Annotated in this window: 47 protein-coding genes and 4 pseudogenes (1 of these 51 running past the window's edge); 38 read left to right on the forward strand and 13 right to left on the reverse strand. The window is 50.7% G+C overall.

The window, feature by feature from the left end; genetic code table 11:
- The 14 genes and pseudogenes from C1752_RS11125 to C1752_RS11180 form a co-directional block, all read left to right on the forward strand.
- A pseudogene (locus C1752_RS11125) lies at positions 1 to 109 on the forward strand (IS1 family transposase); the annotation flags it as partial.
- 47 nt (positions 110 to 156) lie between these two features.
- Positions 157 to 546, forward strand: coding sequence for a hypothetical protein (locus tag C1752_RS11130; RefSeq protein WP_110986153.1), 390 nt, complete (start codon positions 157 to 159; stop codon positions 544 to 546).
- 171 nt (positions 547 to 717) lie between these two features.
- Positions 718 to 849, forward strand: a complete 132-nt coding sequence (locus C1752_RS30255; protein WP_343192848.1) for a DUF4160 domain-containing protein — start codon at positions 718 to 720, stop codon at positions 847 to 849.
- Between the two features lie 3 nt (positions 850 to 852).
- Positions 853 to 1,062, forward strand: a complete 210-nt coding sequence (locus tag C1752_RS11135; RefSeq protein ID WP_110986154.1) for a type II toxin-antitoxin system HicB family antitoxin — start codon at positions 853 to 855, stop codon at positions 1,060 to 1,062.
- Between the two features lie 35 nt (positions 1,063 to 1,097).
- Positions 1,098 to 1,289 (forward strand): type II toxin-antitoxin system HicA family toxin, encoded by a 192-nt coding sequence (locus tag C1752_RS30260; RefSeq protein WP_370664150.1) that lies wholly within the window; start codon positions 1,098 to 1,100, stop codon positions 1,287 to 1,289.
- Between the two features lie 75 nt (positions 1,290 to 1,364).
- A complete protein-coding gene (locus C1752_RS11145; RefSeq protein WP_110986155.1) occupies positions 1,365 to 2,141 on the forward strand; it encodes a DUF4058 family protein in 777 nt (258 codons plus the stop codon).
- 73 nt (positions 2,142 to 2,214) lie between these two features.
- A complete protein-coding gene (locus tag C1752_RS28400; RefSeq protein ID WP_158535067.1) occupies positions 2,215 to 2,361 on the forward strand; it encodes a hypothetical protein in 147 nt (48 codons plus the stop codon).
- The gene (locus C1752_RS11150; protein ID WP_110986156.1) at positions 2,345 to 2,629 is read left to right on the forward strand and encodes a DUF2442 domain-containing protein; all 285 of its coding nucleotides are present in this window, start codon (positions 2,345 to 2,347) and stop codon (positions 2,627 to 2,629) included. The genes C1752_RS28400 and C1752_RS11150 overlap by 17 nt, the downstream gene beginning before the upstream one ends.
- Positions 2,622 to 2,883: pseudogene (locus tag C1752_RS30265) on the forward strand (DUF4160 domain-containing protein). Before C1752_RS11150 ends, C1752_RS30265 begins: the two are co-directional and overlap by 8 nt.
- Positions 2,884 to 2,965: 82 nt before the next feature.
- Positions 2,966 to 3,352, forward strand: coding sequence for an NDH complex assembly factor CRR9 (locus tag C1752_RS11160; RefSeq protein ID WP_158535068.1), 387 nt, complete (start codon positions 2,966 to 2,968; stop codon positions 3,350 to 3,352).
- Positions 3,353 to 3,465: 113 nt separating this feature from the next.
- Entirely contained in the window at positions 3,466 to 5,283 is a 1,818-nt protein-coding gene (locus tag C1752_RS11165; RefSeq protein ID WP_110986158.1) for a sodium:solute symporter family protein, read from the forward strand.
- 115 nt (positions 5,284 to 5,398) lie between these two features.
- Entirely contained in the window at positions 5,399 to 5,956 is a 558-nt protein-coding gene (locus C1752_RS11170) for a COP23 domain-containing protein (RefSeq protein ID WP_110986159.1), read from the forward strand.
- Between the two features lie 37 nt (positions 5,957 to 5,993).
- Entirely contained in the window at positions 5,994 to 6,788 is a 795-nt protein-coding gene (locus C1752_RS11175; protein WP_110986160.1) for a S1 family peptidase, read from the forward strand.
- Positions 6,785 to 8,281, forward strand: coding sequence for a tetratricopeptide repeat-containing S1 family peptidase (locus C1752_RS11180; RefSeq protein ID WP_110986161.1), 1,497 nt, complete (start codon positions 6,785 to 6,787; stop codon positions 8,279 to 8,281). Before C1752_RS11175 ends, C1752_RS11180 begins: the two co-directional genes overlap by 4 nt.
- Before the next feature lie 54 nt (positions 8,282 to 8,335).
- Here the strand turns inward: C1752_RS11180 and C1752_RS11185 are convergent, their stop codons facing one another.
- From C1752_RS11185 to C1752_RS11200, 4 genes are all read right to left on the reverse strand, one after another.
- A complete protein-coding gene (locus C1752_RS11185; RefSeq protein WP_110986162.1) occupies positions 8,336 to 8,803 on the reverse strand; it encodes an NAD(P)/FAD-dependent oxidoreductase in 468 nt (155 codons plus the stop codon).
- 161 nt (positions 8,804 to 8,964) lie between these two features.
- Positions 8,965 to 9,285 (reverse strand): hypothetical protein, encoded by a 321-nt coding sequence (locus C1752_RS11190; protein WP_158535069.1) that lies wholly within the window; start codon positions 9,283 to 9,285, stop codon positions 8,965 to 8,967.
- Between the two features lie 512 nt (positions 9,286 to 9,797).
- Positions 9,798 to 10,232 carry a hypothetical protein gene (locus C1752_RS11195; RefSeq protein ID WP_146242327.1) on the reverse strand — a complete coding sequence of 145 codons (435 nt, stop codon included), beginning with the start codon at positions 10,230 to 10,232 and terminating at the stop codon, positions 9,798 to 9,800.
- Between the two features lie 264 nt (positions 10,233 to 10,496).
- Positions 10,497 to 11,345, reverse strand: coding sequence for an AraC family transcriptional regulator (locus tag C1752_RS11200; RefSeq protein WP_110986165.1), 849 nt, complete (start codon positions 11,343 to 11,345; stop codon positions 10,497 to 10,499).
- A 279-nt stretch (positions 11,346 to 11,624) separates the two neighbouring features.
- Between C1752_RS11200 and C1752_RS11205 the strand changes: the two genes are divergently transcribed.
- The 8 genes and pseudogenes from C1752_RS11205 to C1752_RS11235 all read left to right on the forward strand — a co-directional run bounded on the left by C1752_RS11205 (position 11,625) and on the right by C1752_RS11235 (position 16,016).
- A complete protein-coding gene (locus tag C1752_RS11205) occupies positions 11,625 to 12,815 on the forward strand; it encodes an MFS transporter (RefSeq protein WP_110986166.1) in 1,191 nt (396 codons plus the stop codon).
- Between the two features lie 55 nt (positions 12,816 to 12,870).
- Positions 12,871 to 13,107 (forward strand): CDGSH iron-sulfur domain-containing protein, encoded by a 237-nt coding sequence (locus tag C1752_RS11210; protein ID WP_110986167.1) that lies wholly within the window; start codon positions 12,871 to 12,873, stop codon positions 13,105 to 13,107.
- Positions 13,108 to 13,338: 231 nt separating this feature from the next.
- Positions 13,339 to 14,088 carry an SDR family NAD(P)-dependent oxidoreductase gene (locus C1752_RS11215; protein ID WP_110986168.1) on the forward strand — a complete coding sequence of 250 codons (750 nt, stop codon included), beginning with the start codon at positions 13,339 to 13,341 and terminating at the stop codon, positions 14,086 to 14,088.
- Positions 14,089 to 14,315: 227 nt separating this feature from the next.
- Positions 14,316 to 15,224: an NmrA family NAD(P)-binding protein gene (locus tag C1752_RS11220; protein ID WP_110986169.1), complete on the forward strand. Its 909-nt coding sequence runs from the start codon at positions 14,316 to 14,318 to the stop codon at positions 15,222 to 15,224.
- Between the two features lie 12 nt (positions 15,225 to 15,236).
- Positions 15,237 to 15,413: a hypothetical protein gene (locus tag C1752_RS11225; protein WP_199464379.1), complete on the forward strand. Its 177-nt coding sequence runs from the start codon at positions 15,237 to 15,239 to the stop codon at positions 15,411 to 15,413.
- Positions 15,380 to 15,505 (forward strand): YciI family protein, encoded by a 126-nt coding sequence (locus C1752_RS30270; protein WP_315865254.1) that lies wholly within the window; start codon positions 15,380 to 15,382, stop codon positions 15,503 to 15,505. Before C1752_RS11225 ends, C1752_RS30270 begins: the two co-directional genes overlap by 34 nt.
- A 174-nt stretch (positions 15,506 to 15,679) precedes the next feature.
- Positions 15,680 to 15,805, forward strand: a pseudogene (locus C1752_RS11230) (SDR family NAD(P)-dependent oxidoreductase); the annotation flags it as partial.
- Positions 15,789 to 16,016, forward strand: a complete 228-nt coding sequence (locus tag C1752_RS11235; RefSeq protein ID WP_315865255.1) for a Txe/YoeB family addiction module toxin — start codon at positions 15,789 to 15,791, stop codon at positions 16,014 to 16,016. The pseudogene C1752_RS11230 and the gene C1752_RS11235, both read left to right, overlap by 17 nt.
- 77 nt (positions 16,017 to 16,093) lie before the next feature.
- Here C1752_RS11235 and C1752_RS11240 read toward each other — a convergent pair whose 3' ends face one another.
- Positions 16,094 to 16,477, reverse strand: a complete 384-nt coding sequence (locus tag C1752_RS11240; protein WP_110986368.1) for a nuclear transport factor 2 family protein — start codon at positions 16,475 to 16,477, stop codon at positions 16,094 to 16,096.
- A gap of 132 nt (positions 16,478 to 16,609) precedes the next feature.
- On the opposite strand from C1752_RS11240, the gene C1752_RS11245 reads away from it, so the two are divergent.
- Positions 16,610 to 17,500, forward strand: a complete 891-nt coding sequence (locus tag C1752_RS11245; RefSeq protein ID WP_110986171.1) for a helix-turn-helix domain-containing protein — start codon at positions 16,610 to 16,612, stop codon at positions 17,498 to 17,500.
- Between the two features lie 136 nt (positions 17,501 to 17,636).
- Here the strand turns inward: C1752_RS11245 and C1752_RS11250 are convergent, their stop codons facing one another.
- Entirely contained in the window at positions 17,637 to 18,572 is a 936-nt protein-coding gene (locus C1752_RS11250) for an AraC family transcriptional regulator (protein WP_110986172.1), read from the reverse strand.
- Between the two features lie 223 nt (positions 18,573 to 18,795).
- Here C1752_RS11250 and C1752_RS11255 point away from each other — a divergent pair, with 223 nt between their 5' ends.
- The 3 genes from C1752_RS11255 (at position 18,796) to C1752_RS11265 (ending at position 24,506) form a co-directional block, all read left to right on the forward strand.
- Positions 18,796 to 19,809 carry a Kelch repeat-containing protein gene (locus C1752_RS11255; protein ID WP_110986173.1) on the forward strand — a complete coding sequence of 338 codons (1,014 nt, stop codon included), beginning with the start codon at positions 18,796 to 18,798 and terminating at the stop codon, positions 19,807 to 19,809.
- A gap of 87 nt (positions 19,810 to 19,896) precedes the next feature.
- Positions 19,897 to 21,237, forward strand: a complete 1,341-nt coding sequence (locus tag C1752_RS11260; protein WP_110986369.1) for an efflux RND transporter periplasmic adaptor subunit — start codon at positions 19,897 to 19,899, stop codon at positions 21,235 to 21,237.
- 74 nt (positions 21,238 to 21,311) lie between these two features.
- Positions 21,312 to 24,506 (forward strand): efflux RND transporter permease subunit, encoded by a 3,195-nt coding sequence (locus tag C1752_RS11265; protein ID WP_110986174.1) that lies wholly within the window; start codon positions 21,312 to 21,314, stop codon positions 24,504 to 24,506.
- A gap of 19 nt (positions 24,507 to 24,525) precedes the next feature.
- Here C1752_RS11265 and C1752_RS11270 read toward each other — a convergent pair.
- Positions 24,526 to 25,240 (reverse strand): IS1 family transposase gene (locus C1752_RS11270; protein ID WP_233501529.1). Its coding sequence is split into 2 segments (ribosomal slippage): positions 24,526 to 24,973 and positions 24,972 to 25,240, totalling 717 coding nucleotides; the frame shifts between segments, so codons are not numbered across the junction.
- A 29-nt stretch (positions 25,241 to 25,269) separates the two neighbouring features.
- On the opposite strand from C1752_RS11270, the gene C1752_RS11275 reads away from it, so the two are divergent.
- Positions 25,270 to 25,635: an SDR family oxidoreductase gene (locus tag C1752_RS11275; RefSeq protein ID WP_110986175.1), complete on the forward strand. Its 366-nt coding sequence runs from the start codon at positions 25,270 to 25,272 to the stop codon at positions 25,633 to 25,635.
- Positions 25,636 to 26,102: 467 nt separating this feature from the next.
- Here the strand turns inward: C1752_RS11275 and C1752_RS11285 are convergent, their stop codons facing one another.
- The gene (locus C1752_RS11285) at positions 26,103 to 26,909 is read right to left on the reverse strand and encodes an alpha/beta hydrolase (RefSeq protein WP_110986177.1); all 807 of its coding nucleotides are present in this window, start codon (positions 26,907 to 26,909) and stop codon (positions 26,103 to 26,105) included.
- A gap of 505 nt (positions 26,910 to 27,414) precedes the next feature.
- Here C1752_RS11285 and C1752_RS30275 point away from each other — a divergent pair.
- Positions 27,415 to 27,750: pseudogene (locus C1752_RS30275) on the forward strand (MarR family winged helix-turn-helix transcriptional regulator); the annotation flags it as partial.
- A gap of 191 nt (positions 27,751 to 27,941) precedes the next feature.
- Positions 27,942 to 28,580, forward strand: coding sequence for an antibiotic biosynthesis monooxygenase family protein (locus C1752_RS11295; protein ID WP_110986370.1), 639 nt, complete (start codon positions 27,942 to 27,944; stop codon positions 28,578 to 28,580).
- Between the two features lie 180 nt (positions 28,581 to 28,760).
- Here the strand turns inward: C1752_RS11295 and C1752_RS11300 are convergent, their stop codons facing one another.
- Entirely contained in the window at positions 28,761 to 29,651 is an 891-nt protein-coding gene (locus C1752_RS11300; protein WP_110986178.1) for a LysR substrate-binding domain-containing protein, read from the reverse strand.
- Between the two features lie 240 nt (positions 29,652 to 29,891).
- On the opposite strand from C1752_RS11300, the gene C1752_RS11305 reads away from it, so the two are divergent.
- From C1752_RS11305 to C1752_RS28405, 5 genes are all read left to right on the forward strand, one after another.
- Positions 29,892 to 31,397: an iron uptake porin gene (locus C1752_RS11305; RefSeq protein ID WP_110986179.1), complete on the forward strand. Its 1,506-nt coding sequence runs from the start codon at positions 29,892 to 29,894 to the stop codon at positions 31,395 to 31,397.
- 8 nt (positions 31,398 to 31,405) lie between these two features.
- Entirely contained in the window at positions 31,406 to 32,017 is a 612-nt protein-coding gene (locus C1752_RS11310) for a flavodoxin domain-containing protein (RefSeq protein ID WP_110986180.1), read from the forward strand.
- A gap of 33 nt (positions 32,018 to 32,050) precedes the next feature.
- A complete protein-coding gene (locus C1752_RS11315) occupies positions 32,051 to 32,668 on the forward strand; it encodes an isochorismatase family protein (protein WP_110986181.1) in 618 nt (205 codons plus the stop codon).
- A gap of 47 nt (positions 32,669 to 32,715) precedes the next feature.
- The gene (locus C1752_RS11320) at positions 32,716 to 33,711 is read left to right on the forward strand and encodes an alpha/beta hydrolase (RefSeq protein ID WP_110986182.1); all 996 of its coding nucleotides are present in this window, start codon (positions 32,716 to 32,718) and stop codon (positions 33,709 to 33,711) included.
- Positions 33,712 to 33,926: 215 nt separating this feature from the next.
- On the forward strand, positions 33,927 to 34,130 hold the full coding sequence (locus tag C1752_RS28405) for a hypothetical protein (RefSeq protein WP_158535070.1): 204 nt from the start codon (positions 33,927 to 33,929) through the stop codon (positions 34,128 to 34,130).
- Here C1752_RS28405 and C1752_RS11325 read toward each other — a convergent pair.
- The gene (locus C1752_RS11325) at positions 34,117 to 42,732 is read right to left on the reverse strand and encodes a type I polyketide synthase (RefSeq protein ID WP_110986183.1); all 8,616 of its coding nucleotides are present in this window, start codon (positions 42,730 to 42,732) and stop codon (positions 34,117 to 34,119) included. The two genes, C1752_RS28405 and C1752_RS11325, sit on opposite strands and share 14 nt — an antisense overlap.
- A gap of 760 nt (positions 42,733 to 43,492) precedes the next feature.
- On the opposite strand from C1752_RS11325, the gene C1752_RS11330 reads away from it, so the two are divergent.
- Together C1752_RS11330 and C1752_RS11335 are read left to right on the forward strand one after the other, a co-directional pair.
- Positions 43,493 to 44,662, forward strand: a complete 1,170-nt coding sequence (locus C1752_RS11330) for a hydroxymethylglutaryl-CoA lyase-like TIM-barrel protein (protein ID WP_110986184.1) — start codon at positions 43,493 to 43,495, stop codon at positions 44,660 to 44,662.
- A 92-nt stretch (positions 44,663 to 44,754) separates the two neighbouring features.
- Positions 44,755 to 52,683: a type I polyketide synthase gene (locus tag C1752_RS11335; RefSeq protein WP_110986185.1), complete on the forward strand. Its 7,929-nt coding sequence runs from the start codon at positions 44,755 to 44,757 to the stop codon at positions 52,681 to 52,683.
- 69 nt (positions 52,684 to 52,752) lie between these two features.
- Here the strand turns inward: C1752_RS11335 and C1752_RS11340 are convergent, their stop codons facing one another.
- On the reverse strand, positions 52,753 to 53,109 hold the full coding sequence (locus C1752_RS11340) for a Rieske (2Fe-2S) protein (RefSeq protein WP_110986186.1): 357 nt from the start codon (positions 53,107 to 53,109) through the stop codon (positions 52,753 to 52,755).
- Positions 53,110 to 53,368: 259 nt separating this feature from the next.
- Between C1752_RS11340 and C1752_RS11345 the strand changes: the two genes are divergently transcribed.
- Positions 53,369 to 54,082: a GUN4 domain-containing protein gene (locus C1752_RS11345; RefSeq protein WP_110986187.1), complete on the forward strand. Its 714-nt coding sequence runs from the start codon at positions 53,369 to 53,371 to the stop codon at positions 54,080 to 54,082.
- Positions 54,083 to 54,221: 139 nt separating this feature from the next.
- Here C1752_RS11345 and C1752_RS11350 read toward each other — a convergent pair whose 3' ends face one another.
- Positions 54,222 to 55,196: an ion channel gene (locus tag C1752_RS11350; protein ID WP_233501534.1), complete on the reverse strand. Its 975-nt coding sequence runs from the start codon at positions 55,194 to 55,196 to the stop codon at positions 54,222 to 54,224.
- Between the two features lie 54 nt (positions 55,197 to 55,250).
- A complete protein-coding gene (locus tag C1752_RS11355; RefSeq protein WP_110986189.1) occupies positions 55,251 to 56,444 on the reverse strand; it encodes a murein hydrolase activator EnvC family protein in 1,194 nt (397 codons plus the stop codon).
- A 278-nt stretch (positions 56,445 to 56,722) separates the two neighbouring features.
- On the opposite strand from C1752_RS11355, the gene aroB reads away from it, so the two are divergent.
- On the forward strand, positions 56,723 to 57,671 hold the 5' portion of the coding sequence (gene aroB, locus C1752_RS11360) for a 3-dehydroquinate synthase (RefSeq protein WP_110986190.1). 170 nt of this gene lie beyond the right edge of the window; 949 of the gene's 1,119 nt are visible here — the first part of the coding sequence; its start codon is at positions 56,723 to 56,725; its stop codon lies beyond the right edge, outside the window.

A 57,671-nucleotide genomic window follows, 5' to 3' on the forward strand; every position in this document is an offset into this window, starting at 1 on the left:
CGTCTCAAGATTGGTGCGCAAGACACTGTCATTCTCCAAAAAGCTAGAGAATCATATCGGTGCTATTTGGTACTTTATTCACCATTACAATCAATCCTTACCTATTTAGGACTACCCAAAAAAGAACTAGAAACTGCAGGCTTAACTGACGCAGATTTGGACCAGGAACTGCAGACTTTAGCATGGAAAGCCTACAGCCTGTGGGAGAAAAAATGTGTCAATCAAGTGGTAGGTATTTATTTCAACACCACAACACCACCAGTCCGTTGGCAGAAGTATGAAGCTAAAATTGATGGATTGACACAGGCCCAATGTGATGAGCTCTTTGAGCAGATTCTGCACTATACAGAAGAGTTACTAGGAACTTTAGACACAGCTATGTCGGCGTTCTTTCACGCCAACGACCTATTCCCAAAGATATCTACAGATCAGGCCAAGCAAGCACCACAACTGTCCACTCAACAACAACTCGATATTGCTAAGCTTGCGATTGCAATGGACCCGAAGCCCTACTGTAAACATAGTCTAGAGGGAACTGTAGCGTGAAGCTCGCGCATCCGTTTGGACGATAGCATCAGTCGCAATACTCCTCGGGTAAATCTATTGACTCAGAATTTTTAGGCGCCTTGAGTAACGCCGCTAATTGCGATCTCCCTCTGACCCATCATGTAGACACTTAGCCCTGAGATTGTTTACCTAAGCCAAGCAAACAAAGCTATAGGGAAACTACCGCCTCGTGTGATCGGTATGGTAGCAGAATGGGTATCCCTACATCAGAACGAACTACAGACCGATTGGGAACGAGCGAAAACCCTAGAACCATTAGAAAAGATAGATCCGCTGCCATAGTTTATGAATATATTCACTGCCGTTGTAGAAAAAGACTTGGATGCCAACCTCTATGTTGGCTATGTCTCAGGCTTCCCTGGCGCACATTCTCAGGGCGAAACCTTAGATGAGCTACAGAGCAACCTTTCTGAAGTGATAGAGATGCTTCTTGGAGACGAGGCAACGAGCTTTGAGACTGTGTTTTTATGTATACAGCAAATTATGGTTTCGTAATCATGGGCAGTATTCCTGTTCTCAAGCCGTAGGAAGTGGCGCACATCTTGGCCCATTTGGGCTTTAGCCAAGTGCGGCAAAAAGGATGTCATAAACAATTTCGACATCCTGATGGACGAGCAACAACGGTTCCCTTCCACGAAGGGCGGAATATCTCACCTAGATTGCTGCGGCAGATAGCGAGTGATGACGATAGAGGAGTTTTTGAGAGCGAGATAAAGCTTTAAGGGGGCCGAGCAGTTAGTGCGATCGCATACACTGAAAACAACGATTGACTAAACCCTTAGCCTTCACCTGTCGCTATGCTGTCCCCGTTCCCTGGAATGGATCCTTATTTGGAGCAACCAGCTCTCTGGCCAGAGGTTCATAGTCGGCTGCTGGTTGCGATCGCAGATAGTCTCGGACCACAACTGCGCCCCAACTATCGAGTGGCCATTGAGAAGCGCGTCTATGAAGACACCATCGGCAACTTGCTCGTAGGGCCACCAGATATCTCCGTGATTAAAACGCCTTTGCAAGAAGACTTACCTGCACATTCCAACCACACAGCGGTAATGGAACCTGTGATGGTCGAACTCCCCATGCCAGAGGAAATTCAGGAGCGCTATCTAGAAATCCGAGAGGTAGGTACAGGAATAGTCGTCACGACCTTAGAACTGATTTCGCCCAGTAATAAGCGGTCTGGAAAAGGACGACAACAGTACGAAGAGAAACGGCTCAAAATTTTGGCGAGTCAGACTCACCTGGTAGAGATTGATCTAATCCGAGCCTTCGAACCGCTACCAATGCTGGGCATAACAGGGACTTCACTTTATCGAATCCTTGTGAGTCGGGCAAACCAGAGACCCCATGCTGCACTTTATCCCTTCAATCTACAGCGTCCAATTCCGGCTTTCCCTCTACCGTTAAAACAGGATGATGCGGAAGTTCTCACTGAGCTGCAGCCCTTGCTCAATCAGATCTATGACCGAGCCAGCTATGATTTAGCGATTGATTATGATCAGGAGCCGGTACCTCCGCTATCAGATGAAGATACTGTTTGGGCCGATACTCTGTTGCGGGAGAAACAACATCGGTGAGGCATCGCTGCATAGGATTCTTGCAATAATGCTAATGGGACCAATTAATAGAAAGGGAGTTTAGCTCTAAATGATGCCAGAGATGCCCCAAGCGTTTAATGATTTGCTAACGCTGGAAGAATGTACGGCGATTGATCAGACATTGCTGCCAACTCGCGATCGCATACACTGGAATCACGTTCTGACTTCGCTCCTTCAGCAATATGCTCAAACCCGTTGAAGTAAAAGCATTGCCCAACTACAGACTATGGCTCCGATATTCAAACGGAACAGAAGGTGAAGTTGATCTTTCCGACCTAGCTGGTAAAGGCATATTCAAAGTTTGGGATGACTATAACGCTTTCGAGAACGTCCATATTGGCGAGCAAAGAGAAATCGCCTGGAGTGATCAAATAGACCTCTGCCCCGATGCACTCTATCTACGCTTGACCGGTAGGTCACCGGAAGAAATATTTCCAAGCCTTCGAGAAACCAGCGTCAATGCCTGAAATCAGCCGGTTTTATGGGCTTGTTATCAAAATGTATTTTTGCGATCACAACCCACCACACTTCCATGTGCAGTCTGGGTAAAGATGAGGCCATCATCAGCATCAATACACTAGGCGTTATAGAAGGGAAACTTCCTCCACGTATCATGGGTATGGTTTCAGAATGGGCATCCATGCATCAAGATGAGCTGCTAGCTGATTGGGAAAAGTCAAAGAATCTAGAGCCTCTAGAAAAAATAGCCCCATTACCGTGATTACACTTGCCTTGGTCAGTCGATCGTTTGGCTATGCTAGAAATAAAGCACAGAATCCCTAGGAAAAAGCACATCCACAATGATGCCAGAAATGCCCCAGGCGTTCAATGATCTGCTGACGCTGGAAGAATGTGCAGCAATTGATCAGACCCTGCTGCCAACTCGCGATCGCTTCTCCATTCGCATCACTGTATATAGCTGGCGATACTTATACAAGGTTAGTGCGGGTCTAGAAACAAAGATTGCAGACCTAACAACATCACAAATTTATAACTGGGTCGGCGAAGATCCAAAAATGGCAGCCACTGAAGGGCAAGGAGAAGAATTTGTAGGCTGGTTTGCAAATCTACTGCATTCATCCCTGAAGCCACTCCAGCAGGTTGCTGAAGCTAATGAGACCGATATTGAGACCCTTACGCTCGAACAAATCATCCATTGGTTCGAGCAGAAAGTTAAAACAACTTTGTGAAATAACGGCTTTAGCAACAGACTTAGTAACAAACAAAGGATATTCTTTTCAAGAAATTCAATAGGGCGCGTCCTGTGGCATGATGGCGAGAAGCAAATCGCCGGGGCATTGCCATGCAAACAATTGACTGGATTATCGTCGGGGTCTACCTCGTCCTCACCATTCTGTTGGGCCTCTACCTCTCCCGCAAAGCCTCTGGTAGCATGGCAGACTTTTTTGTCTCCGGGCGATCGCTTCCCTGGTGGCTAGCGGGAACCAGCATGGCCGCCACAACCTTTTCAATTGATACACCGTTGTATATTGCCGGCGTAGTTGCCAGCGGCGGAATTGCGGGCAACTGGCAGTGGTGGAGCTTCGGCATTGCCCACGTGATCATGATCTACGTCTTTGCAAGGCTGTGGCGACGTTCAGAAATTATCACCGATGCCGAACTGATTGAGGTGCGCTACGGCGGCAACATGGCCGCAACGCTGCGGGCCACGAAAGCCTTTTTGTTTGCCGTTCCTATTAACTGTATTGGCATTGGCTACGCGATGCTAGCGATGGTTAAAGCGATTGATGCATTGAATCTCTGGCAGAGTGTAGGCGTCGATCCCGGCGAAAACCTCAAAATCTGGAGCGTAGTGGGGGTCAGCATCTTTGTCCTGATCTATGCAGGTCTCTCTGGTCTTTGGGGCGTTGTGATCACCGACTTTTTCCAGTTTTTCTTTGGGCTGGCCGGAGCCATTGTTGTGGCTGCGATCGCAGTCAATCACATCGGCGGTATGCCGGAACTGATCCAACAGGTACAGGAGAAAACCCAGCAGGATGTTCTTAGCTTTGTCCCCGTAACCTTCGGGGGCGGCTCCTTCATGCAGTGGAGCGATGCAGCGGGCATTACACTCAGTACATTCTTAGCCTACATTTTTGTACAATGGTGGGCCTTTCGCCGCAGTGACGGCGGTGGCGAATTTATACAACGATTGGCCGCTGCCAAAACCGAAGAAGAAGCAGAGAAAGCGGCTTGGTTCTTCAATATCTTGAACTATGTGGTCCGCACTTGGCCCTGGATTGTTGTAGCCCTGGCGGCTTTGGTCATTTATCCCGACTCTGAGCTTTTGACCGCGGCGGGTGCTGTGGATCGAGAGCTGGGCTATCCCAAGATGATGCTCGACTTCTTGCCTCCGGTGCTGTTGGGGCTAACGGTGGCGTCACTGCTGGCGGCGTTCATGAGTACGGTTTCGACTCTAATCAATTGGGGTGCATCTTACTTAGTGAACGATCTATACGGTCGGTTTGCTCGCCCCAATGCCCCTCAGTCAGAGCTGGTTTTGGCAGGGCGCGTGGCTTCCGTTTTGATTACCGCTTTAGGTGCGATCGCAGCCTTCAACTTCAGCAGCATCAGTTCTGTTTTTGGGCTGGTGATTGCCATTGGCACTGGACCGGGCTTGGTATTGGTGCTGCGCTGGTACTGGTGGCGGATTAACGCTGCGGCAGAGCTAGCCGCCATGCTGGGGGGCTTCTTTATTGGTTTAGGCACTACCGTTATCCCTGTGATCACGATTGCCGACAACGGCATCAAGCTGATGGTGATTACTGGACTGACCGCCATTATTTGGATCGCGGTGATGCTTTTGACCCCACCGGAATCAGACGAAACGCTGAACAAATTTTATACAAAGGTGCGACCGGGGGGACCGGGATGGAAACGCCAAAGAAAGCAGACGGGCCTACCGCCCCTTCAAGACTTAGGAAAAGATCTGTTGAGGGTCTGTGCCGCGCTCTTGCTGCTCTTTGGAGCTATGTTTGCCGTGGGTGGATTCCTGCTCTTTAAGGTTGTGACTGGCTGGGTTTCTTTGGTGATTGCCGTTGTGGGCTGGATCTGGCTGCGGCAGCTCAACAAATCTCAGGCACCGCCCATGCCTAGACCCGGTCTCAGTGATGGGGCTTGATAGGCGTAGGGAACTATTGATCCATCGTCACAGTCAACTATGGCGGGAAAGATTTCGCAAATGCGATAATAGCTGTAATAGCTCGACCTTGGTAATTGATGGGGTTAAATAGACGATGAAATTGGGAAGAATTGCTTCAGTTTTGGCGTTCTCTGCGCTGACCTGTGCAGTGGTGAAATTGCCTGCGGCGGCTGCAGAACGGCGTTTTGCCTGTGGTAGCAGTAGCGGCGTACCCGCAACCATGGCAAAGACATCACGGGGCTTGGTTCCGGTTATTAAATGGACCTCTAGCCATTTCAGTAGCTCGGGCTATTCACCCCTAAGACGCTGCCAGATTGTCTCTGACAAATTCCAGGAGTATTACGAAACCGGTCAACTCAACTACCTCACCACCGGTCGAGTGAGCTACCCCAATCAGGTGGATTATCAAAATGTCGTCTGCGTCGCAAAGGCTCGGCTAGGAGCCTGCAACGGTGTCTTGTTTACCCTCAAACCAGGTAGCAATCCAGGTCGCACACTTCAGCGGTTAATGGATGTTCGCCTGCAGGCATCTGGCCCGCTGAACGAAACCTCTGGGCGCGTTTATATCGAAATGGAGAAGTTCTTAAACGAAGCCCCCGTCGATCAAAATGCTTCTGCAGATCCGAATGCACCCACAACCGGACTGTGGTAGGCCGATCTCGATCTTCAGTGAATGACATCGATCAGCAATGAGACAGATCCGTCAGTCAGCACGGCTCGCGATCTTTGGCAGCGTTCTGTCTGCAGTCACTTTGCTGACGCCTGCAGTTGCGAGTGATGAAATTGCAGGCTTTCTAGAGTGTCAGGCTCTGTATCGCAGCTCAACGACAGGGTCCTACAGTCCGTCGTTATTGAGAGGCTATGCCCGGGCGATCACTGTCAAAATCCTGACGAGTGACCAGTGGAGTTCTGGAATTCTGATTCAGCGACAGAGCGGGCACTACACGGTTCTCACCAATCAGCATGTGCTGCGAACAGGAGAATCCTATCGGATCCAAACCTTTGATGGGCAAGTCTATCCGGCGGCTGTTCATGCTGAGCTCGGATTCACCGAGACTGATCTGGCGACGCTTCGCTTTCAAAGTGATCAGAAATATGCGATCGCAACTCTAGGTTCTTCGCTTTCGTTACCAATGGGTACCCCTGTCTTTGCAGCGGGTTTTCCCAATACGGGACTCCCCGTATCTACCCCAGGCTTTCAGTTTACTGTCGGTCAAGTTTCACTGGTGGCACCCAAGGTTTTAGAAGGGGGATATCAAATTGGATACACGAACACAATTGAGAAAGGCATGAGTGGAGGCCCCGTTCTTAATGCTCAGGCCGAAGTAATCGCCATTAACGGCATCCATCAAGAACCACTTTGGGGCGCTCATCGCTTCGCAGACGGCTCAAAACCCCCGGCGAGCCTGCAACAAACGCTCATCAATTCTAGCTGGGCCATCCCTATTGAAACCTTTATCAAGTTGTCTACAGAGCTTCTATGACTTTTCCCACAAGATTGCTGGCCATGCTGATGGTGCCCGCTGCAGTGGTCTGTACACAGCAGGCAATGGCCCTGAGTCCGGCAGAAATCAACGCCATTGCGAAAGGCGCGACAGTCCGCCTTGAGGGCAAAGCCTCGGGTTCGGGCGTCATCATTAAGCGGACCGGCGACGTTTACACAGCTTTGACCGTTGCCCATTTGTTCGCGTCACAGAAAAACATCACCGTTGTGACCTCCAGCGGCCAATCTCGCACCGTTTCTCCCAGCGCCATTCGACTGCTGCCGGGGCTGGACCTAGCGATTTTTCAGTTCGCTAGCTCTCAGGACTACCCAGTAGCAAAGCTGGGCAATTCGGATCAGATTAAGGGCAAGGTTTATGTCGCGGGCTACCCACTTCCGACAGCGGCACTGAACGAGAGCTTCTACAACCTAACCACTGGAACCGTCACGGCAAAGGCACTGCGCGCCCTTGAAAATGGCTACGCGCTGCTCTACTCCAACACAACGCTGCCAGGTATGAACGGTGGTCCTGTCTTAGACAGTGAAGGGCGGCTGGTCGCCATTCACGGGCTAACCGACACGCCTGAACCGATTCAGAAGCAAAGCATTAACCCGCAGATCTATACCCACACAGGCTTCAACCTGGGGATTCCCATTAACGTTTTTTCGAGCCGGATCTCAAAAGCGGGCCTTAACTTGAATCCTTTGCCGAAAGAGCAGCCTAGCTCACCGCCCACTGCCGATGATTACTACGTGCGGGGAGGTGCCTTTTTACAGCGGGGTGATTACAAGCAGGCGCTGGCGGACTACGACCAAGCGCTTCAACTGCGCCCCAACTTCGCTGAAGCTTACAGCAATCGTCAAAAAATCTACTTTTGGCAGGGGAATTATCAGCGAGCTGTTGCAGACGGCGATCGGGCAGTTCAGCTCAATCCGAATTTGGACACGGCCTATATTTTTCGTGGTTTTGCCCAGGCGAAACTGGGTAACATTCAGGGGCAGCTTGCCGACCTCGACCAAGCGGTGACCCGCGCCCCCAAGTCGGCTGCAGCCTACAGCTACCGCAGCTATGCCCACTATCTACGGAGCAACTATCCGCTGGCGCTAGCGGATGCCGAACGCGCGGTGAAGCTAGATGCCCAGTCTTCTTGGGCCTATGCGGTGCGAGGGATTGTCCAATCCAAGTTGGGTAGAAAACAAGAGGCTTTAGATGACGGCAGCAGCGCTATTCAGTTTGATCCCGGTGCCGTGGATGGATGGTTTGCCCGCGCGATTATTGCTCTGAACCTCAATGACTATCAGAATGCGCTGAGCTCTGTTGATCAGGCTATCAAGCTCAACCCTAATTTCGCCGATGCCTACGTAACGCGTGCTGAGGCCCATTGGCGGATGGGGAATCGGCAGGATGCGATCGCAAATTTAGATAAAGCAATTGCCCTAGACCCCAACAATGTCAACACTAAGAGAGTGCGTCGATCCTTAGGAAGCTCCTAGGCTTGAACAGAAGCGTTCTTAGGCCGCTGCGATAGGCCCACTCTTCCCGTCGCTCTAACCCAAAAACTTCTCAAAAACTTTGTCTGTGAGCCATTGGGCACCCGCTTTAATTTTGTAGCCCGGTAGCGGCAGCAAACTCAGATAGGTTGCTTCTCGAACCAAATGTCCGACGCGCCCCTTGACCTCAATCGGGCCAAAAATTTCTGCTGCGCTCTCGCCCATCCCTAATTTCAGGAGCGTTCCTCGCAAAGAAACATCAGCAGGACTCAAGGATTTATCCTCAATGAGAGCCGCAATGTTATCGGCAATGTCTCTGCCTTGCTGATAGGCAACCTGAGCGGTATTGGGCTGTGGATTTTCAGGATCGACGGTACAGTCTCCAGCCGCAAACACGTCGGGATAGTCCGGGAGCTGGAGGGTTGGCAAGACTTTAAGCCGCCCGTTGCGATGGTCTCCGACCGGCCTTCGGCCATCGCGATTTTCTTCCGCAATATTTAGCCCTGAGACGAGAGGATTAACCAAAGTTCCCGCTGTCCAGACAACAGTGGAAGCCTCCAGTCGATGCTACTGATCGCCAACCTTGTATATCACCTCGCCCGGTTCTACTGCGGTCACGGTTGCATTCTATGTATAAATTAACGGACCGCTCCTTCAACGCGGCACAAGCCGTTTCTCTCAGCTTTTCATTGCCTACACCTGCAAGAGTTTCGTCGCCCCTCTGCAGCACCAGAATATTTAGCTCTATTGGGTTGCCCCCCAGCGGCATACCATGTCGGCGGTAGGTCAGCCAGGGTACTTGCCAACTCCACCCCAGACGGACCGGCACCAATGATAGCAATCGTGAGATGCTTTTGCTTTTGCGGCTCGATCTGAGTTTGATAGGCAATCTGTAGCGTTTTGCGGAGGTGTTTCCCCAGTGCGATCGCATCGTCTCCGATACGGAATGAGAAAGTATGCTCACGCGCGCCGGGAACCTGGAGATACCCCATTGTTGACCCAAGCACCAAGACAAGCTAGCGGTAGTTAAACGTCAATCCCGTCTCAGTTTTGACTTGTCGCTGCTCTAAATCAATAGAGCTAACCTCATCGAGAATAAATGCAATATCTCAGTCGGCCAGCAGTTCATCATAGTGAGGCCAAGTCAGCTCAAGATTGCGCTCGCTGGTCAGCAACTCATACTGCATTGGCTTGAAAAGGAATCGTCAACTGCGATCTATCAGTTTTCTCGGGCAGTCACAGGACAGCCGATGCAAATGGAGTGCGGTGAATAGCCCCGAAAAGCCGCCGCCGAGAATTATAATTTCGTGGTTGAGATCAGCCATGCCTTCACTTTGATTTATTACTTTTTTTCAATTCACAATTTTCTGCAGACAGAAGTGCTGTCAAACAGTCTCAAGGCAAAGCCAAGTCATTAAGTACGAAATCAAGGACCGCAACATCGCTCCCCAGATCGCAGGACAGCTCAACAACCTGCCCCTAAAAAAATGGACCTGCAGTGAGCAGATCCGTTTACGACCTAAAAGAGATCTTTGAAGAATTGGTTAGTGTCATCAGCCGCCTCACCAATTGCATCTCCGGTATCACTAGCGGCGGACTCAGTGGCGTCTACGGCATCATCCACGGCCTCTCCTGTTGCTTCAGCACCGTCTTCGATGCCTTCTCCCGTATCTTCAGCCACATCTTCTGCGGTGTCGGCTGTCGCTTCAGCCCCTGTATCAACACCGTCTCCAACATCATCTGCTGCCTCTTCTGCGTCTTCCTCGGCTTTGTCCAGTCCAGCCCAGAGGCGAGTGAAGCGGGTATCTAATTGAGTAGATGCTTGTCTTAGCTCCGCTTCAGATTCTATCGGTGCATTAACTTTCGCATAACCTGCCTCACTTAACGTCAGGGAAGCAAGGCCAATTACCAACGTAGTGGTAGCTGCTTGAGCCATTTTGGGGATAAGTTGCATAGAGCGAACCTCTGTTTGATCTTTAGGCTGGGTCAAAAACCCGTACCATTCTAAGCTTAATGTTTATTCATATTTATCAGCATCTTCATAAAGATAGAGACAAAAAGTCCAGGATCTCTATCTTTGAGTAGAGCAGGGAAGCAAATAGTGGCAGAGTGACCTTGTTATTAGCATTGTTTGCCTCTTCAGTTCCCGCCGTCATGCACGGTCTCTACTGCGGGGCTTCCTTGCTTGGAAGCTGCTGCTTCAACCCAAGCAGAAAAACTAACGAGCTTGGTGCCGATAGTAGCTTGGTGTCACTCCCACCTGCTGACGGAAGTGCCGGGAAAAATGACTTTGATTAGCAAAGCCGCTAGTTAGAGCAACCTCCACTAACGACAGCTCCGGATCCCGAAGAAGCTGTTTTGCCTTCTTGATACGCTGTTGCAAAATATATCGATAAGGGCTGGTGCCAACAGACTGCTTGAACAGTCGGCAGAAATGATAACGGCTTAGATTAGACGTCATTGCCAGATCATCCAGTCGAATAGACTCCTGCAGGTGAGCCTCAATATAGTCTCGCACTCGCGTTAACTTGAAAGCCGATAGTCCAGAAGGCTTAAATTGCTGAGCTGATGGTTGCCAAGAGTATCGCTTGAGCAGATGGTTCGAGAGCGCATGGAGCAATGATTCAGCATAGAATCGATCTCCCTCTTCTGAATCCGCTTTCGTTAGCGTTGTACTGATAGCTTGAATCAGCGAATCTGACTGGAGTACTACAGGTTTGAGAGAATGATTGGCTGTCCGCTCACCGCTTTGATCAACAAATTCAGGCCGCAGATACAGGATGATAAATTCGGACGGCTCATCAACGACTGCGGAATGCATTACACGCGCAGGTGTGATTGCGATACTACCTGCCGGTAATCGCTGCATTTGGTTATAGCCATTGGAAGGCATGTTGAGCCAAGTACTGCCGCCCAAGGAAATAAACAGAGCGTGACTGGCATGATCATGCTCAGGAATCGTTTTCGCTAAACAATTAGATTGGTAGCGAAGTGATCCAATGCCTGACCATGTTTGCTTTCGTAAGCTGGGGGAACGCAGTGGGGTCTGACGAGCGTTTGTCTTCAATCACACACCTCCTGAGGCTAATGTCGTCATAGTAAATCAAAGTTCTGGGTCTAGGGGGCAAGGATTACCGTACGTTATCAGCCTAGCTTTGGCCTATTTATTCTAAATGAAAGGTTTCTGAAGGATTGCCAGTGAACACAGGAGTATTGCCCATCGAACTCGCAATGGCAAGATTGTGAAAAATGCCACAAGAACGGACAAGACGGATAAACAAGGTGCAGGGTAGTGTCTATTTGACCGTGTGCGATCATCTTCGGTTGGCCTCAGGCCATCGCAACTATGCCCAACGCTTGGCTCGTCAAAATTACGCTACTGCTGGCAAGTACCCTGACGGTAATGTCTGGGGCAACCATCGCGCCTTCCCTACCGGCGATGCAGGACTATTTTGCGGAGGTCTCGAATGCAGACTTCTGGGTCAAGCTGGTCTTGACAATTCCGGCCTTATTTATCGTAATCGGCTCTCCCATAGCTGGACAGCTCGTCGATGTTATCGGTCGCAAGCCGTTGCTGATTGGCTCTGCCCTTATCTATGGCTTTGCCGGTGGCTCAGGCTATGTTCTTGATTCTCTGTTTGCCATTCTAGGCGGACGTGCTTTATTGGGCCTTGCCGTGGCGGGAATTATGGTCAGCGCCACCACCTTAATTGCTGATTACTTTAGCGGTGACCAGCGTGCCAATTTTATGGGTTTGCAGGCTGCCTTCATGGGATTTGGTGGAGTGCTGTTTCTCTCGGTAGGTGGCTTCATAGCCGATCTCAACTGGCGACTGCCGTTCTTGATCTATTTGTTTGCGTGGCTATTGTTGCCCCTAATGGTACGGGTTCTCTATGAGCCTGAGAGGATTCCTGCTGCCAGTGATCAGGGTGGACAGGCCAACGTTTCCTCCCTGCCAGTCAGGTTGCTGGTTTTAATCTATGCATCGGCGCTGTTGATGCAGGTGGTCTTTTATTTGATTCCGACACAGCTTCCGTTTTATCTAAAGCAGATTGCGGGAGCAGATGCGGCTCGGAGCGGACTTGCGATCGCACTGTCTACTCTCTTTAGCGCCATCGCCTCCCTCAACTACGGCAAAATTAAGCAGCGCTTCAGCTTCATCACTATTCTGGCTCTAGCCTTTAGTCTCATGGGTTTAGGCTATATCGGGATTGGCCTCGTTGGTACTTACGGGTCAGTTCTGCTAGTGCTGGTCCCGGCAGGCTTAGGTTTAGGGCTATTGATGCCCAACCTCAATGTCTGGACCTCCAAAGAAGCCCCCGATCATCTACGCGGACGCGCCTTAGGCGGACTCACAACCTTCTTTTTCCTCGGTCAGTTTCTGTCCCCCATTGTTTCTCAGCCCGTTAGTCAAAGCATGGGCTTGACGAAAACCTACGGACTATCGGGTCTGCTACTGGTTGTTACTGGTGCAGTTTTATGGATCTCAAAAAAACAGATTTGCCGCTTCGTCGCCAGTGCGGCTGGCCAGTCATGAGACTCAGTTTTCATGACTGGCCTCAGCTTTCAATTCACATTCAAAGGAGAGCCCAATGACTGAACCAACTATTGCTGCTAAAAAGCCTGCTGTCTTGACCCTCGAACCCGGCACCTATGCATGGTGTACCTGTGGTTTATCTGAAAATCAACCCTTCTGTAACGGTTCCCATCAGGGAACAGACTTCACACCCATGACCTTTGAACTTGATGAGGAAAAACAAGTCGCGCTGTGTCAGTGCAAGTACACCGAGAACCCTCCTTACTGTGACGGCAGCCACGCAAAGCTCTAATCATGCTGCAGTTGCGAAGCAATCTAAAGAGCCCCCAAGCTCACAGTGCTAGAAGGCTTTAATCCGTCATTGTTGACTGAGTAAAAGTCAATCAGATTTTGAAGCTAAATCAAAAATGTATGCCCCCCAGCCCTACAGAATTAAGGGGCCAGGGGGGGGCCTAATGCAGAATTAATTGCAATTTCTCAGGAAGCCTCAAGACCCAGCATTAGAAAACTAACGAAAATAACGATGATCCCGCAAAAACACACCGGCAAAGTAGCTGTCGTAACCGGCGCATCTTCAGGGATGGGTCAAGAATTCGCCCGACGTTTGGCAAACGAGGGAGCCGACTTAGTTCTAGCGTCAAGACATCCTGCCACCGAAACAGAGCAAATGGTTAAAGAGGCTGGACGCAAGGCCGTTACTCAATCCTGTGACGTAACCTCTGCTGACGATGTCCAGGCCCTAGCAGAAGCAACTCAATCTCAGTTTGGACGCTGCGATATTTTAGTCAACAATGCTGGGATTTATCCGTTCCAGCCCTTTGCTGAAATGAGTTTTGAAGACTGGCGCAAAGTTTTCTCCGTCAATCTCGATGCTCTATTTTTTACCTGCCAAGCCTTTCTTCCGATGCTGAAACAGCATGGCTGGGGAAGAATTATCAATGTTTCATCCACCGTTTGCTGGTCCGTTGCCCCCAACGTCACGCACTACACCGCCGCCAAAATGGGAGTGATTGGATTCACCCGCGCCCTAGCCACTGAAGTTGCCGATGCCGGAATAACAGTCAATGCCGTCGCTCCAGGCTTAGTTCGCACAGGGACGACAGAGAGCGGTGAACAGTCAGAAATGTTCGACATGGTGAAGCAGATGCAGGCGATCCATCGCACTGCGGAAACGGATGATGTTGCTAGCGTTGTTTCTTTCTTAGCATCTGAAGATTCTCGCTTTATGACAGGTCAAACCTTATCCGTTGATGGAGGGCTAACGCGATTTTGAGCCAAGCTTCCATTCATCAATCCAGTTGAAAAGTGGCAAGACAAACGACAGAGAGCCGGAGTGTGGACCTCCTGAGACCATGCTCAGCAGATGATTTCTTCGCTTCAATTCGACGAGGCTGTGCCTCGATAAGCTGTTCGGCTTTTTTCTCTTCTCCCGGTATTAGCAGAAGGTGAAGGCAACAAGCCAAAGGACATACAACACAAAAATTTCAGAGGAACCTATAGATGACAACGGAATCCAAGACAACTGGGAAGAAAGTTCTTCTCATCGGTGGAACTGGGGATTTGGGAGGAATGATTGCGCAGGCTTTGTTAGAGCGTGGCGCATCGTTGAGACTTTATGTTCGCCCCGGTAGCCGTTCCAAGCTGCCGTCTGATCTGGAAGAGGCTGTAGAGATCGCGGAAGACGAGTCCCAAGCATGTACGGGTATGGATGTTGTCATTTCGGCGATTCAGGGTGGCCCGGATGTCATTGTTGACAAACAACTTGAGTTTTTGGCTACAGCAAAAGAGGCAGGGGTGAAGCGGTTTATCCCATCCGACTTCAGTTTTGATTTGTTCAAGCTAGAAGAGGGAGAAAACATCAATTCTGACTGGCGGTGCGAATTTGCTCACCGTGCGGAAACGGAGCGTGGAGCAGTCGCAATTAACCACATTCTGAACGGCTGCTTTCTTGATCGAGGCGTACTGTTTGGATTCCTGGGCGCATTTGATCTAGAGAAAAATGAAGCCTATCTCTGGGGAGACGGGAATACAAAAATGGATTTCACCACCTATGCGGATACAGCAGCCTATACCGCTGCAGTGGCCCTGTCCGACGAAGTTTTGCCGAACCAGTGCAAATTTGCAGGAGAGTCTCTGACTTTTCATGAATTACTCAAAGAAGTCTCCGACGGCCTCGGACGACCCATCTCTATCCAACAAATGGGAACGCTAGCCGATCTGGATACAGAAATTGCTAATCGTCAGAAATCGGAGCCAGACAACACCTTTGCGTGGCTACCGCTGATGTACTGGCGCGCCATGTTGAATGGCAAAGGCAAGCTGGAACCGCTGATGAACTCACACTATCCGTCGATTCAGCCGATGACGGTTCAGGACTATACCCACAAGATGACTGTTGGCCAGGATTAAAGGTACGTCATTATGACCAAACTATTTGCCGTCATCGTCAATACTGTTCCAGAGTATTACAGCTATAAAGAGGAGCATCCTGAACATGAACCGGAGCAGGAAAGTGGTTCCGGCAGCAGTATGAGAATGGAACGTTGCTATGCTGCGGCCCATTTATGCCACCAGATGGAACAGGACTCTGGATCTTGAGAGCGGAGAGTCTGGAGGACGCTCAGCAAATTGCGAATACTAGCCCTCGCGCCCGAGATGGGCTGCTAGCGGATTCAGGACGAAACGATTGAACGGTTTGCTACGGACGCCAGCTATGAGGTTGTGGACCGCTTTAGCCACTGGGTCTCAGAGGATCGCCCCATTTACATTGCCGAGAAGATCGCTGATTTTTTTTGCATCGTAGTCAGTGCTTCAATGCACGTCAGTTTTAGATGCCAACTGTTTTAACAGAATCAGGAGAAGTGATGAAGTCACTAGAGGGAAAAGTTGCCATTGTCACTGGCTCATCTAAGGGCATTGGGCGTGCGATCGCAACTCAACTTTCTCAAGATGGGGCTGCTGTTGTCATCAACTATGCCCACAGCGCGGAATTGTCCACAAAATAATCCAAAAATGTTGAAGCGAATCAACAGTCTCATCAAAGATATTCAGCGACAGCCGTTCGAAGGCGTTGGTAAACCAGAACCCTTAAAGCACAACTTCTCTGGATATTGGTCAAGGCGAATCACTGATGAGCACAGAATTATCTATAAGGTCGAAAAGGATTCGTTGATGATTGCTCAACTTCAATATCACTACTAACCGTTGCCCATCACCCGCCGCCGATCAACTTTGTAGTATACCGATCAACTCTCAACGGTCGGTGTGTACGGGCGCTTTTAGGCACCGAGACCGGATGATGGAAGTGAGCAGATTTTCATGGCTTGAATCAAGCCATCTTTAATAGTGTAACGGTGACCAACGTGCTCATTGGCAAGTACGGCTCCGGACAGATCGCGCACGACCTGATGCACCTTGACCAAGACCTGCCCATCATCTTCTAAGTGAAAGGCAACCGGCTCGTTATGTGCACTGATCTCGCTCCCCTGCTCCACCCAGTAAGCGCGGACTTCTTCCGGTCCATGGACAAAACCACCTTTGAACGCTCTTGGCCAATGCACGTCGGGAGTCATGAGGGCGAGGACGGCATCAAGGTCGCGCGCATTGAAGGCCGTGTACGCTGTGCGTAGCAGCTCGATTTCTGGTGCAGGTTGGTCTGACATAAGAGGTAGGTGAAGGAGATGGGTGGACACCCCTAAAATAGTTTTAGCCTCAACCTGCCGTCTCATCCAATTCTGCTAAATTTATCCTAATCCTGCTTGAGACGTGAAATATTAACTGGGTTAAAGCCCATCATGAACCATGCAACCTTCGCACTTGATTTTACAAACCAACAGGAAGCAGCGCGAGTGCTTCCACACTCGCCCTTCGTGGCTAGCTATCATACCGGATGGAAAGGATTAACCTTCACCCACTACTGCCATCCTCCCCATAAAACGGTGGAGCATTGCCTTCTACAGCATGCACTGGTAATCACCGACCCCAAAAGTTGCTTTCAGGCAGAGCGTCGTTTAGATGGCAAACTCAAACACTACGCCCACGGCAACGGTCGCGTAGATGTTATCCCAGCATTTCTAAATCATTGGACAAACTGGGATCAAGAAGTCGAATTTTCGGTGATTGCGATTTGTCCAACATTGCTGAATCAAATCGCTCAGCAACGTGAAATAGAACTGATTCCACAGTTTTCAATAGATGATCCGGTAATCCAGCAGTTAGCCCTCGCGTTTAAGACGGAAATCCAAACGGGTTGTCTGTCTGGCAGGTTGTATGGCGAGTCATTGGGGACAGCGCTTGCCGCTCGTTTGGCGGGGAACTATGCAATCAGAAAGCCTGAGTTGAAAGCTAATGGTTTACCCCAATCACAGTTGGAGCAAGTCATTGATTATATGCAGGCAAATTTGACACAAGATTTATCGATTTTGGATTTGGCGACCCTGACCCGCATGAGTGAATCCCACTTTAGCCGATCCTTCAAGCAATCAGTGGGAATTGCGCCCTATCGGTATTTGATGCAACAACGTGTGGCACGAGCTAAGCAATTACTGCAACAGCAAGCCCTAAAACAGCAAACTATCTCAATTAGCGACATTGCTCTAGATTGTGGCTTTGCAAATCAAACGCATCTAACAAAAGTCTTCCGTCAGATGACAGGGATGACACCCAAAGCTTATCAAAAGCGATGATCCAAAGTAGATTCTGGGGGCGCAGATCTACGCACTTAGCACCAGCGGCTTTCAACCGTCCGCTGCATTTGAATTGTTCGGCGGCGATCTCATTCGATCCAACTTCAAGCTAAATAATAAATGTACAATCCCATGCTCAGGCTGTTCGTAAACGTTCAATATCCCGAATCGGCGGCGCACCAAACATCCGAGAATACTCGCGACTGAATTGTGAAGGACTTTCATACCCCACCTGATAGGCGGCGTTGGACGCATTAGAGTTTTCGGCAAGCATCAGGCGACGGGCTTCAAGGAGTCTTAATTGCTTTTGGTATTGCAGCGGACTCATGGATGTCACTGCTTTGAAATGATGATGAAAAGAGGAAGCAGACATCTCCGCTTGCCTTGCGAGATTTTCAATCTGCATCGGTCGTGCTAAATCAGCCTTGAGTCGCTCAATTACCTCAGCAATTCGCTGCATACTGCTACCAGAGGTGGCAATTTGGCGAACCGCTGCACCTTGGTCACTCATTAATAGGCGATAGTAGAGTTCACGTATCATTAGCGGTGCCAGGATTGCAATATCCTGTGGGGTATCCAAAAGCCTTGCGAGTCTGAGCGTGCAATCGAGCAAGGGTCGATCAGTCGTGCCGATAAATAGACCTCTAACCGCATTCTCTGGTTGGCATTGATTCGGACTTGTTTGAATCGCTAGATCGCAGAGCTGACAGGGATCTAGATTCACCTTGAACCCCAGATAAGGCTTTTCAGGTGTTGCTTCCACAACAAATGCGCTTAACGGCAAATCAACTGAAGCGACAAGACATTGCGCGACACCAAAAGGATAGACTTCCTCACCCAGCAATACTTTCTTTTTACCTTGAACCAGAATGGCAAAGAAAGGGTTGCAGACACTATGTATTGCAGTGGGCACTGAAGAGGCTCGCTGCAATACCACCTGATCGATCGCAGTTTGATGAAACCCGTCTCTTCTACCATCCGTATGACGAGTGAGCAGTGACGCTAATTCTTGGCACTGGTTCGTCGTCGCAGTTGGCTGGCTGGCTGGTGGGCCAATGACTTGATTTGCCATATCGATTCGCTCAATCGTATTCCAATCGGCATTATCGTATTCTACTCAGAATTATAGAGAACTCATAAAATTCCAGCTTGGAGGATTAGGCAATCAACTGCGAGGTCTGTGTATTTATCAGTCTGGATTCTATCGCTACTGTGAACCTAGTTAGATCGATCACTTAAAAGTCTGTGATACAAACCTTAGTTTTATATAGAGCAAAGTCATAAAAAATACAGTCATGAAGAACAAAATTGCAAAAATAGCAATTACCGCATTAGCTGGACTTTTGGCAACTACGGCAGCAGCCCAGACAGATTTACAGTGGACAGATGCAGCGCCTCTCCCCGCAGAAGTACAAGAAATTTACGCCGATATAAGAAACGATAAAATATATACCCTTGGCGGTCTATTCGAAGGTGCACAGAGTGTTTCAGACAATTTTCTGGAATATGACGCTACTAGAGATACATGGACTGAACTCAGTCCTCTACCGGAAGCACGGCATCATGTTGCGGTCTCTATTGTTGAGGATCAACTTTATGGAATAGGTGGATTTGTCGGAGGATTTCCTAACTGGGAAGCTCAAAACACCGTATTTGTCTACGATTTTAATATAGAAGAATGGACTGAAAGTACGCCTTTGCCACAGCCGCGCGGTGAACATACGGCTGCGGTCATAGACGGAAAAATCTACGTGGTTGGTGGGCGCTTAAAAGGAACGCCTGATTCGACAAACTTCAACGATCATTTTGATACTGCTAGTCTATTAGTTTTCGATCCTATCACCGAAGTATGGTCGCCTGCTCCTGATGCGCCCACCGCCCGAAATAGCCATGCAGCAGCGGTTATTGATGAAAAAATGTATGTTGTCGGCGGGCGCGAGTTTACGGAACAAGAAAATGGCGAGTATGCAAACGTTAACGTAGCCAGCCTTGAAGCATACGATCCAGAAGCAGAAAATTGGGAAACGCTTGCCCCGCTACCCCAAGCCGCAGGGGGTATCACTGCTACAGCTGTAGATGGCAAGCTGTATGTCTTTGGTGGTGAACAGTGGGTTCCAGAACAAGCGGTTATTGCTGAAGCATGGGTTTACGATCCAGCGTTAGATCAGTGGAATTCGGTCCCGGACATGCCAACTCCGCGTCATGGTATGGCAGCAGGAGCGATCGGCAACCAAATTTATGTGATTGGTGGAGCAACCGAAACCGGAGCGGGCGCAGTTAATACAAATGAGACTCTCTTAGTACGCTGATTAGACAAGCGCTCAAAAGATATGAGGCGACATACATGATCCGTAAGGGACAGGTCAAAGATGTCAAAAAAGGTGAAATTTAGAGTCATGACATCCGCTAATATTTCGTCCCAACAGTCTCCAGAATTAGAACCAGCGTCAGAACAACAGCAGGAAAAACCTAACCAGAAAAAAATTAAGCTACCTGGATGGTTACTTGCACTCTTACTGGTAGGAGGCGTTGGTTTGTGGCAAGTGTTTACAACGAGTTCTTCACCAACAGCCGACTCTAACGCACAAACGCCACCGCCCAAATCCGTTGAAACGATAGCTCTAACATCAGGTACGGGTAACAGGCAGGTAAGGTTATTAGGACAAGTGGAGGCAGGAGAAAGGGCAACGTTAAGTCCGCAGCTAGATGGTGCGGTACAGAGCGTTTCGGTTAGAGAAGGAGATCGCGTTACGCCAGGAATGACAGTAGCCGTGCTTGACGATGCCGATTCTAGATTGGCTTTAGCCGAGGCACAGGCGAGATTAGCCCAGGAAAGAAGCAATTTAGCCAGGTTACAAGTCGGGACTCGTCCCGAAATAATTGCCCAAAGAGAAGCAGAATTAGACTCAGCCACAGCTAGAGAGTTAGAGGCAAAAGATAATTTGGAACGGATATCGGATTTGACTGAAAGAGGAGCACTCTCTCAAAGAGATTTAATCGAAGCAAGAACCGAAGCTGACGCTGCTAGAAGCGAAAGATACCGTGTTGAAGCTTTACTCGCTGAGGCACAGGCAGGCGCTACCAAAGAAGAAGTTGATGCTCAGCGAGGCTTGGTAGATGCTGCTAATGTAGTCGTCGAACAAATACAGTTGAGGGTGCGGCGCACAGAGGTTAAAGCAGCCTCTTTGGGAATAGTCCAGTCGCGGGATGTCGATCCTGGTGATTACGTCGAAGTCGGCGACCCTGTCGTGACTATCGTTAGCGATCGCTCTTTAGAGATCTTTCTAGAAGTACCCGAAAGCTTAAGCGGGCAAGTGGCTCCAGGAATGCAGGTCACCCTCAACGCTAGAGCGTTACCTGACTGGCAACAGGCAACAGAAATTACCGCCGTAGTACCCACCGCTGACACCGCTTCTCGTCGGCAGCGAGTGAGGGTGAGTTTGAATACTCCACCGCCAAGACTGCTGCCAGGCATGGCAATTCAGGCAAGCTTAGCCGTGCCGATCGAAAGTATAGATACCTTTGTCGTGCCTCGTGAGGCGTTGACCCGGCGGGGGGATGAATGGCTGTTGTTTGTGGTTGATAACGATCAAGCGCAACAGCTTGAAGTCAAAATATCGGCGGACTTGGGGCAAGACGTCGTCATTGCTAATGCCGAGTTGAGAGCAGGTCAAAATATTGTCGTTACCGGCGGAGATGGCCTCACCGATGACGCTCCAGTACAGGTCGTCAATTAGGCAGCCGCAGCAGGTTTGCCGCCAAAAGCAATCGAGTCGCGACCGCGATAATCACTTACTAGCAACTTAGGCAAATGAGTTTAATTAAAACCGCTGTCCGATGGCGACACGGCACAGGCGTCTTGTTTTGCCTGCTTGCCCTCTTTGGCATTCTGGCATTATTCCAACTACCCCTAGAATTGCAGCCTGGCGGCGATCGCCCCGAAATCAGTATTACGACTCCCTACCTGGGGGCTTCTCCGGCAGAAGTAGAAGATTTGGTGACCCGCCCGATTGAAGAAAGGCTCGAAGAGGTTCAGGGTATACAAGAAATTACCAGTACCAGTGGCGCAGGCGTCAGCACCATTGGGGTCGAATTTGAATGGGGTAGCGATATCGAGCGCTCCTTAGTCGACGTGTTTAGCAAGCTACAGCAAGTTGAAGCACTCCCGGCAGAAGCCGACGAGTCTGATGTCGAAGTCATTAGCGGTAGCAGCGATGCCATGATGTGGGTCGTGTTAGTTCCCAAGGAAGGCTTCACGGCTGATGATTATCACTATCGGGATTTAGTGGACGAAGTGATTGTTCCGCGCTTTCGTCAGGTGCAAGGTGTGGGACAGTTTTTCATATCGGGCGGTAGAGCCAGAGAAGTTGAGGTCATTGTTGATCCTAAAGCCTTGGCCGCTCGCAGTCTTACCATTGGCGATGTGGCTGCGACCCTCCGTAACAACAACCGCGATATTCGGGGCGGGCCTTTAGTATTAGGGCGAAGAGAGTATCGGGTACGGACGGTCAGTCGAATTGAAGACGTGGAACAGTTAGAGGGATTTGTGCTGCGTCGGGATGAGGCCGGGACGGTTTATCTCGGTGATGTCGCCGAAGCTCGGATGGGACGCGCCATCCAAGACCGCGCCCTCATCGCCAATAACGAACCGGCGGTCGCCACCGGCATTGTGCGACAGGTTGGGGGTAACGTACCCGAAATATCCGCAGGCATCAGAGCAGCCTTGGTTGAGTTAGAAGCTAGATTTGATCGCGAGGGAGAAGGGATCGCCTTTGAGATTGTTTATGACGAAAATGACTATATCAATGAGTCGATTTCTTTCGTCCAGAGTAATCTGATTCTCGGGGCGATTTTAGCCGCGTTGGTATTGCTGTTGTTCCTAGGTTCGCTACGAACAGTCGGTGTGATTGCGATCGCAATTCCCACCACCCTAATTACGGTCTTCATCGTCTTTTACCTACTAGGCCGCACCCTCAACGTCATTAGCCTAGCGGGACTGGCTTTTGCGGTAGGGATGGTCGTAGACAATGCCATTGTTGTCTTAGAAAACGTCTTTACCCATATGCAGCAGGGTAAAACGCCGATGAAAGCGGCCATTGACGGCACCCAAGAAGTCGGCGGCGCGATGCTGGCGTCTACTTTAACGACGGTAGTCGTGTTTGCCCCGATAGTCTTAGTGACCGGAGAAGCTGGACAGCTATTCTTTGATATCGGGATTGCGCTGTCTGCTTCGGTCCTGTTTTCCCTATTTGCCGCTCTCACCCTGATTCCGATGCTGGCCGGACTGTTTCTTAAACGATCGGAAGCCGAGCAGATGCTATCAGAAGGAGACTATCGAGGCGGCAATAGGTTAGAACGTGCGGTAGCTCAAACTTCGGCTGTATTTCGCCACTTTCAAAGAAGATTAGAGCAATTCATTTTGAAAACAGTGCAGTGGTCAGTTGGCAGAGGTAAATTAAACCGTCGCCTACTCGTTCTAGCGCTCCCCATCCTTTTATTATTCGCCAGTTCCCAACTATTACCCCCCGCCGACTACTTGCCAGAGGGAAATCGCAACATGATTATCTGGTTAGCCGAGCCTTTTCCGGGAACGAGTATTCCCGAAGGGATTGAACTTTCTCAAGCACCGAGAGATTTACTGAGCTCTCAACCAGAGATTATGCATACTGTTTCTATCCATCGTTCGAGCGATAGATTTATTGGCGGTTTTGTTAAATCTGAAGAGGCCACCAGCAACAAGCTCAATAATTTAGTCGATCTGTTAAACGCCAGAAGCAACGATTTTCCTGGCTACCGTTTCCTCGTGCCTATGCGGTCCTCTATTTTTGAAAATCCGGGTAAAGAATTTGAAGTGCAGGTAATTGGTGAAAACTTAGCGGAAATAGATGCGCTTCAGCAACAGCTTAACCAACAAATTAGTGAACTATCTGGCATTGAAAATGTTCGCTCCAACTTTGTCACGGGCGCGCCAGAATTACAGGTAATGCCCGACCGTGAACGTTTGGCAGAAGTCGGATTGTCCGAAGGTGAAGTCGGCGAAATGGTACAGGCTGCTTTGGGCGGTTTACGAGCCTCAGAATTTGTCGATGGAAAAAGAGAACTAGATGTTTCGGTTGAGTTACAAGATACCTTTGTAGAAACGCCTGCACAGCTACGGGAACTCGCTATTTACAGTGGTAATGGTCAAAGCGTTCAGCTAGCCGATGTTGCTCAGGTATTAGAAACGACGGGCGCAGATGCCATCAACCACGTCAATTTAGAGCGCTCTATTACGCTGACGGCTTCTGTCTCTAGAGAAGCCCCGCTGGGTGAGTTAATCAATCGCACCGAACAAGAAATTCTCGAACCTTTACGTCAAGAACTACCGTCCGGTGTTCGCGTTGAGTTAGCCGGATCGGCAGACGTTTTAGCCGAGACACTCTTTCAGTTAGGGTCTACTTTCTTACTCTCATTAGTCATTACCTATTTACTGCTAGTGGCGCTGTATCGCTCTTTTATCTACCCGTTACTAATCATGGCAACCGTCCCGATGGGCATGACCGGAGCGCTATTGTCTTTAGTCGTTGCTAATGCTATTCCAGGTGTCGTCGTTCCCCTCGATATGATCACAGGACTGGGGTTTGTCATCCTCACTGGGGTCGTCGTAAACAACGCGATTCTTCTCGTCGATCGCGCCTTACAGCTGCAAGAGGAAGGCATGGAATATGACGCCTCTTTATATCATGCGGTAGGCGATCGCTTGCGACCCATTTTCATGTCCGCAGGGACGAGTGTGCTAGGAATGCTTCCTCTAGCAATCCTTCCCGGAAAAGGCGCAGAGCTTTATCAGGGCTTGGGTATTACGCTAACGGGTGGTCTGGCTTTATCTACTTTCTTAACGCCGACGGTAATTCCTGCTCTAATGGGGCTAATACAAGATTTTCAGCCCAACAGGAGCAAGAAAGTAAGAGATTATAGTCAGGAAGAAGCCCTAGAATTGATGTCGAGTCAGAATCAAAAACACTAAACTTGAATTTTCGGTAGTCCTAATCGTGTAAGGATTCATTGTAGTGGTGTACAAACATCCAGATAGCACCAATATGATTAGCAATCTTTTTTGAAAACGACAGGGTCTTACGCACTAGGCGAGAGACTCGCTGGCGCATGGTGTAATTGAAGCGCTCAATATAGCTCGTTTTGCCTGTTTCCTGACCCACCGCTTTGTGGCGTTTGCTGGGAAAAACACATCCATAGGCATTCCAAAAATCGGTATATGCTACTGCACATTGACGATAGACCGCGGGTAGTGAAGTCCATAACTGTTGGGCACCGTGCTCAGAACGCTCACCCACATAAACTCCAACAATCTCACGAGTAGCGACATCAAGGGCCAGCCAAATCCACTGCTTGTTGCTCTTATCGTTGACGAATGACCATATCTCATCGCACTGAATCGTTAAGGGGCCTTTTTTTTGACGAGACGTTCGCCGTTTAGGGCACTGTTGCATATTTGTGGTTAACGTACTGTTGCAGCCAGCTGTCGGAAACATCACAAACCCTTGCAATCCCTGCCAGAGGCAGTTTTTCAAGCAACAGCTTATCAATGAGGGCTTTGGTGCGCTGGTCAATGCGCTTTTGCTGGGGGGCTTCGACGAACTGACGGTCACAGGCTCTGCATTTGTGGTTTTGCTTGCCGTTATGGATGCGACCGTTTTTGACGATCTTTTGAGACCCGCAGCTAGGACAGATTAGGGGTGACATTGTTGAGCATGAACGATTGAGCTACCTCTATCCTTGCATCTGGCGGACTACCCGGACGGATTATCAATATCTCGTCTACGACGACGGTATATCCCGACTCAGGACTAGCCATTTATGCGGCTAGCAAGAACGCGATCAAAATGTTCACTGAGATTTTGGCACAGGAAATTGGCGATCGCGGTATCACCGTAAACACACTTTTGCCTGGACCTACTACGCCAGGAATGTTCGATAATATGCCGAATGAAGTACATGAAGCCGCCGCCAACAGCTCTCCGTTCAAGTGGATTGGTCGTTCAGAAGATATTGCTGATGTGGTTGCATTTTTGGTGAGTGACAAGGCCCGCTGGATTACGGCTCAGCATATTGTGGTCAATGGTGGAGCCAATATGTAGGGAGCGACTAGCAACGCTTCACCCTAAACGTTTACTGTAAGTACTTGCGAAATCCATTCACTAACGTTGCACATCACCCCTGTACTGTAACCGAACAACTTTCGGCGGTCGGCGCGCATGGGCGTTGTTATGCCTCTGTTTCATTGTGCATCTCTTTTTTCAGTGCTTACTATTTAATTTGTCCCATCAAAAAAATCAATCATTGTTTCTGATGTTTTCAATAATAGATCACGTCCATCTGTCTCACCGAACAAACCAATGCACTTGCTAAACACAGGGTTGAGAATAAACGGTAAATCTATGAAGCTAAAGTGATTGGCTGAGTGTAATAAATGCTTATGTACATTGGCATGACGTGTAAATTGATCGATCCGGGTTTTGTCTTTTGTCATTACTACATCAAAGCTATTTTGTGGTTTGTTTCCTTTAGATGTATATTTGTCCCGATTAGACAAAATTAGTAAAAATTATTTTCCTACACCAGCAATGTCAATCCGATCCATGTAAAGGAAGCCATCGAGATTAACACTTTTCGCAATTCGTGAGTCTGCTCCACAAGCCAAAAAACTGGCAGAGCCACCGGAAGAATGTCCAGCAGTAAAAATTTTATCTGGATTAATTTTTTGATATAACCATGAATCAATAGTGGCATTTAGATGAAATAATTCGTCTAAAACGGCAGATAGATTATTTGCTTTCTTCTCAACAATTTCAGCAAAGAGAGTGTCTGCACGATCAACATTATTGAAATCAACTTTGTTAAATGCAATTTGTGAGCCATCGACAAGCAGACTCCCAGAACTCCAACCTGGATGATTTATGCCAACAACAATAAAACCATGACTGGCAAATTCTAATGCATAAAAGGTATTCAGAAAGTTGACACCACCAAAACCCGGTGAAAGAAGAATGGTTGGGAAGCCATGTTGACTCTGAGCTAAGGTTGCATCAATCATGGACGGAGCCTGGATCCGACCGAGACAAAGCCTGTTCAGAATTAACTTGGATAGAGGACTCAGTCCTGTGGTCATCACCGATAATGTTCGGTCAAGATGGTCGATGTAAGGGCTATGAATATCTTGTCTCGTATTGCTTGGATACCAAATCTTAGCAATGATTCCAGAGTGACTGGGTAGATTCCAAATGAAGTCGGATGTACCTACTTTCCACTGTCCTGATGGTGTAGGGAATGGATTAGCTGAAATTAGCCCATAAGGCAGAAGTAAAACTACAACGATGAAACAGACAAGAAGCAAAAATATAATAGTGGTCATTTCATGGCTATTGATAACAATTTACTTTGGTAAAGTATCCGATCAGAACAAAATCTAGTTTGGTCAGCATTGCATTCAAAGAGTGATCCTCTCAGAAGTATTACCATTAGTAATTTAAGCGGTCTAAATAATTATATGAATGGCGGCTGATAACTTCCGTAGGAGGGGCATTATCCGCCAACTCTCGTATAACGTTGAGATAATGACATCATCAAGCTAGAGTCGGATAACTCCGGCTATAGGGTTGTTACACAGTCGTTTGCTGTAATCTGAAGGAAATATTGGAGGATCTATAGTTCGAGAGAAACCTCTGACTCATCCTTCGAACCCGTGGGGAGCAGTAGTGACGATTGCGATGGCCTTTGGCCTACCTGTCTCCGGGGGAGGAGCTTCGCAAACGGTAATCGCATCCCGCACCCCGACAACACAAACAAGCGAAAACAGCGAGAAGCGTAGGATAGTCTATACACCTGTCCTCCTGTCTAGCCACGAGTCTTGCCATGCCATGCCCAGTTCCTCCTCGAATGCTGATTTTCTCCGGCAGTGGCACCCTACGCTAGCACCCTACAACCTTGGCTACAAAGTCAAACTCGTTTCCCAACTCATGTATCGAGATTTTTTAGAGCGACTGGAACCTCACGGGTTGACACCATTTCACTATCTTGTCCTTTGCTGCCTGTGGGAAGAAGATGGGCTGTCCACCTCCGGCATTGCCAACAAACTCAAGCAGCTTGGCGCAACCCTAACCGGCGTCGTTGACCGCATGGAGGATCGCAACCTCGTGTATCGAGAACGAGATTCTAGCGATCGCCGTATCGTTCGCATTTGGCTGATAATGGAAAACACAGCAAGGAATGGATGCTGCACCCCAATACATTTTGCAGTGGCGATGCTGGCCTCAAATGATGTCCACTGGACTACGGGGCAGAGCATTCGCGCCAACAGCGGTATTGTCTAAGAGGAACTATGATGATCTCCGACCGACCTCAGATCATCACAATCCAACCAAGCTCATCACTAGAGGATCTTGGTATGCCCACGGTTGCCATTAACAACGAAGTGACGACTGTCATCATTGTCTTTACGGTGGAGCCATCTCAGCAGCAGGAATTAGTGGATGCGATCGCAACTTTCCTCCCCACCGTCAAACAGCAACCTGGCTTTATCTCTGCCAACATCCACAAGAGTACGGATGGGGTGAAGGTCGCCAACTATGCCCAATGGCGAAGCCAAGCAGACTACGAAGCTTTCATCAATAATGCTGAAGCCCAAGCAAAAGGAGAAGCGGTGCGAGCCTTCGGTCCACCAGATATGCATGTCTACGAAGTCGTGGCTTCTGAAACTAAGATTGGTATTCCTGAGATTAAAGCTGGCGGCTACCTAGCCCATTTTGCTGAGTTTCGGATGCAGCCTGAAAACCAACCCCGCATGGTGGAATTGGCCAAGGAACATGTTGTTCCAGCAATGGGTCAGCCTGGACTGCTATCGGCAAACTTCCATCGCAGTTTAGACGGCACTCGTGTGATTAACTATGGTCAGTGGGAGAATGCTGAGGCTATTGAGGAACTGCAAAAGCAACCCGGCTTCGGTAAAGAAAAACCCTACTGGGATGGACTGGCAGAAAATGAGTTTCATCTCTACGAAGTTGTACTCACAGAGACCGCAGACTAACTCATCTCAAAATCCAAGCCATGCCTTTTCTGGGTATATTCTGTGAATCGCAACACCCAAAAACTTGCGGGTAGCGGTTTATATTGTGCCGTTCGTTTTGAACTTTCAGGGGCTGTTGAAGAATTTCCAGACAATTGGTGATTGGATTGAGACGCGGTTAAGTTACCATTTCTCTGATTTTTATACAGCAGTGCCCCCAAGACTTTCTTTGACGACTTCTACAAATGTCTGCAGCATGGCGCTCGAATTGTCGCGACGTGATGCTAAGGACAAATCAATCTGGGGTGCACTGTAAAGCTGACGATAAACAACCTTAGGTCTCTGAAACTGTTGGACTGAGGCAGACAACAACGCTATCCCCATTCCTGCTGCCACAAACCCAAGAATAACCTGCATCTCATCTGCCTCTTGAACAATAATGGGGCTAAAATTTGCCTGCTGGCAGACAGCAATTGTGCGATCGTAAAGACCACAGCCGCGCTCTCGCTGAAACGTGATGAAAGGTTCGTGCTCTAAATCTTGAATCCTAATCTGGCTCTGATGGGTTAGGGGATGCCCCTCTGGAAGTGCGACGGTCAAAGGCTCTTCCAGGATGGTTTCAATCGTGAATCTTTCATCCTTCACAGGCGACACCATAAACCCAATATTAATGCGCTGCTTCAGGAGCGCTTTAAATTGCTCCTCCGTTGTCATGCCGTAGACCACCAACTCTACATCTGGGAAACGCTCTTGATATCGTTTTAGCGAGAGTGGAATCACATCATAGGTAGAAGAAGCTTCAAAGCCGACAACCAGCCGCCCGACTTCGCCTCGGCTGGCCCGCTGGGCAACCTGGACCGCCACGTCAGCCTGGGTTAAGACTTGACGCACCTCAGGGAGAAAGGCACGACCTGCTTCTGTGAGTTCAACTTGACGCTTCGTGCGGTGAAACAATTCAACGCCCATTTCTTGCTCAAGCTGACGAATTTGACGGCTCAGAGGCGGCTGAGAAATAAGAAGACGCTCCGCAGCACGCCCAAAACTGAGTTCTTCTGCCACTGCCAAGAAATACTTTAGTTGTCGAAGCTCCATTTTTGATTGATACCTAAAAGGTATTGATTACGTTCAAGATCGGTATTGGACAAGGGTTATAGCCACTCAGTAAGTTTAAGAGGTCTTCGGCACCATCCACAGAAAAACAGCAAATCGATCTTTGGGGAGACCGCAATACTAATCAACTTTGCAAAGACCACCCGGAGTCTTCAGACCACTGGTCGAACACTTGTTCTCGGTCCCAGTTGCTTCTTCGCAACCCTGCAAGCCGGACTGTTAATGAGCAGCGCAACAGAAATATTCTCTCCCCCGTTAGGGGAGCTAGAAAATCTAAGCGGCAATCCATCTTTTGCAAATCGTCCTCTAACTTCTGTTGATCAATTGACCGATGTTCAAGCCTCTAGCTGGGCTTTTCAATCGTTGCAGTCTTTAATTGAAGACTATGGGGTCGTTACAGGTTATCCGAATGATACGTTTCGAGGCGCTCGCGCCCTGAGTCGCTTTGAGTTTGCATCGGTCCTCAACACAGCCATTCAGGAGTTGAGTCAACGTCAGCTATCTCGGTCAGACTTGGATACTCTGCAAACACTCCAGACAGAGTTTGCCTCAGAATTATCGGCTGTCCAAGGACGAGTTAAAACGCTAGAAGCGAAAACGGCAGACATAGACGCTCATCAGTTCTCTACAGCGACTAAGTTTGTCGGTCAGGTGATTTTTGCCGCCAATGCTGGAGGATTTACGGGAGATCGCATCATTGCTCCTAGTGGGGTTTTGATCAGTGAAAACCAGCCTCGGCCCACTTTTATTCAAAGAACTGCGCTATTTCTAAACACCAGCTTTAACGGGACCGATCAGCTTCAAGTCCGACTGATCACCGGCAGTGATGGTACGACAGATAATGCCACAGGTCTGCTAGAACCGAACCTGGGCAGCAACCTGGACTACACCACCCAAGGTCGAGACGACCTAATCAGTTTGGCCCGCTTGTATTACAGCTTTTCTCCGCTGCAGGATCTGCAGCTCACCATTGGGCCACAGCTTGTGATTAGCGACTACGCCGACACCAATAGCTATGCCAATACTCCTCTCGATTTTTCTACCCAGGCATTCATTAATAATTTCGTTCTGTTCCCCCGTCCAGCAGGTGCAGGTGCTGTCCTAGAGTGGAATCCAAACCAAGGTCCCTTCCACCTACGAGCGATGTACGTGGCGGGTGATGCTGCCGGTCTATTGCCCGAAAACGATGGCCTGATTGGGGGTGGGGGACCGGATGATATTGCCTTGTTCCCCGTTGCCGGTCTAGGGGCTGCGGGGGGACTCTTCGGTGATCCTAATCAAGGATTAGTGGAGCTAGAGTATTCTCCTGGATCTTTCGCTATGCGACTCCAGTACAGTCGCGGCAAGGTGATTGGCAGTGAGTTTGATGTCTTAGGACTCAATGCTGAAGTTGCAGTTAGCGATCGCATCGGCCTATTTGGGCGCTATGGCTACGGCGCTTACGACAACACCACCCTCGGTGATCTCCGGCCTAACTATTGGATGGCTGGCGTCTCTGTCAAAGATTTATTCATGCCGGATGCACTGGCGGGCATTGCTGCAGGCCAGCCTCTAATTGAGCGCGCGGTTGGAGATGGCACTCAAACCAACTTTGAGGTTTTCTATAACGTACCGGTTAGCGACAATATCCGTGTGACGCCGCTGCTGCAGGTGGTGACCAACCCCGGCAATCAAGCCACCAACGGCATCATTTTCTCCAGTACCGTGCGCGTCATTTTTTCTTTCTAGTGAGACCTATGACCAACATTTTGATTGTCTACACCACAAGCCTCGGCAATACCGAAAAGATGGCAAAAGCGATTGCAGATGGCACTCGCTCTGTCGCAGGGGCTGAGGTCATTTACAAAAGCTCTAATGAAGTCGAGATTGACCATGTTAAGACCTGTCAGGCTTTGATTGTGGGGACACCCATCCGTCATCGAACCGCAGATGCCCGTATTAAAGCTTTTATCGAAGACACCCTCGAAAAGCTGTGGTTGACCGATGACATGGTGGGCAAAGTGGGCGGCGTCTTTAGCGTGGGCGGCGGCTACGGCAATATGGGTGCGGGTTGTGAGCTGGCTCAGCTTGGTATTTTGAGTGCAATGGCCGCCTGCGGCATGGTGCTGGTGACCTTGCCCAAAACAACGCCAGGGTTTGACGTAGCGGGAATGCATTGGGGACCCAACGGTCGTTCCGGCGGCCCCAAAATGGAACCCGTCGGGGTCACAACCGAAATGCTGGAGACGGCCTATCACCACGGGGCCAATGTTGCGAGAGTTGCAGTGGCGCTAGACGGTCAGACACTGATGGCTCACGGCAACATCGCTCCCTCCCCTGAAATCGTTGACCTGTTTTTAAACGGCTGACGCAAACAAAAAACAATAAGGAGACCCACAAACATGACCGCATTCAATTTCACCCAAGACAACTCGGCCCTACTGCTAATTGACCATCAGGTCGGCACAATGAAGCTGATCAAGAACTTACCCCTATCTGAAGTCGAGAAAAACACCCTCGCGCTGGCCCAAATCGCCAAGACGCTTAAAATGCCAGTCGTTTTGACCAGCAGCCAGGAGGATCGGTTTCAAGGACCATTGATGGAGGCTCTATCAGAAATGCTGCCGGAGGCCTATGCAGCAAGAGTCAAACGGGCTGGAATCGTCAATGCCTGGGATGACCCCAATTTCGTCCAAGCCGTTAAGGAGACGGGACGGAAAAACCTGATCATGGCCGGAATCACAACAGATGTCTGCCTAATCTTTCCCGCCATTAGCGCGGTACAAGAAGGCTACGGTGTTCAAGCCGTGATGGATGCTTCGGGGTCTCCATTTCACCTTTCGGAGCGATTGGCTCACCAGCGAATGCATGATGCGGGTGTGGTTCTAACGGCAACGATTACATTGCTTGCTGAACTGGTGCAAGACTGGAGCCGTCCCGAGGGCGTTGAACTTCAGAAGATGCTATTCAGCGATATCCTTCCCTCCGATTTCATTGAAGGTAATCAGACACCTTACTAAAGGTCTAATAAAGCACTTGAAGTTAACGTTGTGAGTATTGCGATCGCATGAACCCAGACCTACTCGCCAAAATGACAGCGGACACCCGTGCCTTAGTGGAGCAAATGCAGTCCCAGGACTCCTCTCCACCCGAGGGGGACTGGATTGAGGCGATCCGCAGTGAGTATCGGCAAATTATTCCCCTCGCTGGGGAAGCTGAAGCCGTTGATTCTGTTGAAGAGTACGAGATTGCTTCAGATTCTGGCCCCATTCCGCTACGGCTTTATCGCCCCGCCCCCGGCAGACGGCCTGCACTGGTCTACTTGCATGGCGGTGGGTTCGTCAGTGGGGATTTGGAAACCCACGATCGGCCTTTACGTGCGATCGCAAACCGCAGCAACTGCACCGTGATTGCCGTTGACTACCGTCTAGCACCTGAACACCCCTTCCCTGCAGCACCCGAAGATTGCTTTGCCGCTTTGGAATGGGTCAGAAAAGAAGCGGAGCAACTTCAGATTGACGCAACTCAAATTGCAGTCGGAGGCGATAGTGCAGGAGGCTTGCTGGCTGCCGCCGTTTGTCTGATGTGTCGCGATCGCAACCGGGACCAGCCGACTGTCCAGATCTTGATCTATCCAAACACAGATCTGAATGCAGACACTGATTCATGGCGGGAGTTAGATTTTTTGCATCCATCTCAATCTCGTGAAAACTTTCTCAAGCAGGTTGAGTTGTATACCCCCGATCCAGATCAACGCACGCTAGCCTACGCTTCACCATTGCATGCCTCTGACTTGTCACAGCTAGCACCAGCCCTGATCATCACGGCAGAACTCGACGCTCAACGGGATGAAGGTGAGGCTTATGCCCAGCGACTGCGCGAGGCAAGTTGTTGGGTGACTCATACTCGTTACCCTGGCGTCATTCATGGCTTCTTTCAGCTAGGGGGCGCGATCTCGTCTGGCAAGGTTGCAATCAATGAAGTTGCAGGCTTCCTCCGCCTGCACTTCAGTACTCAAACAGAGGCAGAGCAGGAAGAATACATCCTACGTTCCGCAGGTTAGTGAATTCTTGTAAGCCTTTTCCAGTAAAGGCTTTGAGCTTTAGCCCGAAATTCAAGAATACCTCCCTCAGAGCGTTGAGATACAGGTGGCCGATTAACCTGTATTGCTTTTCCAATCTGGCTTCTAGAGAGTCTGTGATCTGTTTTTTCAGGTGATGCAACCTGGATTGATGGAACAGAGCCGATTTTTGATAGGCCCTGTAACCCTTCTCTAGTATGGCTCCTAGAAAAGTGTACTACCTGCGGAATGTAGGATACATCACAATCCAGCCCCAGAACTGCATAACCGACCATGTGGCCGCAGAAGCCCCTTTTATACCGACAATGCGAGAACTCGCCCGTACTTATCAAGCTTTTTCAACCTACTTTGATCAGCATATCCCCACCCTCGATCTGAGGTTATGGATTAGTTCTTTCTAAAATTGGAGTCAAGTTGCTCTAGTTGCAGAAGCAAGAGTGTTTCTGCGTCGGCCTCTGATAATTTATTCAAGCTGGTGGAGTACAGATTTGTCGAGGCCGGCTTAACAGATGAGTCGGCAGGGAATATTTGGTGCATTAAATATTCTGTCAGCAACGGAAGTGTAGGGTAATCATAGAGAATCGTTGAAGAAAGCGAACAGCTAAGTGCAGTCTGTAGGCGATTCCTGAATTCGACTGTGGTTAGAGAGTCTAGCCCCAGGTCTGTAAAACCAGTTTCAGGATCGTTTAAGGCAGAGGCATCACGCCCCAGCAGTCGGGCCACTTCAGAACGTAAATACTGAAATAGTAAGGACTTGCGATCGCAAGCTCCTCGAAGGGCCTCCAGCCAATCAGCAGGTTGCTTGACCGCTAGTTCCGACCAAAAGTCAGACATCCCGGTCGGAACGGTCCACTGAGATTGATGAATGGGCAGAACGCCAGCCTGTGCCCATGATTGCCGTAGCAGATGATCGAGAACAGCCAAACCGATTTGTGGCTCAATGCGATCCATTCCCTGAAAACCAGCATTGATATGATTTGCCAAGCCTAGCTGCTCCCACGGTCCCCAATTGATTGAGAGCGCAGGTAATCCGGCGCTTTGACGAGCCTGAGCAAGGGTATCGAGGGCGGCGTTGGCGGCGGCATAATTCGCCTGTCCTGCTGAACCTAGTAAAGAGGCGGCAGAGGAGAAGAGAACGAAAAAATCTAGATCAAGATCGGCGGTGAGTTGGTGAAGTGTCCAGGCTCCATTCACTTTTGCCTTCAAGACTGATTCAAATTCCTCCCAGTTTAGGGTTTGAAGCATTCCGTCATCTAAAATACCTGCGGCATGAATAATGCCTCTCAGTGGAGGCGTCGCTTGGGGGTGGCTATTGTTCACATGCGTCTTTGGTGCAACGTTTGTGCTATTCACTTTCGATGCGGTGGCGCGATGGTAGGGATCCAGTAATCGGGTGACATCATTTCGCTGAGAGATATCGGCCTGCATGACCTGTACCTGTACCCCCGACTTCTCTAGCTGGAGAATCTGCGTTTGCGCTTTGGGAGAGGGCGATCGCCGTCCGACTAAAATGAGATGCCTTGCACCCTGATCTGCTAGCCACTGTGCAACGAGCAACCCTAAGTCTCCTAAACCACCCGTAATCAGCACGGACCCCGTTGCAAGTTGGGCTAATGGATTTTTTGATTGTTTAGGAACTACCGGAGTGGCGGCTTGCTCCACCACCACTTTGCCGATGTGTTTCGCCTGCTGCATGTAGCGAAAAGCATTCACCACCTTCGCTGCCGAGAAGCTTTTGTAGGGTAGTGGCTTCAGCTCACCCGCTTGAAACTGCTCCATCACTGCTTTGATAAGCGATTGCACCTGCTCTGGTTCTTTCTCCATTGTTTGCATTAAATCAACGATGGAATAGGTGAGATGAGGCCAGTTTTTGCAAACGTTTTTAGGTTTCCAGATGCCCTGTTTGCCAATTTCTAGAAAATGGTCGCTGGTGATCGACAGGCTGTGGGGGATGAATTTGCCCGTTAACGAGTTGAGGGTTATCGTAACGCCCTCTTTTCCCGTGATGGCCTGAATCTCTTCGGCAAAGTCTAGGGTGCGTGAGTTGAAAATGTGTTGGATGCCTTGCGATCTCAACCATTCCCACTTCCCCTCCGAAGCCGTGGCAAAAATTTCGGCTCCCGCTTGTTGGGCAATCTGCACTGCAGCCTGACCCACGCCGCCTGCCGCTGAATGGATCAAGATGCGGTCGTTCGGTCCAATCTTGGCCAGATGATTGAGCGCATAGTGAGCCGTCATGAACGCGACGGGAATTGTGGCAGCTTCTGCGTAGCTGAGTGATGTGGGTTTAGGGGCGAAGATAGAGGTGGTGGCGTGTTGAGAAAAAGCTGGAGTCGCTATGGCAACCACCGAATCCCCAATCTGGTGGCCGCTCACTCCAGCTCCGATGGCTATGATATCTCCCGCACATTCCAACCCCAGCGGTCCTGGATTACCAGGATAGAGATCGAGTACATTCAAGACATCTCGGAAATTTAGCCCCGTTGCCCTTACCCGAATTTCAACCTCACCTGCCTGCGGTCGGCGTCGAGTTTGAGGCTGCCAGCGAAGATTCTCAAGGGTGCCGCGCTCAGGGATGACGAGCTGACTTGAGACAGATGCCTGAAGCGTTTGTTTCTGTTGGCGATGGGCTGACTCAACGGTCACCGGAGCTAGTCGAGCCACAAATCGCTGATCGCCTCGCAAAGCCACCTGTACCTCTGGTTCCGATATAAGAATTTCAGACCAGAGAGCCTGATGCTCATCCACAGTGGGCTGAGGGGCCAAGTCGATCACAGCCGCAGGGAACTCAGGATGCTCCAGCATTAGTGTCTTCGTCAATCCCCACAGTGGAGCCTGACTGAGAGCAGAGCAATCAAGGCGTTCATCATTCACTCGCTGGGTACCCCGCGTCACTAGCCAGAGTCGAGAGGGTGCCTGCAGTAACCTCTGGATCAGATGGAGAGCCGAGCCACAATTTTGCTGTATTGTTGCGCTGATTGCTGCATCGTCTTTTTCTGCATTAACGGCATCTAAACTCCAAAGATGAATGACGCCTTGCAAGGTCAGCGGCAAAGATTGCAACGTCTCTAACAAATGGCGCAGCGCCTGTGGATCTTGTGGGTCAAGCTGATGTACTGAGCCACTCTCTTGAGGATCTGGACTCACAAGGATCACATGCTGTTGCCGCTGCGCGAGTTGGTGGGCAAGCCGCTGACCGACACCCCCTTGATCGGCAAAGATCAGCCATTGCCCTGGCTCCATTACAGTCGGCTCAAGCTGGCCGGACTGCTCTCGCCAATCCACCTGATATAGCCAGTTTTGCCAAGCTTGCGGCTCCATTCCCAACACCGCTTGGAGATTTGTTCTCTTTGCCGTTAGCCCCGTGACCGTAGCGACTCGTTGACCATCAGGACGGTACAGCATCAGATCGGCGGTAACCGTCTCAGCGACGGAATGCAATTGAACATGGCTCCACAGGCAATCGCTGGCAGGACAGTGGAGGGTTAGAGAATCGAGTCCAATGGGCAACAGCGTTGATGTATCCGACTCCGGTAGGGCTGCAAAAATGGCTTGACAGCAAGCATCTAGCAGCACGGGATGTAGGCAATAGTTCGAGGCTGACAGTGCTGTCGGAAGCTGGACTTTCGCTAGGGCTGCACTGGGTTTGATCCACAATTTCGTAATGGCTTGGAACTGTGGTCCGTAATTGAGGCTACGGGTTTGACAAGCCTGATAGTGACTGCTGACCGCCCGCTCCTGCGGGAACTGACGACGTAAATCTTCTAAGTCGATGACGGGTTCAGAGAGGGGAGTCGTCTGAGAGATACTGCCTGTACAGTGCCTTTGCCACGCGGCGTCTGCACGGGAATTCTGGCTAAAGATCTCAAAGGTTAATCCTGTCTCTGTTTGCTGCAGGATCGTCTGCACGTTGACAGTGCCAATCAACGGTAGGGCTTGCTCCATCGCAACCGTTTGTACCGTTAGAGGCAGATCTAAGTTAGGAGATTCTACTCCTGCTGCTAACGCAATTTCTAGGAATGCAGCGCCTGGAAAGATAGCGGTAGTATTAACTTGATGATCCTGTAAGTAGCTGGACTGCTCAGGTGAAATCTGTGCCTGATACAAAATTTGCTGTAGCGGGGTTGAAATTTTCTGCCCCAGCAACGGATGCCTCGCAGTTGTTCGTAAAAGAGCCTGGGCTGGCGGTGGATCGAGCCAATATCGCTGCCGCTGAAAGGGATAGGTGGGAAGTGAAACCCGATAATGTTCAAAGCCCTGATCTACGTTTTCCCAATTGATTGCAACGCCCCGAATGTAGAGCTGGCCGAGACTGTGCAGAATTGTTTCCCAGTCGTTCTTTTGGAAGCAAAGACTGGGGAGGTATAGAGCGTCAGAGTTCAGATCTGAATTGTGGGGTTTCTCAAGGAGCGCTCGCCCCATGCCTAGCAGCGTAGGCTTGGGGCCGCATTCGAGATAGATGTTGTGCCCTGACTGGGTCAGGGTTTTCATGCTAGCGGCGAACTGAACGGGTTGCTGAATATGGCGACACCAGTAGATTGGAGTTGAGATCGCATCCCCAATCCTTTTTCCCGTGAGATTCGAAATTAATTCAATTTGTGGCGGGTGATAGGTGATCTGCTGAGCGATCTGTTCAAATTCCGCTAGTACTGGCTCCATCAACGGCGAATGAAACCCGTGAGAAACATTGAGGCAGGTTGTCTTAATCCCCTGGGCTGTGAGTTTTTCTGCAACCTGTTCTACTGCAGTTCGCTCACCCGACAGCACCAAACTCTCTGGGCCGTTGACGGCTGCGATGGCTAGTGGCCTACCTTCGGTAATTGCAACTTCAGAACGTTCGTGATCGAGGAACTGATTCACCGTGGCTTCATCAGCCACGACTGAAACCATGCCGCCATTAGCAGGCAGCGCCTGCATTAAGCGTCCCCTAGCGGCCACCAGCTTTAAGGCATCCTCTAGACTGAAGACGCCAGCCACGCAGGCCGCCACGTATTCACCAATGCTGTGCCCCATTACGGCGGTGGGTTGAATCCCCCAGGACTGCCAAAGCTGAGAGAGAGCATACTCTAGAGCAAACAGTGCAGGCTGTGTGTAGGCCGTTTGATCGAGGAGAGACTTTGGTGTTTCCTCTTCTTGTACCTCGAGAGGTGTTTCGGGGTAGAGAAGATCCAGTAGTGGTCTCTCCAGCAGCGGTCGGAGAATTGTGTTGCAATCTTCTAAAGCCTGACGGAAGACCGGCTGAGTCTCGTAGAGGTCTCGCCCCATGTCGAGATATTGCGAGCCTTGACCCGTGAACAGAAAGGCAATTTTGGCTGAAGTATTTTTTGGGGAGACTTTCCCCTGGTAAAGGTTGCTGGCTTGAGGGTTTGACAGCCAGTCTTCCAACTTTGTTGTTAGATCGACTAGGGAAGAAGTTGCGAGAGTCTCCGACTGGTCTACGATCAACGCAACCCGCCATTCAAAATGTGCCCGCCCCACATTGCGTGTAAAACAAACATCCCCTAACGACAGCTCTGGATGATTACGAAAATCGTCAACTGACCTTTGGGCTAACTCTTTTAACGCTTGCTCTGTTTTGGCGGATAGCGTAAATAGATGCACCGGTCGCTCAATCGTCGGCGATCGCTGAGTAACAGGAACCTCTTCCAAAATGGCGTGGACGTTGCTACCGCCAATCCCTAGAGAGTTTATCCCCGCCCGACGCGGCGCAGACCTCTCCGGCCAGTCTCTCAGTTTGGTATTCACGAAGAAGGGGCTGTGCTCAAAATCAATGCGTGGGTTAGGGGTCTCAAAGTGAAGGCTGGGGGGGATTTTTTGACGCTGAACGGCAAGCGTTGTTTTGATAAATCCCACAATCCCAGAGGCAATATTTAGGTGGCCCACGTTGGTCTTGACGGAACCGATGGCGCAAAATTGCCGCTGCTGGGTACTGAACGCTCGGGTCAACGCAGAGATCTCAATCGGGTCGCCCAACTCGGTTCCGGTCCCGTGGGCTTCGACGTAGCCAATGGATGCAGGTGCAACCTCTGCCACTGCCATTGCTTCTGCCGCAACCACCGTTTGCCCTTCGGCTTGGGGGGCGAGGTAGCCCATCTTTTGTCCCCCGTCATTGCCGAGGGCAGAGCCTTTGATGACGGCGTAGATATTGTCGCGAGATGCGATCGCATCTTCCAGCTTCTTCAGCACCACCAGCCCCGCGCCACTGCCGAACAACGTTCCCTGTGCCTGAGCATCAAAGGCGCGACAGTGACCATCTGGCGATAGAATCATTCCCTCCTGATAGAGATGTCCCATCTTCTGCGGCGCATGAACCGATACGCCCCCCGCCAAAGCCATATCACATTCACCATTGAGCAGACTCTGGCTCGCCATGTGAATTGCCACTAGCGACGTTGAGCAAGCCGTTTGCACATTGACGCTCGGCCCTCTGAGATTGAGCTTGTAGGAAACCCGCGTCGCCAGATAGTCCTTATCATTAGCCACCGTCATCTGAAAGCCACCCATTGAACTCAGATTCAGCATCTGCATGGGGTCGTGATTATCCAAACGATGGCGGTTGGGATAAACATTGTTGAGCAAAAAAGTATTCATTGACGCCCCGGCATAGAGCGCAATCGAGCCGTCATAGCACCAAGGATCGTATCCTGCATCCTCTAGACTCTCCCAGGCACACTCTAATAAGAGGCGCTGCTGGGGATCGATTAGCTCTGCCTCCTTGGGGGTATAGCTAAAAAAGTTCGCATCGAAGGTCTCTATCTCACCCAAGATTGGACTGGCCTTTACGTAGTCCGATCGCTGTAAAAGTTGTGGATCAACACCTGAAGCTAAGATTTCTTCGTCTGTAAAAAAAGTGATGGACTCAACGCCATCGCAAAGATTCTGCCAAAACTGCTCCTGGTTTTCTGCCCCCGGAAATCGACAGGAGAGTCCTACTACAGCAATCTCTGTGACCTGTTTCTGCCTTCGTTTTTTACCTCGTGCTTGGGCCTGCTCTAGCGCTAAATCATTCGACTGACTCTGACTGAGGTATTGAGCTAAAGCATCAATAGTGGGGTACTGAAATAGCTCCACGACCGATAGATCGACCTGCAAACGGTTCTGAACCTGATGCAGTACCTGCACCAGCAGCAGCGATGTTCCACCCAGCTCAAAAAAGTTATCGTGGATGCCAATTTGCGTTGGCCCTTGGTCGGCCTTCGGGCCTCGCTGCAGCACGCCTTGCCAAATCTCAGCCAACTGCCGCTCAACCTGATTGCGAGGTCTTTGCAGCTCTGAAAGATCGCCCAACAGCTCCGTGACTTTATTGATCTGAATAGTGAACGCACCGGCTTGAAACTTTGCCCTCAACTGCTGGTGCTGGATTTTACCCACTGACGTTTTGGGAATTTCTTCAGGTGCCACTGGGATTAGATAATCGGGGCTTATTCCTAGTTCTAAGCTTAGGGTTCTGCGAATTTGCTTGAGCAAAAGTGCCAGATCTTGACCCGAGGATGACTCAGGATGAAAGAAAAGAGCCAACTGTTCAGCGCCCTCACCTGCACTGCTGACGGCACAGGCTGCGGTATAGGACACCGCTACCCCCTTTAGGTCTTCAACGGCAGCCTCGATTTCATGGGCGTAGTGGTTGATGCCATTGATCACAATCACGTCTTTTTCGCGCCCTGTGATGGTCAAACGCCCCTGCTTTAAAAACCCCAGGTCGCCGGTTCTAAACCATCCGTCTGAGGTGAAAATTTCCCGATTCAAATCGGGCTGCTGATAATACCCCGCCGTCACCGTGAGTCCCTGTACCTGCAGCGCCCCAATCTGTCCTTCTATCACTACCTGATCTTGGTGATCCACGATTCGTACCGAGACCCCAGGGATAGGTGAACCCACCTCTACGAGAGTATCTGTACTCGGTGCAAACTGATGGGAATGGACAATCCCAGAGCAGGTCTCCGTCATACCGTAGCCCGGACTCACCGCTGTCTGAGTTAAGCTGTGGGGCTTCAGCAGCTCAAGGAACCGCTGGGTCGTTTTGCCCACCACGGCCTCCGCCCCATTGCCCATCCAGCGCATAGAGGACAAATCCCACTGTCGCTGTTGAATTTGGTCAGCCTGGTCATTAATCAAGCCATAGGCGAAATTGGGTGCCCAGGTCGCAGTGGCCCGGAACTGCTCAATGCAGTCTAGCCATCTCAGCGGATTTTGCAGAACCCATTCATTGGCGACCTGAACCTGCTGACACCCTAGAAAGACTTCGGTGAGATGAAACATTACTAGGCTGGCCACGTGCTCTAGCGGCATCCAGTTGAGGGTAATATCTGCTGCCGATAAGCTATTCGCTGCAGCCATACCAGCAGCGCTCACCAGCAGGTTCTCAGTTGAGAGCATGACCCCTTTCGGCATACCCGTGCTGCCTGAAGTCATCAGAATTAGAGCAGGATCCTGATGATGCTCTGTGGCCCACTGTCGATCGGGTGGACCGTCGCGGAGGTTTTCAATCGCCGCAACGGCAATAGACGGAGAATGACCCATCGTAGAGACATCCCGCCTATGTTCGTCACAAAACCTTTGTATTGGTTGCTGAAGCGCCTGATTTGTCAGAACAATTGGCGCGCTGAGTAGCTGCTGAGTCTGTAGAAGCTGACTGGCTTTGCGGCTGGGGACATCATAGCTCGGAGCCACCGATAAAGGCACCGGTACGAATCCACCCAGAAAGCAGCCCCACAAAGCCTCGACAAAGGATTGATTGCGGGTCGCTTGCAGAATGATTTTGTCCTGAGGCTGGGCACCTAAGGTTCTTAGACCATGCAATACCCGCTCAGCACGCGCTAATACCTCAGCATAGGAAGACTCTAAGAGGTTGCCCTGAGCCTCTATATAGATAAGCCCCGCAGTTGTTTGAGCCGCCTGCTCCAGTACTGCTGCTAGTGACCGGTGGGCAGATATCTCAGGAGAGATAGCGTCTCCATGGCTAATCGCCAGTCGCGGTTCATTGACGGGGGGGGTGTGGGTCATGGTCTACTTTACTGCGATAATCCTGCTCGGACTGTCGTGGAATGGCCTGTAGAGTCGTAAAGATCTCTGAGCTGAGGTTTTGCCGACAACACCGGACCCAATGTAACCTGCTGGATGGTGCTGACGATAGATTGAGCGAACCCGTTGCTTTCTTTTCCACTGGGAACAGAGCTGCTTTATATAAAGCTCGGACGCTGCCGTCGATGCTTGAGTTCATTCTTTTCGTGAAAGCGCTTGATAATTTGCCTTTAACCTTGACAGAGCATCGCCATTTTAGAAGAATGACGGTAGTTTGCTCCTGCTTGTAGGCTATCCAAACTCCCGAGGCAGATTTTCCCTCGCTGCGGTTTGCTGACAGAGTCTTCTACCCACTTGGTGACTAGAATCATTGTGATGAGTGATGGGAATCATCATGATGTCAACAATAGTTTGTCAAAATAAGCTCAAGGGGTGAGTAAAAATCTGAGTTGCTAGATGTTTTGCCAACAATTAAGTCCCTTGGCTTGTCCAATTTAATCGAGCGAAGTTCTACTTCTCGAGGAGTCTAAAAAGTGCGCTATTGTCCTATTATTCTGCGGCCAATGTTTCTTTTGAGACTTGCAAGCTGTTCTCAATAAACATATTTGGGGAACTTATACTAAGCAAGCAATGACACTAATATATGTCTATTGTCCTCTTGAATGGCCTCGCCTGTGCACTAGAATAGCTTTAATTTTATTTTCTGATAGTTTATTCGAGATTTAATTAATTACCCCCCCCTATGGAGACGATAAAACTACGGGTATCTGACGAAACATTGCGGGATGGTGTCCAGCAAGTTGGCTTGTTCCTCGAGGACGATGCTAAGCGGGTATTGGCTCATCTCATTGCTCAGACTGGCGTACACCAGATTGCCTTGATGCCTGCAGTTCATGAAAGTGAGGCCGTTCTGGTGCGTGGGTTGGCTGCGGAAGGGCTCCACCGTCAGGTGGTGGCTTCAACCATGATGGACCGTCAATATATTGATCAGGCAAAAGCCTGTGGTGTTCGGCAAATTATTCTCTTCCATGCTGTTTCCGATCGGCTGCTGTGTTTGCGGGAACCCAATGTTCAAGCTCAGCCCATAGGTGCAGAGGCAGCTTGCTCTAAGGCCTTAACTGAAAGAGTGCGCTCTCGGATGCTTGAGAAAGTTGTCGAAAATCTACAGTATGCGACCAGTATCGGCCTAAAAATCAGCTTTGCGGCTGAAGATGCAAGTCGAGCTGACTTTGATTTTTTAGTTGAATGTATAAATGTCTTTCAGCCTTATATTGACTGCTTTTTTCTTTGCGATACCGTGGGTGTCCTCACGCCAGAAAAAACCTATATCTGGGTTCAGGATCTGCTGCAGTGTACCCATCAGCCTTTTTTGTCGGTGCATTTTCATAACGATATGGGGCTAGCGCTAGAGAACACCATTCAGGCCGTGTATGCCGGAGCCATGGGTATTTCAGGTACCTTTAGCGGTGTCGGAGAACGAGCTGGCAATGTGGCTTTAGAGCAGGTGCTCCACGGATTGAGGGCTAGGTTTGGTTGGGAGGTAGCAGGAATTGACTATGAGGCTTTGCCTGAGGTGGTCGATTATCTGACGCAGAAAGGGATTCGAGCAAACCCGCCCTATTCTCGGCAGGCGCGCCAGTTTGAGACGGGGATTCACGTCAATTCTCTGATTCGCGATCGCAACAGCTACGCTGTGTTCCCCCATGCTGAGCCTGATATCTGGTTTGGCAGATGTAGCGGTGCCAGTAACTTCCGTTATTTGTTTGAGACCCATCTGCAGCAATCCTTGACCCAAGCACAGTACGAGCAACTGCGGTCAGCGATTAAGGCCCTCTCTACTGAGAGAAAGCGGTCTTTCTCGACCGCCGAAGTTTTAGAGTTGCTAGACCAGGGAATTCTTAGAGTCTTTTAGGTCGCTTACTGTTCAATGTCCTTTGACCCTAAGATAAGGCTGTCCCCGGCGTTTAGCTCCGCTCAGTACCGTTTGAAGATTTTTAGGCAACCATGACCCTGGACTCCATTGCGATTGTTGGCATCGGTTGTAAATTTCCGGGGGCGGAAGGGCCGCAAGCATTTTGGAAGCTTCTGCGCGATGGGGTAGATGCGATTACCGACATCCCTAACTCTCGGTGGGACGCTGATCGGTTCTATGATCCAGACCCCGGCGCGCCTAATAAAGCGAATACCCGCTGGGGAGGCTTCTTGGAGGGCATTGATCGCTTCGACCCTCAGTTTTTTGGCATTGCCCCCCGCGAAGTCGCCAGTATGGATCCGCAGCAGCGACTGCTGCTGGAGGTCACCTGGGAAGCCCTGGAAGATGCGGGGCAAATTCCCGAACATCTCCGAGGATCTAGGACCGGGGTATTCATTGGGGTCGGGACTCACGATTACTCCATCATGATGTGGCAGGATCCGGTGAATGATCCCTACGCCACGACGGGGACGGGCAACTGTATTGCGGCCAATCGAATTTCCTATGTTTACGACCTAAAGGGCCCTAGTTTAGCGATTGATACGGCCTGCTCATCGTCTCTGGTAGCAGTGCATTTGGCCTGTCAGAGCATCTGGACGGGAGAGTCGAGTCAGGCGCTGGCGGGGGGCGTGAATGTCCTGCTGTTGCCCACCGTGACGGCGGGATTCTCAAAGGGGGGCTTTATGGCCCCTGATGGTCGCTGTAAGAGCTTTGATGCTAAGGCCGATGGCTACGTTCGCAGTGAAGGGGCGGGGATTGTGCTTCTGAAGCCGCTGGCCCAAGCGCAGGCAGATGGTGACCCGGTCTATGCGGTGATCAAGGGAAGTGCCGTCAATCAGGATGGATTTAGTAACGGGATGGCGGCTCCAAATCCCAAGGCGCAGGCAGTGGTGTTGCGTCAGGCATACCAGCAGGCAGGCGTGTCGCCGGGGCAGGTGCAGTACGTCGAGGCCCACGGCACGGGCACTAAGATTGGTGACCCGGTGGAAATGGAGGCTCTGGGCGAGGTGCTGGTTGAGGGACGATCGGCAGGGGATGAATGTGCGATCGCATCGGTCAAAACCAACATTGGCCATGCCGAAACGGCAGCGGGCATCGCCGGATTAATTAAAGCTGCACTCTGTATAAAAGAGCGGAAACTCCCGGCAAACCTACATTTTGAGACCCCCAACCCCGCCATCGACTTTGAGCATCTTCCCTTCTATGTACAAAAAACGCTCACCCCTTGGCCCACAACAGCACCGGCCCTAGCGGGCGTCAATTCCTTTGGCTTTGGTGGCACTAATGCCCATGTCGTCGTCGCGGAGGCTCCCGGAAAAACAGCAGCAGCACCGGCTGCATTACAAGCCCATCACGTTTTTACCTGCTCGGCAAAAAATAAAGCGGCCCTCAACGATCTGGCGCAACACTATCTAAACTTTTTAGCACAGCAGTCTGATCTTGATCTCAATGATTTGTGTGGAACTGCCAATCTACGACGGACAAGCTTCTCGCATCGATTTGCGATCGCAGCCGACTCACTCACGCAGCTGCAAGACTTCCTCTCGGATTTTCTGGCTGGCGAAGATCATTCCAATATTCATAAAAGCATCGCTAGTCAGGATTTGACGCTCGCTTTCCTGTTCACAGGCCAAGGATCTCAGTACGAAGGCATGGGGCAAGCGCTTTATGAGACGCAGCCCGTCTTCCGAGATGTGCTGGATCGGTGCGACAAAGTCCTACGCTCTGAGCTAGAGATTCCACTACTCGACGTTCTCTATCCATCCCAGAAAAGCGAGGATTCTCCTTTAAACCAAACGGCTTATACTCAGCCCGCGCTGTTTGCTATTGAGTACGCGCTTTACCAGCTTTGGCAATCTTGGGGCATCCATCCCGCTGCCGTTACCGGGCACAGCGTTGGTGAATACGTCGCCGCCTGCGTTGCGGGGGTCTTCAGTCTTGAAGATGGTTTGAGGCTGATTGCCGCGCGAGGACGGTTGATGCAGGTATTGCCGAGCGGCGGTGCCATGGTGGCGGTGGCGGCGAGTGAATCACAGATTAAGGATCTTCTGCCTGCTGCTGTGACGATTGCTGCTATCAATGGGCCGCAAAGCTTGGTGTTGTCTGGGGAGGGAGATGCGATCGCAACTCTAACCCAAGCCCTGATCGATGCAGGCTTCAAAACCGACGTACTTCAGGTCTCCCACGCTTTTCACTCAGCGCTGATGGAGCCGATGCTAGATGAATTTAAACAGATTGCCCAGCAAGTCACCTATCACACGCCCCAAATTCCGCTGGTGTCGAATCTAACGGGTGCGTTGGTCACCGACGAAATCGCCACGCCTGACTACTGGTGTCGCCACGTTCGAGAGCCAGTCCGGTTCCAAGCCGGTATGGAAACTCTGTACCAGTTAGGATATCGCACCTTTGTAGAAATGGGGCCAAAGCCAATCCTCTGCGGCATGGGTCATAATTGCCTGCCTCGGCCCGAAAATAATTGGCTACCGAGCTTGAGGCTCGGACACCCCGCTCAGCTTTGGCGCAGTGTGGGACAGCTTTATACCCTGGGTGCCTCAGTTGATTGGTCCCAGCTTTATCCCAGCTATCAATATGTTCATCTGCCGACCTACCCCTTTCAGCGGCAGCGTTTTTGGTGGGACGTTGCGGAGCTGCCGGGGATGCGATTACCGAAGGTAGGCCAGGGGCCATCGCAACCTTGGTCTCTCAATGGTCATACTTCCAAGGCTCATCCCCTATTGGGCGCAAGGCTGCATTTAGCCGGTTCTGCTGAGATCAGATTTCAGGCTCTAATCAGTGCTGAGAGTCCAGCCTATCTGAGCGATCATTGTTTGCTGGATCAAGTTGTCCTCCCTGCTACTGCTTATATTGAGATGGCGTTGGCTGCGGCACGGCAGCTCTATGATCACGATGCGCTCATCCTGGAATCATTCACCATTGAGCAACCTTTATTACTGACTGAGGCTTGCACGCTGCAGTGCGTCTTTATCCCTGATCAATGTGCGTATCAGCTAGAGATTTTCAGTCTAGGTATTGGGGAAGAAACATCCCCCGTGCTTCGTCATGCAACGGGCCGTATTCATAGCAAGAAAAGCAGCACGGCTACCCAAGATATTGAAGTATTACAGGCACTACCGCTTTCCCCGATTGAAGTTGGAGACCATTATCATGATCTCCAAAAACGGGGACTGAATTATGGTCCTTGTTTTCGGGGTATTCAAAAACTGTGGGCAGAAGAGGGACAGGCCCTAAGCCAGATTGCTTTACCGGAAGGCGTGACAGATGAAGATCGTTACCAAATTCACCCTGCTTTACTAGATGCCTGCTTGCAGACGCTGGGAGCGGTGTTTACGGAAAGCGAAACGTACTTGCCTGTGGGTTGCGATCGCATCCATCTCTATCATCCCCCCGGTAAAGACATCTGGTGCCACGCCCTGCTTCAACCCGGTGAGGACTCTGCCGCGTTCCGAAAGGCTAACCTACAGTTGATGGACGATGCAGGCGCGATCTTCGCGGAACTGATTGACTTCAAGCTCCAGGCCGTCAGCCCTGCTGTATTACGACGATTGGTGAAGCAGGCAGACCCGCTCGACCACTGGCTCTATGAACCGATTTGGCAACTGCAGCCCCTCGCAGAAGTTACCGAACAGTCTGAGCCTCATCAATGGTTGATTTTTGCAGATCGACAGGGATATGCAAAGCAAATTGCCCATCACCTAGAGGAAAAAGGCGATCTCTGTACTTTTGTTTATCTCTCTTCTAGTGCATCAATATCGCCAGCTGGCTATACCGTTGATCCTGCTCAGCCCCAAGACTTTCTGCAACTCTGGCAAGAGTTACTCCAAAAAGAGCAGCGTCCTGACCAAATTCTCCATCTATGGAGTTTAGATAGTGGTGATTTAGAGCAGGTTGCAGATGACCTTCAACAGAATCAGCTGCAAAGCTGTGGATCTGTTTTGCATTGGGTGCAGGCGATCGCATCTGAGACCTCGCCACCTAAGCTATGGCTGATGACTGCTGGGGCACAGGCGATCACTGACCAACTGGAAGCCCCCCAACAGGCACCGTTATGGGGGCTAGGTCGGGTGATTCGTCTAGAGCAGTCAGGGATGAACTGTGTCTGTGTGGACTTGGATGCTGAGCCGTCGGAGGAGACTTTAGAGGCTCTCGTTCAAAATTTGCGACAGCCCGACGATGAGAATCAGGTGGCGTTTCGAGGTTGCGATCGCTACGGTGCCCGCCTCGTCCCCAGAACCTCCAAGACTGTCTCCCAGCGTCCAGACGGAGCCTTTCGACTGGGGCTGACAGAATATGGAGTTTTAGATCATCTCTCTTTACTGCCTGCGGAGCGTCATCCCTTGGCATCCTCTGATGTTGAAATTGAGGTGTGTGCTTCTGGAATTAACTTCCGCGATGTCCTCAACGCCCTCGGAATGCTGAAGCCCACCCTTGAAAAAATGGGTTTTGCCCAAGCAACAGAGGTTCCTTTCGGTGGAGAGTGTTCTGGAAAAGTTATCGCAGTGGGTTCTGAAGTTGAAAATCTGAAGATTGGTGATCAGGTCATTGCGGCTCAGGCCGTTGGCAGCTTGGGGCAATTCGTCACCGTCGATGCCCGGTTTGTGATCCCCAAACCAGAAAAAATTAGCTTTGCCGAAGCCGCGACCCTTCCCACCACCTTTTTGACCGCTTACTACGGTCTTTGTCACTTGGCTGGGATTAAGAAGGGAGAGCGCATCCTCATTCACTCTGCAGCAGGCGGCGTGGGTCAAGCTGCCGTTCAACTTGCTCAGCAAGTCGGGGCCGAAATCTACGCCACCGCCAGTCCCGGCAAATGGCAGTTCCTCAAAGAGACGGGCATTCAGCATGTCATGAACTCCCGCACCCTAGCATTTGCCGATCAGCTCATGGAACTCACCAACGGGAAGGGGGTTGATATTGTCTTCAATAGCCTCAACGGAGACTTTATTCCCAAAAGTATAGAGACCCTGGCCCCCCAAGGCCGCTTTGTTGAAATTGGCAAAATCGGCATTTGGAATGCTGAGCAAGTGACCCAACTCCGCTCAGATGCAAGCTATTATCCCTTTGATTTACTCGAAGTCTCTCAGCAAGATCCGGTCCTCATCGCCACGATGCTGACCCAGTTGCTGAGTCAGTTTGAAGCGGGTTCTCTCACACCACTCCCACACAAAGTTTTCCCCATCGAAAAAGCAGCCGATGCCTTCCGCTACATGGCCCAGGCTAAACATATCGGTAAAGTCGTTGTCACCCTGGATGAACACAATCCGCCTGGTATCCGAGCAGATGGAGCCTACTTGATTACAGGCGGGTTGGGCGGGTTGGGGCTAGAAGTGGCTCACTGGCTCGTCGAGCAGGGGGCAAAGCATTTGGTGTTGGTCAGTCGGAGATCGCCTGCCCCCAAAGCACAGGAGCAGATTCAAGCCATAGAGAAAACCGGAGTGCAGGTCCAAGTGGTGCAAGCTGATATCTCGCGGCGAGAAGACGTTACTCGATTGCTAGCTCCGTATGATTATGCGGCTGCACCTGCGCCATTTGATAGCTCAAACGTTGCACTGGCCCCCCTAGCCCCCCAATCCTGGGGGAAAAGAAGACAAAAGCTCGATATCTCCCGAGAATTAAAAAATCGAGAGAGTCGAGACGTTACGAAGCAGCCTCAATCAGATATCCATCAAGAGACATCCCCATCTTCAGGTACTCTCCCCCCAGAATTGGGGGGCTGGGGGGGGCAACGCAGCACCAAACAGTCCAAGTCCAATCGTTCCCTAGACAATAAACCACTCCTAAAAGGAATCTTCCACGCCGCAGGTACCCTAGATGACGGAATGCTCCAAACCCTAAACTGGGAGCAGTTCTCCACTGTAGCAGCCCCAAAAATCATGGGAACCTGGCATCTCCATGAGTTTACTCAAAATCTAGAACTCGATCACTTCGTTTGCTTCTCTTCAATGACATCGCTGCTTGGCTCCCCCGGCCAGGGCAACTACGCCGCCGCCAACGCTTTTATGGATGCCTTGATGTACCTGCGCCACGCCCAGGGACTTCCTGGGCTCAGCATCAACTGGGGACCGTGGGGCAAGGCCGGTATGGCCGCGCAGCTTTCCGCCATTGATCAGCAGCGCATGACCGATCAGGGTATTGAAGCGATTCTGCCGGACCAAGGGCTACAGATTTTAGAGGGGCTGTTAACCCAGACATCCGCTCAGATCGGCGTGCTACCGATTGATTGGTCGAAGTTTATTCCTCAATTGCCAGAGGCGGCGGCGGTACCGTTTTTAGAGCAAGTTCGCCCGACGCTGGAACAGAAAGGACCATCGGAGCTGATGCAGCAGTTGATGGGGGCTGAGAGTTGCGATCGCATCTCCACCATCCAAAACCACCTTCGCAGCCAGTTAGCTAAAGTCCTTGGCTACAGCTCCATGGACCTGATCGAACCCCAAGATAATTTTGCTGACCTCGGCATGGACTCCCTGATGGCGGTCGAGTTCAACAACCGACTCCAGGCCAGCTTCAACCGCACCATTTCTCAAACGACCCTCTTTGATTACCCCACGGTCGAGTCCCTCGCAGACTATCTCAATCAAGATCTGTTGCTTGGGGATAATGTTCAGGCTCTGTCCGAAACGTCGCTCCCGACAGAATCTTCTGCTTTGACAGATACTGCAAAGGCTACGTCCGATATCATTCAGTCCTCAAAACCGGTCAAGACTGAGCCAGAACCCTCCCCCCATCTAGAAAATATCCCCCTACCTGATATCCCCGATCAGTTCTACCAGTTTCATAAATCCCCGGAATATCTCAATCTTCGGCAAGATTTAGATCGCGTTGAAGAACTAGGGAACCCGTTTTTTGAGGTCCATGAAGGGACGGCCCGCGACAAAACCCAAATTGGAGGCCAAGAGCTGCTCAGCTATGCCAGCTATAACTACCTGGGCCTCTCAGGCGATCCCAGAATTATCGAAGCCACAGAAGCCGCCATTCGCCAGTATGGAACATCAGTGTCAGCCAGCCGAGTCGTCGCTGGAGAACGCCCCATCCATCGGCAGCTAGAGCAAGAGATTGCTAATTTTTTAGGCACTGGAGACAGCATTGTCTTTGTCGGGGGACACGCCACCAACGTCACCACCATCGGGCATTTATTCCGTGAAAAAGATCTGATTCTTTGTGATGCCCTGAGTCACAATAGCATCCGGGAGGGCTGTCAGCTTTCAGGGGCAACGGTGATTGAATTTCCGCACAACGATCGCAACGCTCTAGAGCAGCTTTTGCAAGACCATCGACAGTCCTATGAAAAGGTACTGATCGCCGTTGAGGGCGTCTACAGTACCGATGGCGACTTGGCTCCGTTACCCGAGATGGTGACCCTCAAGCAGAAGTTCAAAACCTTTTTGCTCGTGGATGAGGCTCACTCCATCGGCACCTTGGGCGCAACCGGACGCGGAGTCGGTGAACACTTCGGCATTGCAGCTGAAGATGTCGATCTATGGATGGGGACACTCAGTAAATCTTTCGCGAGCTGTGGCGGCTATATTGCAGGTCGCAAAGAGCTGGTGGAATATCTCAAGTACACCTCTCCGGGCTTTGTGTTCAGTGTCGGCATATCCCCGGCGAATACAGCGGCAGCATTAAAAGCGATTCAGGTGTTAAAAGAGGAGCCCGAGCGGGTTGTGCAGCTCCGAGAGCGGTCGGCTCTATTTTTGCAGCTTGCTCAAGAGATGAAGTTGAATACAGGGGCAAGCCATGATTCTCCTGTGATTCCGATTATTGTAGGTGAACCCTATAGGGCGGTTCAGCTATCGCGGTTGCTCCTCCAATGCGGAATTAACGCACAACCGATGGTGTTCCCATCGGTGCCTTATAATTCTGCGCGGGTCAGGTTCTTTGTCACTTCTCTACACTCTGACGAGCAGATTGAAGCGACTGTGGTTGCGATCGCAAGTAGCCTCTAGATTCCTAACCCATGATTATGCTCGTACCTCCAGCAGTGAATGCTGATGAATTGCGGACGTTTTGCGACATCAAGTCCCAATATCGACCCAAACACTCCCGTCTTCAATGCGGGTCGGGAAAACCGCCAGCGCCGTCTCCGACTTTATTTTGCCGAACAGCTTACCCACCCCCGGCGGGAAAGGACACCAGTCCTGCACGGCCCCTGTCTTTAGGTCGAACACGCTGCGATGGAAAGGGCAAACGATAGTGCCATCAACAACCTTGCCCTTCGACATCGGTGCCTTGATGTGGGGACAAGAATTCTCCACAGCATAGATTTCGCCCTGATGATTCAGGAGCACAACCTTTTTCTGGCTGATCTTAACGACCTGTCTCGCTCCTTCTTGAGCGAGTTCATTCTGCGATACGGCTTTTTCCCAGCTCATAAGTCTCCTCTATCCTCTAGGTAACGGTTTACCTCTTGTCAGTCCACTGTTCTCACCGTTTACAAGCAAAAGCCATGATTACAGAGAGAAAGTGGATTTCTTACTCATTATTCAAAACTCTGTCAAACTTAGCGCGAATAGTTGCCATTCTTAAAGATGGTCAAATATCTGCCCGCCACCTCGCACTCGTCAGAACCCTAGCTTTTTGATAGGTTAGGGTACGGGGAAACCGAATTGTACTAACAGCTCATACGTTTTTATGGACGCATCAGCGACATCAGTGGAACATCCAGATATTGCTGAGCTAGAATCTCAGCTCACCACCGGCTCTGAAAAGACACAGCTCCCAGTGATGGCGCAGCTCCAAGCTGCAGGTGCTGACGGATGTCAGGTTTTGCAACGTTTTCTCCTCAACCGTCGTCAAGATGTAGCCACCTTTATCGATGGACGCGGTTACGAACTCCTTCTGCAGACAGAGACCGACGAGACCCAAACCTTTCTACAGGAGAACTTTCCCGCCGGGGTCGTAGCTCTCAACTCTGAGGTGGGAGCTGACTACCTGCCGCTTCAAAAGCTTTTAGCCCGCCAACAGTTTGAAGAAGCCGATCGCCTCACCTTGCACAAGCTCTGCGAATTAGAGGGGCCAGTTGCCGTTAAGCGTAAATGGATTTACTTTACGCAAATTGAGCAGTTTCCCATCTCTGACTTACAGACGATGGATCGGCTGTGGTTTGTTCACTCAGAGGGCAAGTTTGGTTTCTCAGTCCAGCGTCAGCTCTGGCTCTCATTGGGTCGCAACTGGGAAGCGCTCTGGTCCAAAATTGACTGGCGCACTGGACGCGACTGGACGCGCTATCCTGATGGCTTCACCTGGGACTTAACGGCTCCCAAGGGGCATCTACCGCTGTCCAATCAGCTACGCGGTGTCCAGGTCATGAACGCACTTCTCAACCATCCGGCATGGAAAAGCTAAAGACAGGCTATGACTCAGCCAATGAGACTCAGCTACTCTTTCTTAGATCGTTTAGTGCCCATTTCGGTTTTCGCTGACCAAATCAGATAAAGGGTCAAGACTCCCACAAAGGCTAAAATCTGCACTATGCTTGCGGTGTTCATTGAATGCTGGCTTCCTCTGACTGGATAGTACTTGTCACTTCATGGAAGTGGGTAAAGTCAACGTAGCGATGCCCATCTTCGGAGTCATAGAAAATATCCACAAAAGCCTGATTCCACAGGATCTCATCCACGCTGTATGTGTGGCGGGCATGGAGTGCTTGGGCCACGGTCTCATCGACGCCCGTTAAGGCCACCAGCAGTACCGCCTTTGTCTGCCGCAGTGATTCTAACGTCGCCCCCCGCAGGGGACTATGCTCATTGATGGGATGCATGGCCGTCCAGGGCAGGTTAAAGCTGGGTGTATGATCTCTCAACAAGGGCAGGGTATAGATGTGTCTGATGGCCGTTCCTTCAATACTGATTTCGTCTCGCAGAAAATACATCTGCAGCTTTGCCTCTAAGATCTTATTGCGTCTCTGGTTGGCGGCGCGAATCATCAAAGTCGGGACACCATTGTAGGGCGTGATCACAGCAAAGTCAGAGAACATCACGCGAACGCTGGGGAGTGAAAAGCGAGCAAAAGCAAGTCCTGTTACTAATGCCGTGAACAGGATGCTCGTCAACGCCTCCAAGGTCACGAGGAAGTGAGCATAGGGGGTGATCGGATGCATCGCCCCGTAGCCAATTGCGCCTAAGGTCTGGACGCTGAAGAAAAACGCATCCCAAAAAGAACCGGGACTGGCGTTGGCAATGCCGTTTCCCCCCAGTAAATAGGCGACCGCGAATAACGTATTAATCAAGCCATAGACAAGGGTGGCGATTAAGATGAACCCAGCCCAGGGAATCGTGATCAGAAAATAATAAGGTTCCTGCCAGTGTGCGAGCCAATCGTCTAGTCCTGAGACTTGGAAGGAGCCATTTTGAAACGCCACCTGAATCTTCGGCGATTGCTTCTGAGAACGGCTGGTTTGTAAGCGTTGCTGAGCAGTCGGTTTCCGAAAGAAGAACTTCACTAACGACCTTCGTAACACTATGCTCTCCAATCCCAATACTGTTTTGGTTATAGCAGCCCTTCTGAGTGCTTACTAGGCAAGGTAGGGGGCGGGGTCGGTGGGCTCACCGTTGAAGCGCACCTCAAAGTGCAGATGTGGCCCCGTCGAGAGACCTGTAGAACCAATTGCGGCAATGGGCTGTCCCCGCTGTACAGATTGCCCTGGAACCACGTACAGCTCGCTGGCGTGACCATAGAGCGTTGTAAAACCGTTTCCGTGGCTGATAATCACGCAGTTGCCATAGCCGCCATTCCAGCCTGCTGTGATCACGGTTCCGGCTTCGGCGGCGTAGATGGGGGTTCCTGTGGGCGCACCAATATCCATGCCGCTATGGAGCCTCCCGCGGCCCAATATGGGGTGATAGCGATAGCCAAAGGAACTGGTAATAGGTCCATTGGCGGGGATTTGAAACTGTCCGCTACTGGTGGGGGGCGGGGCGCTGCTCGGGAGGCCGGGAACTCTCAAACGCTGCTGCAGCATCGTAGCAATGCGCTGGGAGTCTTGTGCAAGCTGAAGTTCGGCAGCTTCTAGAGCCTGACGATCGGTTTGCAGGCGGTTAACGAGCTGCCCCTGAATTTTGGCGTCTTCTTGGAAGTTCGCTTTTTGGCCCAAAAGCTGTTGACTGATCAGGGCAATCTGATTTTTCTGAATTTCGACCTGTAGCCGCTGGTCGGTGAGGCGATCGCGATCTGCCTTTAGGGAGACTAGAGCTGTTTGGTCCGATTGGTAGACCAGTTTGAGCTGACGACGGCGATCGAGTAGCTGCTCTAGGGTGTTGCTCTGCAGCAGCGTAGCCCAGGTGTTGGTATTCCGCTGACGCTGTAAAAAGCGCAGGCGAGCAGAGGTGTTTCCTTGCTTTTGCTCATAGCTGGCCTTGGCCACAACTAGCTCTTTCTCGAGCCGTTCTAGGTCTGTTTTGGCCTGATCTAGTTTGGCCTCATTCTCTGCAATTTGGGCGTCGGTAGCCTGTAGAGTTCGCTTAATGCCTTGAAGACGATCTCGGGCTAACCCTTCCTGCTGCTGAACCTGGCGACGCTGCTGGGTGATGCCCTGGCGCTTTTGATCGACCGTCTGCTGCTGCCGCTGCAGTTCGCTGGGGTTTTGCGCCCTCACCGTGGGGGGGCCGTGCAAAACCAAGCTGGCGACGAGAGCCACACTGAACAACGCCACAAAGCCCAGCGGCAATTTATGTCGCGTCAGGCTTGGGAAAAATTTGAATCTAGACATTGCAGTCCATTGAGCGCTCAAAAAAGTAAGGCCATTATCCTCCTACGATTCTAAGCTTCTGAGACCTACATGCATAGGTGCGGTTGTTCTCGGCTGCCTTTTTCGAGCGCTGGCGGAAGGCATCTAAGGCGGTCGTTCGTCTGGCCTTGCTATGATAGCGGTCGACAAGGTAATGATCACCATCGTCAACGGCAAAATTTTTTGAGCATCTTCTCTGAATTTTTGTGGAACGAAGGGGCGGCACCTGGACTCAAATTACATTTTCTCAAAAGACTTAGATGACAGCTACTCTGATTCCTGTACCGCTGCCTCAGCAGGCTTATTCGGTTGCAATTTCATCTTCTCTAACCGACATTGGCTCGCTGCTGACAAACCCTGAGATCCAGACTACAAAACTGGGTCAAAAAATGGTGGTGGTGTCGAACCCTCAAATTTGGAAGCACTACGGTCAAACGGTGGTCGATTCTCTGGAGAAGGCTGGCTTTGAGGTGACGCACTGCATTTTACCGGCGGGGGAACGCTACAAAACGCCAAAGTCGGTTCAGAAGATCTATGACCATGCCCTCGCGCAACGGCTAGAGCGCTCATCGACCCTCGTGGCATTGGGCGGCGGTGTGATCGGTGATATGACGGGTTTCGCTGCAGCCACTTGGTTACGTGGTATTGCGGTTGTACAGATCCCGACCAGTTTACTGGCAATGGTGGATGCGGCGATTGGCGGTAAAACTGGCGTCAATCATCCTCAGGGGAAAAATCTGATTGGGGCTTTCCATCAGCCTCGGCTGGTGTTGGTGGATCCTAATACGCTGGCGACGTTGCCAAGGCGGGAATTTCGGGCCGGGATGGCTGAGGTGATTAAGTATGGTGTCATCTGGGATCGAGAATTGTTTGAAGAATTGGAGAGTTGCGATCGCATCGATCAGCTTCGTTTTCTTGCCCCTGCATTACTCACCAAAATCCTGACGCGCTCCTGTCAGGCCAAAGCCGACGTCGTCAGCCAAGACGAAAAAGAAGGTGGCCTCAGAGCCATCCTCAACTACGGTCACACCATCGGCCACGCCATCGAAAGCCTGACCCACTACCGCACCTTCAAACATGGCGAAGCCGTCGCCCTTGGCATGATTGCTGCAGGTCACATTGCCGTTGAGCTAGGGCTTTGGTCTACCGAGGATCTAGACCGCCAGCAGCAGTTGATTCTCAAAGCAGGGCTACCTACCCAACTACCTG

The sequence above is a fragment of the Acaryochloris thomasi RCC1774 genome (genome assembly GCF_003231495.1).
GTDB lineage: Bacteria > Cyanobacteriota > Cyanobacteriia > Thermosynechococcales > Thermosynechococcaceae > RCC1774.

Bases quoted from the DNA above. Each gene is read 5' to 3' on its own strand.
- C1752_RS11330 (WP_110986184.1), top strand. From the start codon at position 43,493: ATGGAGACGATAAAACTACGGGTATCTGACGAAACATTGCGGGATGGT.
- C1752_RS11250 (WP_110986172.1), bottom strand. From the start codon at position 18,572: ATGGCAAATCAAGTCATTGGCCCACCAGCCAGCCAGCCAACTGCGACG.
- C1752_RS11205 (WP_110986166.1), top strand. From the start codon at position 11,625: ATGCCCAACGCTTGGCTCGTCAAAATTACGCTACTGCTGGCAAGTACC.
- C1752_RS11180 (WP_110986161.1), top strand. From the start codon at position 6,785: ATGACTTTTCCCACAAGATTGCTGGCCATGCTGATGGTGCCCGCTGCA.
- C1752_RS11245 (WP_110986171.1), top strand. From the start codon at position 16,610: ATGAACCATGCAACCTTCGCACTTGATTTTACAAACCAACAGGAAGCA.
- C1752_RS11325 (WP_110986183.1), bottom strand. From the start codon at position 42,732: ATGACCCACACCCCCCCCGTCAATGAACCGCGACTGGCGATTAGCCAT.
- C1752_RS11255 (WP_110986173.1), top strand. From the start codon at position 18,796: ATGAAGAACAAAATTGCAAAAATAGCAATTACCGCATTAGCTGGACTT.
- C1752_RS11335 (WP_110986185.1), top strand. From the start codon at position 44,755: ATGACCCTGGACTCCATTGCGATTGTTGGCATCGGTTGTAAATTTCCG.
- C1752_RS11195 (WP_146242327.1), bottom strand. From the start codon at position 10,232: ATGCAACTTATCCCCAAAATGGCTCAAGCAGCTACCACTACGTTGGTA.
- C1752_RS28400 (WP_158535067.1), top strand. From the start codon at position 2,215: ATGCCAGAGATGCCCCAAGCGTTTAATGATTTGCTAACGCTGGAAGAA.
- C1752_RS11260 (WP_110986369.1), top strand. From the start codon at position 19,897: ATGACATCCGCTAATATTTCGTCCCAACAGTCTCCAGAATTAGAACCA.
- C1752_RS11345 (WP_110986187.1), top strand. From the start codon at position 53,369: ATGGACGCATCAGCGACATCAGTGGAACATCCAGATATTGCTGAGCTA.
- C1752_RS28405 (WP_158535070.1), top strand. From the start codon at position 33,927: ATGGCTCCTAGAAAAGTGTACTACCTGCGGAATGTAGGATACATCACA.
- C1752_RS11295 (WP_110986370.1), top strand. From the start codon at position 27,942: ATGCCCACGGTTGCCATTAACAACGAAGTGACGACTGTCATCATTGTC.
- C1752_RS11215 (WP_110986168.1), top strand. From the start codon at position 13,339: ATGATCCCGCAAAAACACACCGGCAAAGTAGCTGTCGTAACCGGCGCA.
- C1752_RS11305 (WP_110986179.1), top strand. From the start codon at position 29,892: ATGAGCAGCGCAACAGAAATATTCTCTCCCCCGTTAGGGGAGCTAGAA.
- C1752_RS11135 (WP_110986154.1), top strand. From the start codon at position 853: ATGAATATATTCACTGCCGTTGTAGAAAAAGACTTGGATGCCAACCTC.
- C1752_RS11165 (WP_110986158.1), top strand. From the start codon at position 3,466: ATGCAAACAATTGACTGGATTATCGTCGGGGTCTACCTCGTCCTCACC.
- C1752_RS11210 (WP_110986167.1), top strand. From the start codon at position 12,871: ATGACTGAACCAACTATTGCTGCTAAAAAGCCTGCTGTCTTGACCCTC.
- C1752_RS11225 (WP_199464379.1), top strand. From the start codon at position 15,237: ATGACCAAACTATTTGCCGTCATCGTCAATACTGTTCCAGAGTATTAC.
- C1752_RS11300 (WP_110986178.1), bottom strand. From the start codon at position 29,651: ATGGAGCTTCGACAACTAAAGTATTTCTTGGCAGTGGCAGAAGAACTC.
- C1752_RS30270 (WP_315865254.1), top strand. From the start codon at position 15,380: ATGCCACCAGATGGAACAGGACTCTGGATCTTGAGAGCGGAGAGTCTG.
- C1752_RS11220 (WP_110986169.1), top strand. From the start codon at position 14,316: ATGACAACGGAATCCAAGACAACTGGGAAGAAAGTTCTTCTCATCGGT.
- C1752_RS11265 (WP_110986174.1), top strand. From the start codon at position 21,312: ATGAGTTTAATTAAAACCGCTGTCCGATGGCGACACGGCACAGGCGTC.
- C1752_RS11320 (WP_110986182.1), top strand. From the start codon at position 32,716: ATGAACCCAGACCTACTCGCCAAAATGACAGCGGACACCCGTGCCTTA.
- C1752_RS11145 (WP_110986155.1), top strand. From the start codon at position 1,365: ATGCTGTCCCCGTTCCCTGGAATGGATCCTTATTTGGAGCAACCAGCT.
- C1752_RS11150 (WP_110986156.1), top strand. From the start codon at position 2,345: ATGCTCAAACCCGTTGAAGTAAAAGCATTGCCCAACTACAGACTATGG.
- C1752_RS11235 (WP_315865255.1), top strand. From the start codon at position 15,789: ATGCCCACAGCGCGGAATTGTCCACAAAATAATCCAAAAATGTTGAAG.
- C1752_RS11315 (WP_110986181.1), top strand. From the start codon at position 32,051: ATGACCGCATTCAATTTCACCCAAGACAACTCGGCCCTACTGCTAATT.
- C1752_RS11160 (WP_158535068.1), top strand. From the start codon at position 2,966: ATGCCAGAAATGCCCCAGGCGTTCAATGATCTGCTGACGCTGGAAGAA.
- C1752_RS11355 (WP_110986189.1), bottom strand. From the start codon at position 56,444: ATGTCTAGATTCAAATTTTTCCCAAGCCTGACGCGACATAAATTGCCG.
- C1752_RS11340 (WP_110986186.1), bottom strand. From the start codon at position 53,109: ATGAGCTGGGAAAAAGCCGTATCGCAGAATGAACTCGCTCAAGAAGGA.
- C1752_RS11170 (WP_110986159.1), top strand. From the start codon at position 5,399: ATGAAATTGGGAAGAATTGCTTCAGTTTTGGCGTTCTCTGCGCTGACC.
- C1752_RS11175 (WP_110986160.1), top strand. From the start codon at position 5,994: ATGAGACAGATCCGTCAGTCAGCACGGCTCGCGATCTTTGGCAGCGTT.
- C1752_RS11310 (WP_110986180.1), top strand. From the start codon at position 31,406: ATGACCAACATTTTGATTGTCTACACCACAAGCCTCGGCAATACCGAA.
- C1752_RS11285 (WP_110986177.1), bottom strand. From the start codon at position 26,909: ATGACCACTATTATATTTTTGCTTCTTGTCTGTTTCATCGTTGTAGTT.
- C1752_RS11240 (WP_110986368.1), bottom strand. From the start codon at position 16,477: ATGTCAGACCAACCTGCACCAGAAATCGAGCTGCTACGCACAGCGTAC.